This is a genomic window from Brachybacterium halotolerans (assembly GCF_016623465.1).
GTDB classification, from domain to species: Bacteria; Actinomycetota; Actinomycetes; order Actinomycetales; family Dermabacteraceae; genus Brachybacterium; species Brachybacterium halotolerans.
Window position 1 is genome coordinate 1 of the sequence record NZ_JAEDAJ010000001.1, and the last position, 54,886, is coordinate 54,886.

General features: G+C 72.6%; 42 protein-coding genes and 6 tRNA genes. 34 read left to right on the forward strand and 14 right to left on the reverse strand.

All coding sequences use genetic code 11. From position 1 onward, the window contains the following. Nucleotides 1-448: 448 nt before the first annotated feature. Nucleotides 449-1,372, reverse strand: coding sequence for a hypothetical protein (locus I8D64_RS00005; RefSeq protein WP_200500492.1), 924 nt, complete (start codon nt 1,370-1,372; stop codon nt 449-451). 114 nt (nt 1,373-1,486) lie between these two features. Here I8D64_RS00005 and I8D64_RS00010 point away from each other — a divergent pair, with 114 nt between their 5' ends. The 12 genes from I8D64_RS00010 (at nt 1,487) to I8D64_RS00065 (ending at nt 15,214) form a co-directional block, all read left to right on the forward strand. Beyond that, nucleotides 1,487-2,119, forward strand: a complete 633-nt coding sequence (locus I8D64_RS00010; RefSeq protein WP_200500493.1) for a hypothetical protein — start codon at nt 1,487-1,489, stop codon at nt 2,117-2,119. Further along, entirely contained in the window at nt 2,116-3,111 is a 996-nt protein-coding gene (locus I8D64_RS00015) for an HAD-IIA family hydrolase (RefSeq protein WP_200500494.1), read from the forward strand. Before I8D64_RS00010 ends, I8D64_RS00015 begins: the two co-directional genes overlap by 4 nt. Nucleotides 3,112-3,128: 17 nt before the next feature. Then, a complete protein-coding gene (locus tag I8D64_RS00020) occupies nt 3,129-4,124 on the forward strand; it encodes an SAM-dependent methyltransferase (RefSeq protein ID WP_200500495.1) in 996 nt (331 codons plus the stop codon). Further along, nucleotides 4,121-5,065 (forward strand): NAD kinase, encoded by a 945-nt coding sequence (locus I8D64_RS00025; protein ID WP_200500496.1) that lies wholly within the window; start codon nt 4,121-4,123, stop codon nt 5,063-5,065. The genes I8D64_RS00020 and I8D64_RS00025 overlap by 4 nt, the downstream gene beginning before the upstream one ends. A gap of 12 nt (nt 5,066-5,077) precedes the next feature. After that, nucleotides 5,078-6,808 (forward strand): DNA repair protein RecN, encoded by a 1,731-nt coding sequence (gene recN / locus I8D64_RS00030; RefSeq protein ID WP_200500497.1) that lies wholly within the window; start codon nt 5,078-5,080, stop codon nt 6,806-6,808. Then, nucleotides 6,805-7,986, forward strand: a complete 1,182-nt coding sequence (steA, locus tag I8D64_RS00035) for a putative cytokinetic ring protein SteA (protein WP_200500498.1) — start codon at nt 6,805-6,807, stop codon at nt 7,984-7,986. The genes recN and steA overlap by 4 nt, the downstream gene beginning before the upstream one ends. A gap of 12 nt (nt 7,987-7,998) precedes the next feature. Further along, nucleotides 7,999-9,048 (forward strand): copper transporter, encoded by a 1,050-nt coding sequence (locus tag I8D64_RS00040; protein WP_200500499.1) that lies wholly within the window; start codon nt 7,999-8,001, stop codon nt 9,046-9,048. Then, complete coding sequence (locus I8D64_RS00045; RefSeq protein ID WP_200500500.1) at nt 9,045-9,968, forward strand: hypothetical protein; 924 nt, start codon at nt 9,045-9,047, stop codon at nt 9,966-9,968. Before I8D64_RS00040 ends, I8D64_RS00045 begins: the two co-directional genes overlap by 4 nt. Further along, complete coding sequence (murJ, locus tag I8D64_RS00050; RefSeq protein ID WP_200500501.1) at nt 9,965-11,605, forward strand: murein biosynthesis integral membrane protein MurJ; 1,641 nt, start codon at nt 9,965-9,967, stop codon at nt 11,603-11,605. Before I8D64_RS00045 ends, murJ begins: the two co-directional genes overlap by 4 nt. Then, on the forward strand, nt 11,602-12,708 hold the full coding sequence (locus tag I8D64_RS00055; RefSeq protein WP_343068359.1) for a glycosyltransferase family 4 protein: 1,107 nt from the start codon (nt 11,602-11,604) through the stop codon (nt 12,706-12,708). The genes murJ and I8D64_RS00055 overlap by 4 nt, the downstream gene beginning before the upstream one ends. A 212-nt stretch (nt 12,709-12,920) precedes the next feature. Beyond that, nucleotides 12,921-14,630, forward strand: a complete 1,710-nt coding sequence (gene pyrG, locus I8D64_RS00060; RefSeq protein ID WP_343068425.1) for a CTP synthase — start codon at nt 12,921-12,923, stop codon at nt 14,628-14,630. A 5-nt stretch (nt 14,631-14,635) separates the two neighbouring features. Beyond that, nucleotides 14,636-15,214 (forward strand): NUDIX domain-containing protein, encoded by a 579-nt coding sequence (locus tag I8D64_RS00065; protein ID WP_200500503.1) that lies wholly within the window; start codon nt 14,636-14,638, stop codon nt 15,212-15,214. 54 nt (nt 15,215-15,268) lie between these two features. Here the strand turns inward: I8D64_RS00065 and I8D64_RS00070 are convergent, their stop codons facing one another. The 3 genes from I8D64_RS00070 to msrB all read right to left on the reverse strand — a co-directional run bounded on the left by I8D64_RS00070 (nt 15,269) and on the right by msrB (nt 17,767). Further along, entirely contained in the window at nt 15,269-16,642 is a 1,374-nt protein-coding gene (locus I8D64_RS00070) for an HRDC domain-containing protein (protein WP_200500504.1), read from the reverse strand. A 4-nt stretch (nt 16,643-16,646) separates the two neighbouring features. Beyond that, nucleotides 16,647-17,255, reverse strand: coding sequence for a DUF3000 domain-containing protein (locus I8D64_RS00075; protein WP_200500505.1), 609 nt, complete (start codon nt 17,253-17,255; stop codon nt 16,647-16,649). Between the two features lie 89 nt (nt 17,256-17,344). After that, nucleotides 17,345-17,767, reverse strand: a complete 423-nt coding sequence (gene msrB / locus I8D64_RS00080; RefSeq protein WP_200500506.1) for a peptide-methionine (R)-S-oxide reductase MsrB — start codon at nt 17,765-17,767, stop codon at nt 17,345-17,347. Between the two features lie 99 nt (nt 17,768-17,866). Here msrB and I8D64_RS00085 point away from each other — a divergent pair, with 99 nt between their 5' ends. Continuing rightward, on the forward strand, nt 17,867-19,276 hold the full coding sequence (locus I8D64_RS00085) for an alpha/beta hydrolase family protein (RefSeq protein WP_200500507.1): 1,410 nt from the start codon (nt 17,867-17,869) through the stop codon (nt 19,274-19,276). Between the two features lie 64 nt (nt 19,277-19,340). Here the strand turns inward: I8D64_RS00085 and I8D64_RS00090 are convergent, their stop codons facing one another. Continuing rightward, nucleotides 19,341-20,087, reverse strand: a complete 747-nt coding sequence (locus I8D64_RS00090) for a dihydrofolate reductase family protein (RefSeq protein WP_200500508.1) — start codon at nt 20,085-20,087, stop codon at nt 19,341-19,343. 206 nt (nt 20,088-20,293) lie between these two features. On the opposite strand from I8D64_RS00090, the gene zapE reads away from it, so the two are divergent. After that, nucleotides 20,294-21,340, forward strand: coding sequence for a cell division protein ZapE (zapE, locus tag I8D64_RS00095; protein WP_200500509.1), 1,047 nt, complete (start codon nt 20,294-20,296; stop codon nt 21,338-21,340). Here the strand turns inward: zapE and treZ are convergent. The 6 genes from treZ to I8D64_RS00125 all read right to left on the reverse strand — a co-directional run bounded on the left by treZ (nt 21,319) and on the right by I8D64_RS00125 (nt 29,377). Then, on the reverse strand, nt 21,319-23,343 hold the full coding sequence (treZ, locus tag I8D64_RS00100) for a malto-oligosyltrehalose trehalohydrolase (RefSeq protein ID WP_200500510.1): 2,025 nt from the start codon (nt 23,341-23,343) through the stop codon (nt 21,319-21,321). The genes zapE and treZ overlap by 22 nt on opposite strands. Next, nucleotides 23,340-25,940, reverse strand: a complete 2,601-nt coding sequence (treY, locus tag I8D64_RS00105; protein ID WP_200500511.1) for a malto-oligosyltrehalose synthase — start codon at nt 25,938-25,940, stop codon at nt 23,340-23,342. Before treY ends, treZ begins: the two co-directional genes overlap by 4 nt. Before the next feature lie 58 nt (nt 25,941-25,998). Continuing rightward, nucleotides 25,999-28,269: a glycogen debranching protein GlgX gene (gene glgX, locus I8D64_RS00110; RefSeq protein ID WP_200500512.1), complete on the reverse strand. Its 2,271-nt coding sequence runs from the start codon at nt 28,267-28,269 to the stop codon at nt 25,999-26,001. 61 nt (nt 28,270-28,330) lie between these two features. After that, nucleotides 28,331-29,119, reverse strand: a complete 789-nt coding sequence (locus I8D64_RS00115; protein ID WP_200500513.1) for an NAD-dependent epimerase/dehydratase family protein — start codon at nt 29,117-29,119, stop codon at nt 28,331-28,333. 88 nt (nt 29,120-29,207) lie between these two features. Then, a tRNA-Val gene (locus I8D64_RS00120) sits at nt 29,208-29,279 on the reverse strand. 25 nt (nt 29,280-29,304) lie between these two features. Continuing rightward, nucleotides 29,305-29,377: transfer RNA gene (locus I8D64_RS00125), tRNA-Gly, on the reverse strand. A 272-nt stretch (nt 29,378-29,649) separates the two neighbouring features. Between I8D64_RS00125 and I8D64_RS00130 the strand changes: the two genes are divergently transcribed. From I8D64_RS00130 to I8D64_RS00210, 17 genes are all read left to right on the forward strand, one after another. Continuing rightward, a tRNA-Val gene (locus I8D64_RS00130) sits at nt 29,650-29,721 on the forward strand. Between the two features lie 26 nt (nt 29,722-29,747). Further along, nucleotides 29,748-29,820 (forward strand) — tRNA-Gly (locus I8D64_RS00135). Nucleotides 29,821-29,896: 76 nt separating this feature from the next. Further along, nucleotides 29,897-29,967: transfer RNA gene (locus I8D64_RS00140), tRNA-Cys, on the forward strand. Between the two features lie 30 nt (nt 29,968-29,997). Next, nucleotides 29,998-30,069, forward strand: a tRNA-Val gene (locus I8D64_RS00145). Between the two features lie 237 nt (nt 30,070-30,306). Beyond that, the gene (locus tag I8D64_RS00150; RefSeq protein WP_200500514.1) at nt 30,307-31,836 is read left to right on the forward strand and encodes an OFA family MFS transporter; all 1,530 of its coding nucleotides are present in this window, start codon (nt 30,307-30,309) and stop codon (nt 31,834-31,836) included. 201 nt (nt 31,837-32,037) lie between these two features. Further along, complete coding sequence (gene thrS, locus I8D64_RS00155) at nt 32,038-34,038, forward strand: threonine--tRNA ligase (RefSeq protein WP_200500515.1); 2,001 nt, start codon at nt 32,038-32,040, stop codon at nt 34,036-34,038. A gap of 9 nt (nt 34,039-34,047) precedes the next feature. Further along, nucleotides 34,048-34,695 (forward strand): HIT family protein, encoded by a 648-nt coding sequence (locus I8D64_RS00160; RefSeq protein WP_200500516.1) that lies wholly within the window; start codon nt 34,048-34,050, stop codon nt 34,693-34,695. After that, a complete protein-coding gene (locus tag I8D64_RS00165; protein WP_200500517.1) occupies nt 34,692-35,963 on the forward strand; it encodes a PrsW family intramembrane metalloprotease in 1,272 nt (423 codons plus the stop codon). Before I8D64_RS00160 ends, I8D64_RS00165 begins: the two co-directional genes overlap by 4 nt. A 62-nt stretch (nt 35,964-36,025) precedes the next feature. Beyond that, a complete protein-coding gene (locus I8D64_RS00170) occupies nt 36,026-36,784 on the forward strand; it encodes a YebC/PmpR family DNA-binding transcriptional regulator (protein ID WP_200500518.1) in 759 nt (252 codons plus the stop codon). A gap of 52 nt (nt 36,785-36,836) precedes the next feature. Next, nucleotides 36,837-37,427: a crossover junction endodeoxyribonuclease RuvC gene (gene ruvC / locus I8D64_RS00175; protein WP_200500519.1), complete on the forward strand. Its 591-nt coding sequence runs from the start codon at nt 36,837-36,839 to the stop codon at nt 37,425-37,427. 26 nt (nt 37,428-37,453) lie between these two features. After that, nucleotides 37,454-38,074 carry a Holliday junction branch migration protein RuvA gene (gene ruvA / locus I8D64_RS00180; protein ID WP_200500520.1) on the forward strand — a complete coding sequence of 207 codons (621 nt, stop codon included), beginning with the start codon at nt 37,454-37,456 and terminating at the stop codon, nt 38,072-38,074. Next, a complete protein-coding gene (gene ruvB / locus I8D64_RS00185) occupies nt 38,071-39,144 on the forward strand; it encodes a Holliday junction branch migration DNA helicase RuvB (protein ID WP_200500521.1) in 1,074 nt (357 codons plus the stop codon). Before ruvA ends, ruvB begins: the two co-directional genes overlap by 4 nt. Before the next feature lie 198 nt (nt 39,145-39,342). Continuing rightward, nucleotides 39,343-39,843 (forward strand): preprotein translocase subunit YajC, encoded by a 501-nt coding sequence (gene yajC, locus I8D64_RS00190; protein ID WP_246482622.1) that lies wholly within the window; start codon nt 39,343-39,345, stop codon nt 39,841-39,843. Nucleotides 39,844-39,885: 42 nt separating this feature from the next. After that, entirely contained in the window at nt 39,886-41,781 is a 1,896-nt protein-coding gene (gene secD / locus I8D64_RS00195) for a protein translocase subunit SecD (RefSeq protein ID WP_200500522.1), read from the forward strand. Then, on the forward strand, nt 41,778-42,845 hold the full coding sequence (secF, locus tag I8D64_RS00200; protein ID WP_200500523.1) for a protein translocase subunit SecF: 1,068 nt from the start codon (nt 41,778-41,780) through the stop codon (nt 42,843-42,845). The genes secD and secF overlap by 4 nt, the downstream gene beginning before the upstream one ends. A gap of 119 nt (nt 42,846-42,964) precedes the next feature. Then, nucleotides 42,965-43,477 (forward strand): adenine phosphoribosyltransferase, encoded by a 513-nt coding sequence (locus I8D64_RS00205; RefSeq protein WP_246482655.1) that lies wholly within the window; start codon nt 42,965-42,967, stop codon nt 43,475-43,477. A 137-nt stretch (nt 43,478-43,614) separates the two neighbouring features. After that, entirely contained in the window at nt 43,615-45,969 is a 2,355-nt protein-coding gene (locus I8D64_RS00210) for a RelA/SpoT family protein (RefSeq protein ID WP_200500525.1), read from the forward strand. Here I8D64_RS00210 and I8D64_RS00215 read toward each other — a convergent pair. Both I8D64_RS00215 and I8D64_RS17700 read right to left on the reverse strand, forming a co-directional pair. Further along, nucleotides 45,912-46,793 (reverse strand): hypothetical protein, encoded by an 882-nt coding sequence (locus tag I8D64_RS00215; RefSeq protein ID WP_200500526.1) that lies wholly within the window; start codon nt 46,791-46,793, stop codon nt 45,912-45,914. The genes I8D64_RS00210 and I8D64_RS00215 overlap by 58 nt on opposite strands. 106 nt (nt 46,794-46,899) lie before the next feature. Further along, nucleotides 46,900-48,516 (reverse strand): DUF349 domain-containing protein, encoded by a 1,617-nt coding sequence (locus tag I8D64_RS17700; protein WP_200500527.1) that lies wholly within the window; start codon nt 48,514-48,516, stop codon nt 46,900-46,902. A 329-nt stretch (nt 48,517-48,845) separates the two neighbouring features. On the opposite strand from I8D64_RS17700, the gene hisS reads away from it, so the two are divergent. Further along, a complete protein-coding gene (gene hisS / locus I8D64_RS00225) occupies nt 48,846-50,201 on the forward strand; it encodes a histidine--tRNA ligase (RefSeq protein ID WP_200500528.1) in 1,356 nt (451 codons plus the stop codon). 100 nt (nt 50,202-50,301) lie between these two features. Continuing rightward, nucleotides 50,302-50,670 (forward strand): thioredoxin, encoded by a 369-nt coding sequence (trxA, locus tag I8D64_RS00230; RefSeq protein WP_152353135.1) that lies wholly within the window; start codon nt 50,302-50,304, stop codon nt 50,668-50,670. Between the two features lie 132 nt (nt 50,671-50,802). On the opposite strand, the gene I8D64_RS00235 is transcribed toward trxA, so the two are convergent. After that, on the reverse strand, nt 50,803-52,725 hold the full coding sequence (locus tag I8D64_RS00235) for a DEAD/DEAH box helicase (RefSeq protein WP_200500529.1): 1,923 nt from the start codon (nt 52,723-52,725) through the stop codon (nt 50,803-50,805). Nucleotides 52,726-52,891: 166 nt separating this feature from the next. On the opposite strand from I8D64_RS00235, the gene aspS reads away from it, so the two are divergent. Further along, nucleotides 52,892-54,751 (forward strand): aspartate--tRNA ligase, encoded by a 1,860-nt coding sequence (gene aspS, locus I8D64_RS00240; RefSeq protein WP_200500530.1) that lies wholly within the window; start codon nt 52,892-52,894, stop codon nt 54,749-54,751. The last annotated feature ends 135 nt before the right edge of the window (nt 54,752-54,886 follow it).

Sequence of the window (54,886 nt, forward strand, 5' to 3'; positions counted from 1 at the left end):
ACTCGGGAGGGTGTGGGAGAGTAGGACGCCGCCGGACATTCCTTTGTGAATGAGGGTTGTGGCTCGTCACGAGCAGCTCCCTGGACTCGAGTGATCGGGTTCGGGTGGAGCGCGGTGACGAGCCACAACCCTTTTCCGCGTCCATACGGGTCTGAGCCGTCACGCGCTGCCGGTGATGTCGGTGCCGGGGACGCCCCTGGAGCGCCTTGGAGATGCCGGCTCTGGTCTTCCTGGGCTGGGAGCTCATGGACGAGCTGCCGGCGCCTCCTTGGTGGCGCCGCCCCGAGTTTCCTCTCGCCCGCTGCCGGGGGTGGGGCGGGCTTCGGTCGCCTCCGAGGCGACGTGCACCACGCCGCCCACTCTTCCTCCCGTGGAGTCAGTCACCGCGACCGGGAGAACTCTCGGTGCTGGTGCCGGCGTCACCTAACCTGTGAGCCCTAGGCAGTACTCATAGAGAACTTCGAGGGTGGAGAACGTGGCGGACGAGAGCACAGGCAGCCGATCGGGCGGCTCGCACGAAGATCGTGGACACTCCGGTCGCGCCCAGCATCAGGGCCGTCCTCCCCGCGGAGCCGGCCGTCCCCGTTCCGGCGGCCAGGACGACGCGCGGCGCTCGCAGCGCCGCGACGATCGCTCCGGCCAACGTCGGCAGGGGGATCGTCGAGGCCCCGCGCGCGAGTCCGACCGGCGCGGTGGGTATCGCGGTCAGCGCGATGATCGACAGAGCGGCTCCTCTCGGAACAGTGATGAGCGCCGCGGCCCGCGTCGCGACGGCGACCAGCGATCCTTCCGTCGTGAGGGTGAAGGCTCCGAACAGCGCCGGGACGGCGATCGTCGGGGCTACGGCCGCGACGATGACCGGCGGGTTCCTCGTGGGGACGGCTCGTCCTATGGCGCACGTCGTGATGGTGATCGGGGTCGTCCGCGCCGTGACGATGACCGGCGCGGTCCCCGCAGGGACGACGACAGGCGCAGTTTCCGGCGTGACGACACCCGTGGTGATGGCCGTCCTGACGGGAACCGTCGCCCGCGCCGGGACGATGTTCGGCGAGGTCCCTGGAAGGACGATGACCGGCGTGGCCCGCGCAGGGACGACGATCGTCGTGGTCCCCGCTCCGATCGCGACCAGCGCGGCGCCGGGCGCTTCGGCGGTCCGCGGGATTCGTCCTCGCAGAGGCCGGGAGAGGCGCGTCGCAGCACCCGTCCGCCGGAGCCTCCTCTGGACGAAGCGATCACAGGTCGCGAGCTCGACCGGGACATCTCCGACGAGCTCCGCTCCCTTCGCAAGGAGACCGCGGAGCGCACGAGCCGCCACCTCGTCGCAGCCATCGCGGCTCTCGACGAGAACGACCTGCCGCTCGCGCTCGCCCATGCCCAGTTCGCCGCGAGCATCGGGGGACGCGTCGGCATCACCCGCGAGATCTACGGCATCGCCGCGTACCGCAGCGAGGAGTTCCGCACCGCGGCCCGGGAGTTCCGCACCGCGATGCGCATCTCGGGCCGCGTGGACCTGCTGCCCATGCTCGCCGACTGCGAGCGGGGGATCGGCCGTCCCGAGCGCGCCCTGGAGATCGCCGCCTCGGACGATGCGTCCACGCTCGACGTCTCCGGGACGATCGAGCTGATGATCGTCGTGGCCGGCGCCTACGCCGACACCGGCGACATCGAGACCGCCCTCGGGACCCTCGACATCCCCGCCCTGCGCAGCAAGGTCGACGGTCGCTGGCAGGTGCGGCTGTGGGTCGCCTATGCCGACCTGCTCGAGCGCGCGGGTCGCGGCGACGAGGCGCACCGCTGGCTCACGCTGGCCGCCGACGCGGACACCGACCACGAGACCGACGCTGCCGAGCGCCTGGGCCGTCCTGTGCCGGAGCCGGAGGTCGATGATCTTCCCTGGGACGACTCCGAGGAGCTCAGCGTCCTCGACGCCTTCGAAGACTCCGACGAGTCGGACGACTCCGAGGAGCCCGAGGAGCAGGAGGACGCCTCATCCGAGAGCGCCGACCTCGAGGACGACGGACCGGAGCCCGTGGCGGATGCGCAGAGCGAGGCGGAAGAGCCCCGTGACGACGCTGCGGTGAGCGATCAGGCCGATGATCAGCAGGAGCGACAGGCATGAGCGCGCGCGGACTCGACCTGAGCATGCTCGAGCGGTACGACGCCCTCCTCCTCGACCTCGACGGCACCCTCATGCACGGCTCGCGGCCCATCCCGCGCGCCGCGGAGGCCGTGTGCACCGCGCGCGGTCGGGGACTGAAGATCGGCTTCGTCACCAACAACGCCTCCCGCACCCCCGAGCAGGCCGTGGCGCACCTCGCCACGGTCGACGTCGAGGCGGCGCCCGAGGAGATCGCCTCCTCCCCGCAGATCGCGGTGCAGCTCCTCGCGGAGCACGCACCGGTCGGGTCCACCATCCTCGTGCTCGGCGCGGACGGGCTGATGGAGGCCGTCGCCTCCGCGGGGTTCACCCCCGTGCGCCAGGACGGCGACGAGGTCGCGGCCGTCGTCCAGGGATTCTCCCCGGACCTCGGCTGGGCCCAGCTTGCCGAGGGCGGCTACGCCCTGCGCCGCGGGATCCCCTGGATCGCCACCAACACCGATGCGACCCTGCCCACCGAGCGAGGCATTGCCCCGGGCAACGGCGCGCTCGTGCAGGCGCTCGTGCACGCCACCGGTCGCACTCCGCTCGTGGCGGGCAAGCCCGAGCCGGCCATGTTCTCCCTCGCCGCGAAGGCGCTGGGAGCCCGGCGTCCGCTCGCCGTCGGCGATCGTCTCGACACCGATATCGAGGGCGGCAACCGCGCCGGCATCGACACCCTCCTCGTGCTCACGGGAGTCGACAGCGTCGAGACCGCGCTGCGCGCCGAGCCCGTCCGTCGGCCGACGTGGATCCTGCCCGACCTCTCCTCGCTCACCGACCCCGCGCCCGAGGCCGTGGTCGACGGAGAGACCGCGCGCTGCGGAGCAGCCTCCGCACGGCTCGAGGGCGAGGACCTCGTCCTGACCGGACGCACGCAGTCCCCGCAGGCACTCACCGCGGGACTCGGGCTGCTCGCGGCGCGCCTGCCCGAGACCGCCCTGTCCGGTGCGGTGCGCACGCAGGACTCGTGACCGGGCACGCTGGACTCGTGACTGCGGACGGCGGAGGCCGACGGCTCGACGTGGCCCTGGCCGCCGCGGGCCTGGCCTCCTCCCGCACCCATGCCCGCCGGATCGTCGAGGAGGGCCGGGCCCGCGTCGACGGCCGCCCCGCGCGCAAGCCCTCGTTGATCGTCGCCGCGGACGCCGTCCTCGAGGTCACCGGCATCCCCGAGGGAGGGGAGTACGCCTCGCGAGCCGCCCACAAGCTCCTCGGTGCGCTCGACGCGGCGGGACTGGACCCGAGCGGTCTCGTCTGCCTGGACGCGGGCGCGTCCACCGGCGGGTTCACCGACGTCCTGCTGCGCCGCGGAGCACGCGAGGTGCGCGCCGTCGACATCGGCCATGGCCAGCTGCGCCCGCGCCTGCGCGAGGACCCGCGCGTCGCAGTGCACGAGGGCACCTCGATCCGCGGACTGGACCCCACGGACGTCGGCGGGCCGGCGCAGCTCGTCGTCGGCGACCTCTCCTTCATCTCCCTCGTCACCCTCATGGCGGACCTCGCCGCGCTCACCGCGCCCGGCGGCGGCCTGCTGCTCATGGTGAAGCCCCAGTTCGAGGTCGGCCGCCGCAGGCTCCCGCGCTCCGGCGTGGTCGCGGATCCCGCCCTGCGCCGCGACGCCGTGCTCGGGGTCGTCGAGGAGGCCGATGCCCGCGGGCTCGAGCTGCGCGGGGTCGCCGAGAGCCCGCTGCCGGGGCAGGACGGGAACCACGAGTACTTCCTGCACCTGCACCGCCGTGACGCCGCGCCGCGCGGAGCGGACACACCGGCAGAGGATCCGCGACCCGCCGGAGCGGCGCGCAGGATCCCGCGCGCCGCCTATGACATGATCGAGCAGGTGCTCCCGCGTACGCGCGCAGGCTCCCGCGCCGGACGTCGGCGCGCGCAGGCCGCGGCGCACGTCACGGAGCATGACCTGGGCCCGCACCGGGCCGATGGACACAGGACCGAGCCGAGGACGAGGGAAGGGGACCGCCGAGCATGAGGCGCTTCCTGCTGTACGCGCACTCGGGGCGCGCCGCCGCCCTCGAGGCGCTGATGAGAGTCCTGGCCGAGCTCGGCAACCGCGGCGTGCGCGCCGTCATCACCGACGAGCAGTACGACCAGATCCGCATGTCGCCCCCGGCGAGCCTGCCCGAGGGGCTCCTGGACATCCTCGACTCCGAGGAGGTCGACGTCGTCGACGCCGTCTCCGCGGCGGACCTCGTCGAGCTCGGCATCGTGCTCGGGGGCGACGGCACCATCCTGCGCGCCCTCGAGGTGGTGCGCGAGGCCGAGATCCCCGTGCACGGCGTGAACCTCGGTCACGTGGGCTTCCTCGCCGAGAGCGAGGTCGAGGAGCTCTCGACGACGGTGCGACGCCTCCTGGACGGCGACTACGACATCGAGGAGCGCGCGACCCTCGACATCGTCATCCGCGGCCCCAAGGACCAGATCCTCCACACCGACTGGGCGCTGAACGACGCGAGCCTCGAGAAGGCCGACCGCCAGAAGATGATCTACGTGGTCATCGAGATCGACGGCCGCCCCGTCTCCTCCTTCGGCTGCGACGGTGTGCTCCTGACCAGCCCCACGGGCTCGACCGCCTACGGCTTCAGCGCCGGGGGCCCCATCATCTGGCCCGAGGTGGACGCCTTCCTCGTCGTCCCGCTCGCCGCCCACGCCCTGTTCTCGCGCCCCCTCGTGCTGGGGCGCTCCTCCGAGGCCGCGATCGAGCTCACCGTCGAGAACCGCGACGAGGGCGTGCTCACCCTCGACGGTCGCCGCACCATCGACATCACCCCCGGCATGCGCGTCGAGGGCCGGCTCTCCCCGCGCTCTGTGCGGCTCGTGCGCCTCACCACCACACCGTTCGCCGACCGCCTCGTGGAGAAGTTCCAGCTGCCGGTCGTGGGCTGGCGCGGACGCGTCGGCCGCGACGTCTGAGCGGGAGCCGCCGTGCTCTCCACCCTCCGGATCCGCCGCATCGGCGTGATCGACGACGCCACCCCCGAGTTCGGGCCCGGCTTCACCGCGCTGACCGGCGAGACCGGTGCCGGCAAGACCATGATCGTCACCGGCCTCTCGATGCTCCTGGGCGCGCGGCTCGACCGCGGCCGCGCGGGCACCGCCGGGACCGTCGACGGCACCCTCGTGCTCGCCGGGCACGACGAGCTCGAGACGGCCCTGGACGAGCTCGGCGCCGAGGACGAGGACGGCGAGGTGCTCGTCGTCCGCCGCGTCACCAAGGACGGCCGCTCCCGCGCCCAGATCGGCGGGGTGCCCGTGCCGATCGGAACGCTCGCCCGGCTCGTCGGCTCTGCGGTGACCGTCCACGGACAGGCCGACCAGGCCCGCCTGCGAGAGGCCGATCAGCAGCGCGAGGCCCTCGACCGCTTCGCCGGCGAGACCGTCGGCCCCCTGCTGCAGCGCCACCGCGAGCTCTGGGACCGCCAGCAGGAGCTGCGCGGGCGCGTCGAGGACCTCGAGCGCCTCGTCGCAGAGCGCGATCGTCGAGGGGACCAGCTGCGCACGGCCCTCGAGCGCATCGAGGAGGTCGACCCGCAGGACGGCGAGGACGATAGCCTGCGCGCCCAGCTCGAGAGGCTCAACCACGCCGTGGACCTCCGGGCCGCCGCCGAGCAGGCGTCCACGCTGCTGCTCGGGCAGGACGACGGCCCCGCGGTCGGCTCCCTCCTCGACCTCGCGATCGACCAGGTGCGCACCGCCTCCGGCACCGATCCCGAGCTCGAGGGCACCCTCGGCAGGCTCGAGAGCCTGCGCCTCGAGCTCTCCGACGCGGCCGCCGACCTCTCGCGCTACGCGGACGGCATCGACGCCTCGCCCGGCAGCGTCGAGCAGGCCAACGAGCGACTGCACGAGGTGACCACGCTGGTGCGGGACCTCGGGCCCTCCCTCGGCGGTGCCGCGACCATCGGGGAGCTGCTCGAGAGCTCGCGCACCGCCGCCGCCGATCTCGACCGCTTCGACGGCGCCGAGACCGAGCTGTCCGCCGCCCGCGAGGAGATGACGGGCCTGGAGACCGCCCTCGACGAGGCCGCGGAGGCGCTCTCCGACGCCCGGCGCGAGGCCGCCTCGCGCCTCGCCCGCGCCGTCGAGTCCGAGCTCGTCCACCTCGAGATGCCCCAGGCGAGCCTCGAGGTCGAGGTCGCCCAGCACGCACCCCGTCCGCACGGCCGCGACCGCGTGGCGTTCCTGCTCGCGCCCCACCCCGGCGCCGACCACCTGCCCGTCGCGACCGCCGCGAGCGGCGGCGAGCTCTCGCGCGTCATGCTCGCCCTCGAGGTCGCGCTCGGCTCCTCCCGCGAGGACCGCACCGCCGCTCCCGTGTTCGTCTTCGATGAGATCGACGCGGGGATCGGCGGCCGCGCCGCCCTCGCCGTGGGCCAGCGCCTCCAGCGGCTCGCCGAGAACGCGCAGGTCATCGTCGTCACGCACCTCCCGCAGGTCGCCTCCCACGCCTCCACGCACCTGCAGATCGTCAAGCACAGCGAGGACGGCGGCACGAGCTCCACCGTGCGGAGACTGGACCGCGAGGGCCGCATCCACGAGCTCGCCCGCATGCTCTCCGGCGAGACCAGCGAGCTCGCCCTGGCCCACGCCCGCGAGCTGCTCGACGACTCGGCGGACCCGTCGGCATCGGCGTCGGCACCGGGGGAGGGGCGATGAGCACGACCGTCGGCACCGTCCTGGGGACCGCGCGCATCGGCCGACGCACGAAGGACCTCACCAAGCGCCTCGAGCCCGGCGACATCGCGGTCATCGACCACGAGGACATCGACCGCGTCGCCGCCGAGGCGCTCGTCGAGAAGGCGCCCGCGGCCGTCCTCAACGCCGCCCGCTCCACCTCCGGCCGCTACCCGAACGCCGGGCCGCAGATCCTCGTCGACCACGGCATCGCGCTCGTCGACGACTGCGGCCCCGAGCTGTTCGAGAAGGTCCGCGAGGGCGCCCGCCTCACCGTCGCCGACGGCGTCGTCCGCGAGGGCGGGAGCACGCTCGCGCGCGGCACCCGCCAGGACCCCGCCACGATCGCCGCCTCCCTCGAGGCCTCCCGCGAGGGCCTCTCCGAGCAGCTCGAGCTGTTCGCCCGCAACACCCTGGAGTACATGCTCCTGGAGAAGGACCTGCTGCTGGACGGCGTGGGCGCGCCCGAGGTGCGCACCGTCATGGACCGCCGCCCCGTGCTGATCGTCGTGCGCGGCTACCACTACAAGGAGGACCTCGCGACGCTCGGTCCGTTCCTGCGCGAGAACCGCCCCGTGGTGATCGGCGTCGACGGCGGCGCCGACGCGGTCCTCGAGGCCGGCTGGAAGCCCGACATGATCATCGGGGACATGGACTCCGTCTCCGACAGGGCGCTGGCATCGGGCGCCGAGCTCGTCGTCCACGCCTATCGCGACGGCCGCGCCCCGGGCATGGAGCGCCTGGCGGAGCTCGATCTCGCCGAGGACGCGGTCGTGTTCCCCGCCGCCGGCACCAGCGAGGACATCGCGATGCTCCTGGCCGACGAGAAGGGCGCGAGCGTGATCGTGGCCGTCGGCACCCACGGCACCCTCGAGGAGTTCCTGGACAAGGGCCGCGCCGGCATGAGCTCGACCTTCCTCACCCGGCTGCGCGTGGGCTCCAAGCTCGTGGACGCCAAGGGCGTGTCCCGGCTCTACCGCCAGCGGATCTCCACCCTCCAGCTCGTGCTGCTGGCCGTCGCCGGCCTGCTCGCCCTCTCCGTGGCCATGTGGGCCACGCCCGGCGGACAGGCGCTCTTCCAGATCCTCGGTGCACGATGGGACGACGCCATCTCATGGTTCACCTCCCTGTTCGCCACCCGACCCGCCACCGGAACCTAGGAGCCTCGGTCCGTGATCGACTTCCGCTACCACCTGGTCTCCCTGATCTCCGTGTTCCTCGCCCTCGCGGTGGGGATCGTGCTCGGGGCCGGACCGCTGCGCGAGAACCTGGGCTCCCAGCTCACCGGCCAGGTCGAGCAGCTGCGCACGGAGAAGGACGACCTGCGCACCGCCAACGACTCGCTGACCTCGCAGAACGACGAGCTCAGCGCGTTCATCTCGCAGACCTCGCCCGACCTCGTCGCGGGCACCCTCAGCGGACGCAGCACCGCCGTGGTCTCCGACGACGACTCGGTGCGCAACCAGGTCAGCACCCTCGACTCCCTGCTGGACGAGGCCGGTGCGAGCACCCCGCTGAGCGTGCGCCTGGACAGCTCGCTGTGGGACCCCGATCAGGAGGACACCCGCACCAAGGCCCTCGATTCCCTGCGGGACGCCGACGGCGCGCTCGTCGCGGCGGCCGAGTCCGACACCGACTCCAGCTCCGGCGCGCTCTCCACGATCATCGGCCACCTGCTCGTGGACACCTCGATCGGGGCCGAGCAGCGCCAGAAGCTCTGGTCCGTGCTGACCGACGCCCGCCTCGTCGACGTCGACGGCAGCACCGACGCCCCCGTCGACTCCATGATCTTCGCGAGCGCCGCGCCCTCGGACCTCACCGTGAGCGGTGACGACGCCTCGGCCGCCGCCGAGCGCGCCCAGCTGCTGCTCGAGGCCCAGACCGGGCTGCTCGAGCGCATGGTCAGCGCGAAGATCCCCACGGTGGTCTCGGGCTCGACCCCCTCGAACGACGACAGCGCGGGCCTGCTGCGCACGGTGCGCGGGGACTCGCGCTTCGGCGACCTCTCCAGCGGCGACCGCCTGCAGGAGCCCGACGGGCCGACGATCGCCGTGCTCGCCCTCGCCGAGCAGGCGCGCGGCGAGCAGGGGAGCTACGGGACCGCCGCCGACGCCCAGGACCGCGTGCCGCAGGTCCCCGGCGGGTCCGGCGGAGGGTCCGGGGACTCGTCGGGATCCGGCTCCGGATCGGGATCCGGCGCGAGCGACGGAGGCGAGGGATGACCGCCTCGCGCGCGGACGCAGGCGAGCCCGGGGAGACCCCGACGGATGCGACCCGAGCCGTCTCGGGAGCCCTGCGCCGCACGAACCACGCGGGGCGGAGCGTGACCCTCGCGGAGGGCGTCGCCGTGGCCGGGGGAGCGGCGATCGTCCTCGCCGCGCGCGGCCTGCGCGCCGACGCGCTCGCCGTCGCCGCCGTCGGCGGACTGGGCCTCGCCGACGACGTCCTCGAGCCCTGGCTGCGCTCCCGCGGGATCACCCCGACCAAGGGGCTGCGCGGCCACCTCGGAGCCCTGCGCCGCGGACGCCTGACCACCGGCGCCGCGAAGGCCCTGGGGATCCCCGTGGTCTGCCTGCTCGACGCCGCCGCGGCCCGTGCCCGCACGGCGAGCGGCGTCGGCCCGCACACCGCCACATCCACCGGCGCGGATGCCTTGCCCGCGGGAGCAGGCGACCTGGCCGGCGCCCTGGTCGACACGGGCGTCGCCGCGGGCGCCGCCAACCTCGCGAACCTCCTGGACCTGCGCCCCGGGCGCGCGCTCAAGGCCACCACGGCCTGCGCGCTCGTGCTCGCCGTCCCGCCCGCCCGCAGCCCTCGCGCGCAGGAGGGCAGGACCCTCGCCGTGATCGCCGCGCTCGCGGGGCTCGCCGCCCTGCCCGGGGACCTCGCCGAGCGCGGCATGCTCGGCGACACCGGCGCGAACGCCCTCGGCGCCCTCGTGGGCGCGGCCGCCGCGCGCCGACTCCCCGCGGGGCCCCGTCTCCTCGTGCTCGGCGGCCTCGGAGCCCTCACCCTCGCGAGCGAGCGCGTGAGCTTCAGCGCCGTCATCGACGCGACGCCCGCGCTGCGCCGCCTCGACCGCTGGGGCCGCCGCGCAGCCGCTCCCGAGCAAGTCGGCGACGAAGGGAGCACTCCCTCATGAGCGCACCGTCCTCGACCGCACGCGTCATCGTGCGCGGGGCGACGGTGATCCTCGTGGTCACCCTCGTCGCGCGCATCGTCGGCTTCCTGCGCTACCTCGTCTTCGGCGCGAGCGTGGGCGCCGGGGACGTCGGCACCGCCTATTCGAGCGCGAACCTCGTCCCGAACCTGCTGTTCGAGGTCGCCGCCGGAGGCGCGCTCGCCGCGAGCGTGGTCCCGCTGGTGGCCGGCCTGGTCGAGAACGACGAGACCGGGGAGGGCAGGCGACGGGCCGACGGCATCATCTCCGCGATGCTGAGCTGGATGCTCCTGCTCACGATCCCGCTCGCCCTCCTCGTCGGCCTGCTCGCCGGCCCGATCTCCTCGCTCGTCCTCACCAGCGGCGACTCCGACGAGTCCGTCGTCGAGCTCGGTGCGTCGATGCTGCGGATCTTCGCGCTCCAGCTGCCGATGTACGGGGTGACCGTGGTGCTCGGCGCCTACCTCCAGGCCCGCAAGCGGTTCCTGTGGCCCGCCCTGGTGCCGCTGCTGTCCTCGCTCGTCGTGATCATCTCCTACCGCGTGTACGCGGCCGCGGTGCCCGCCGTGGCGACGGCCTCGACGATCTCCCCGTTCGCGCGCGGGGTGCTCGCCTGGGGCACCACCGCCGGGGTCGTGGTGATGGCGCTGTCGGTGCTCGTGCCGGCCGCTCGCGCCGGACTGCGCCTGCGCCCCACCCTGCGGATGCCCGCCGGGATGGGCAGCAGGGCGCTGCGGCTCGCGGGAGCCGGGCTCGGCGCCGTCGGCGCGCAGCAGCTCGCCCTCGCTCTCGTGCTGCTGCTGGCCATGCGCACCGGAGGCACCGGCACTTTGCCCGTGTTCCAGTACGGGCAGGCCATCTACCTGCTGCCCTACGCCGTGCTCGTGGTCCCGCTGATCACGAGCGTGTTCCCGCACCTGTCCGAGCAGCGCCTCGTCGGGGACCTGCGGGGCTTCGCCGTCACCGCCCGCGCATCCCTGCGCTCGGTCGTGGTGATCGGCACCGTGGGCGCGGCGACGCTGTTCGCCGCCGGCCCGGCCCTCGAGGCCTTCTTCCACCACATCGACCGCGCGGGCGCCGTGGGGGTCGGCGCGGTCGTCGCCGCCCTCTCCGTGGGCCTGCTGCCGTACGCGATCACCATGCAGTGCACCCGGGTGCTGTCCGCGGCGATGCGGGCGCGGGACGCGCTGCTCGTGGGCTCCGTCGGCTGGGTCGTGGGCGGGATCCTCATCGTGCTCGTGGCGGTGCTCTCGAACTCCGGCAGCGCGGCCGTGGCCGCGACCGCCTTCGCCTTCGCCCTGAGCGCCGGCATGTGGGTCTCGGGCATCACCGGCCTCGCCCGGGTCGCCGATCTCCTCGAGGGCGTCGAGGGCGGAGCGCCCCTGGTGCGCGTCGTGCCGATCGGGGCCGTGGTCTCCGTGGCCGCAGCCGTCCCAGGGCTGCTCCTGGGGCGGGCGATGGTCACGCAGGGCACCTCCGAGCTGCTGTGCGTGCTGATCGGCCTCCTCACCGGCGGCATCGGCATGGTCCTCGCCCTCGTCGCCATGACCCTCGCCGACCGCCGCACCGCGGCCTCGCTGCTCGCGCGCCTGCGCCGCGGGCGCACGGAGAAGGCGTGAGCTTCGTGCGGGAGGGCGAGCAGCCGACCGTCGGCCCCGCGCCCCGCGTGCTGATCGTCGAACCCGCCGCGAGCGGGGGACTGGCGGCCCACGTGCGGATGGAGCGCGCCGTGCTCTCGGAGGCAGGCGTCGAGCTGCCCGAGGCAGGCGTTCGGATCTCCTCGCGCCCCGCGCCGGCGGACGCTCGCACCGTGCGCACCCTGCGCGAGCGCATGCGCGGGTCCGGAGCCCGCACAGCGGTCGACGCGGTCCATGCGCACGGGCTGCGCGCCGGGGCGCTCGCCGCGCTCGCCCGCGGACCGCGCGGCCTCGGGCCCCGTCTGGTGGTGACGCTGCACAACCGCGTCGTCGGCCCGCGCACGGTGCGCGCCATGGGGCGCCTGCTGCTGCGGGTCATCCGCTCGCGCGCCGACGCGGTCCTCACCGTGTCCCCGGACCTCGACCCGCTCGTGCACGGCGTCCCGGAGGTCGAGCACGCGATCATCCCCGCGGGACCCGGGAGCGGCGCGACCGCCGTGAGCGGAGCGACCGCCGCGGCGTCCGCGCGTCCCGCCCGGGACGCGCCGGACCTTCTCGAGGTGCTCGTCGTCGCGCGACTCGCTCCGCAGAAGGGGCTCGACGTGCTCCTGGACGCCCTGGGCCTTCTCGTCGGCGAGGCGGCCCCGGCCGCTCCCGGACTGCGCGTGCGGATCGCCGGGGACGGTCCCCTCGAGCCGCATCTGCGCGCGCGCATCCGCGCCGAGCGCCTGCCCGTCGAGCTGCTCGGCCGTCGCGAGGACGTGCCCGACCTGCTCGCCGACTGCGACCTCGTGGTCTCCTCGGCGCTGTGGGAGGGGCAGCCGGTGTTCCTGCAGGAGGCCCTGCGTGCCGGCCGCGCGATCGTCGCGACCGACGCCGGCGGCACCCGCCTGGTCACGGGCGGGGCGGCGCTCCTGGTCCCCGTCGGGGATCCGGCCGCTCTCGCCCGGGCGATCACGTCCCTGCGCAGGACGGAGGCGCGGGAGACCGCGGAGCTGGCCTCCCGCGAGTGCTCCCGCGAGCTGAGCGGACCCGACGACCTGCTCGCACAGCTCACCCAGGTCCTGCGGATCTCCCTGCCCTGACGCGACCGTCCATGGTCCGACGGCGCCTCATCCGCATGGAACACCTCGCACATCCGCGGGTGTCGGGAGCGCCGAGGGGTCTTTCGATGCTAGGTTGAGACTCCGTGGCAGACAGCAGCGTGAACCCCCCGCGAACCCCGTCCGCATCGACCGCCCGCCCCGGCTCCGGCCCGGCAGCGAAGCCCTTCCGGAATCCCGGCACCACGAAGCACATCTTCGTCACGGGCGGCGTCGTCTCGAGCCTCGGCAAGGGGCTGACCGCCTCCTCGCTCGGGATGCTCCTGAAGAACCGCGGCCTGCGGGTGACCATGCAGAAGCTGGACCCGTACCTCAACGTGGATCCGGGCACCATGAACCCGTTCCAGCACGGCGAGGTCTTCGTGACCGAGGACGGCGCGGAGACGGACCTCGACATCGGCCACTACGAGCGGTTCCTCGACGAGAACCTCTCGGCCGACTCCAACGTGACCACCGGCCAGGTCTACTCCGGCGTCATCGCCAAGGAGCGCCGCGGCGAGTACCTCGGCGACACCGTCCAGGTCATCCCGCACATCACGAACGCCATCAAGGAGTCGATGCGCGCTCAGGCGAGTGACGAGGTCGACGTCGTCATCACCGAGATCGGCGGCACGGTCGGCGACATCGAGTCCCAGCCGTTCCTCGAGGCCGCCCGGCAGGTCCGCCAGGACGTGGGCCGCGACAACGTCTTCTTCGTGCACGTCTCCCTGGTGCCCTTCATCGGCCCCAGCCAGGAGCTCAAGACCAAGCCCACGCAGCACTCGATCGCGGCCCTGCGCTCGATCGGCATCCAGCCCGATGCCATCGTGCTGCGCGCCGACCGCGCCCTGCCCGCCTCGGTGAAGGCGAAGATCGCCTCCATGTGCGATGTGGACCTCGACGCCGTCGTCACCTGCCCGGACGCGCCCTCGATCTACGACATTCCTCACGTGCTGCACGACGAGGGCCTGGACGCCTACGCGATCCGTCGCCTCGACCTCCTCAGCCACGACGTCGACTGGTCGCTGTGGGACGGCCTCCTCGAGCGGGTCCACCACCCCGAGTACGAGGTCACCGTGGGCCTCGTCGGCAAGTACATCGACCTCCCGGACGCCTACCTCTCGGTCATCGAGGCTCTGCGCGCCGGAGGGTTCCACCACGATGCCCGCGTGAAGATCTCCTGGGTCGAGTCCGACGCCTGCTCCACCCCCGAGGGCGCCCAGGCGGCCCTCAAGGACGTCGACGCGATCGTGGTGCCCGGCGGCTTCGGCATCCGCGGCGTCGACGGGAAGGTCGGCGCCCTCCGCTTCGCCCGCGAGAAGGGCATCCCCGCCCTCGGCCTGTGCCTGGGCATGCAGTGCATGGTCATCGAGTACGCCCGCACCGAGCTGGGCTGGGCCGATGCGCAGTCCACCGAGTTCGAGGCCGACACAGCGCACCCCGTGATCGCGACCATGGCCGAGCAGGCCGACATCGTCTCCGGCGAGGGCGACCTGGGCGGCACCATGCGCCTGGGCGCCTACGACCACGAGCTCACCCCCGGCAGCCTCGCCGCCCGCACCTACGGGACCACCAAGGTCTCCGAGCGACACCGGCACCGCTACGAGGTGAACAACGCCTACCGCAAGGACCTCGAGACGGCGGGCCTGGTGATCTCCGGCGTCTCCGCGGACCGCTCCCTCGTCGAGTTCGTCGAGCTGCCCGCGGACGCGCATCCGTACTACATCGGCACCCAGGCGCACCCCGAGCTGAAGTCGCGTCCCACCAGGTCCCATCCGCTGTTCGCGGGTCTGATCGGTGCCGCCGTCGACCTGCAGAAGGCCACCCGCCTGCTCGAGGTCCCCGCCGAGCGCGGGGCCGACGACCCCGGCGAGTCGGCATCCGGTGCGGACGCCGCCGGGCAGTCCGACGAGGCCGGGGAGTGACGGGCATGCTCCGGGACGAGGACGGCGCACGCCCGGTCCTCTCCCGGAGCACAGCCTTCCGCGGCGCGATCTGGGACGTCGTGCGCGACGAGGTCGATTTCGCGCCCGGCGTCCGCTTCACCCGGGAGTACATCGCCCACACGGGCGCGGCCGCCGTGCTCGCTCTCGACGACGCGGGCGCGAGCGACGTCCGCGATGCTCGGGTGCTGCTCATCCGCCAGTACCGCCATCCCGCGGGGCGCACCTTCTGGGAGCTGCCCGCGGGCCTCCTCGACCATGAGGGCGAGGACCCGATGCAGGCCGCGGGGCGCGAGCTCACCGAGGAGACGGGCCACCGGGCCGAGCACCTGCGGCACCTGCTGGACATCCATCCCTCGGCCGGCAGCTCGGCCGAACGGATCCGGATCTTCCTCGCGACCGGCATCAGCGAGGCCGCCACGGACTTCGTGCGCGAGGACGAGGAATCGGAGATCGAGCAGCGCTGGGTGCGTCTGGGCGAGGTGCTCGACGCGATCCGCGACGACCGCTTGACGAACGCGACCCTCGTGGCCGCGGTGCTCGCGGTCGCGGCCTTCGGGGCCTGAGACAGGCCGGCCCGTCGCGGTCGCGCGACGGGCGTCGGCCGAAGACTCCCGGGTCTACTCGGCGGACTGCGCGGTGGGCGCGTCCGACGGCCCGGATGCGACGGGCGCGGCGGCGAGGACGGGGGCGACGATCTCCGCCTGCCAGTCCCTGGCGCCGAGCCCGGTGAGCTCGGCGCGGATCTCCTCCGCGGCGCCGGGCGCCTCGTGCTCCCAGACCCACTGCCGCAGCAGGCCCGGGGTGAGCAGATTCTCCGAGGGCACGTGCAGCTGCTCGGCGCGCTCGGCCACGGCCTCGCGGATCGGCAGGTAGCGCTCCCACACCTCGGGCCACTTCTTGGACCAGAGCTTGTGGGGCGGCGGGTAGCTGGGCTCCGAGCGCGAGGGCAGGTGCGCGTCGGGGAGGTTCACGCCCGCGCGCGCCGCCTGCCACCAGGTCTCCTTGCCGTGCAGGGGCTTGGGCAGGGCCGCGAGGAAAGCCGCGTGCGAGGCGGTCGAGACCTTCGCGGCGTCCACGATCGCGCGGTCCTTGATCACGCGGTGCGGGGAGAGGTCCTGCTCGCGGGCGATCTGGTCGCGCCGCTCCCACATGGCGCGGGCGGCCGCGAGCTGGCGCGGGGTGCGCAGGGCGCCCAGCCCGTGCAGCTTCCGCCACGGCTCCGCGCGCGCGGCGGGCAGCGGGTGGGCGACCTCGTGCGCGAACTCCTCGCGCGCCCAGCGGGTCTTGTCCGTCTCCTCGAGGCGGGCGGAGAGGATGTCACGCACCTCGACGAGCACCTCGACGTCCAGAGCCGCGTACACGAGCCACGGCTCGGGCAGCGGGCGCTTGGACCAGTCCGCGGCGGAGTGCTCCTTGGCCAGGCGCAGGTGCACCGTGTCCTCGACGACCGCGCCGAGACCCACGCGGGGCATGCCCAGCAGTCTCGCCGCGAGCTCGGTGTCGAACAATGTCGCGGGGTGCAGGCCCAGCTCGCCCAGGCTCGGGAGGTCCTGGGTGGCGGCGTGCAGCACCCACTCGCGGGAGTTCATGAGCTCCACGAAGGTCGTGGGAAGGGTGAAGGCCGTGGGATCGATGAGGGCCGTGCCCGCGGCCTCGGTGCGGATCTGCACGAGATAGGCCTTGGCGCTGTAGCGGTAGGAGGAAGCCCGCTCGGCGTCGACCGCGATCGGCTCCTCGGGGGTGCTCGCGGCGCGCTCGCACCACTCCAGCAGCGGTTGGATGCGATCGATCACGGGCACCAGGCCGTCGCGCGGGGCGCCCAGAGGCGTCGGCTCGATCGCGGGGGAGTCGGCGCCGGGCTCGTCGCCGCCGGCCGTGCCCGTGGGGGTCGCGTCCGAGGTCGACGCCCGTGCGGCGCTCGTCGTGCTCTCCGCGCATGCGCCGTTCTCGGTGCGTCGGGCGCGGGCTGCGGAGCGGTTGCGGGTCCTCATCGGATCAGTCCTCCCCGTTCGCCGAGCCGTGCCGGGGGCGGGCCCGATGGGAGGGGACGAGCGGCGCGACCTGGGCGGGAGCGGGCGGAAGGCCGCCGGCCGCCGCGAGCATCGCCGTCCAGGCGGCGAAGTGCGGGGCCAGGTCGGAGCTCGTCGGCGTCCAGGACACGCGCATCTCGACGTCGACGGTCGAGGGGCGCCCGGCGAGTGCGCCGTAGCTCTGGGACACCACGCGGGTGGCGGTGCACCCGAGCTCGCGGGACTCGGCGTCGAACAGCTCGAGGGACTCGGTGACCCACGACCAGGCCACGTCGCCGAGCATCGCCTCGATCGCGAACTCGGGCTCGAGCTGGGCCTGGACGAGGACCACCATCCGGTACTCGCCCTTCCACGCCTCCTCGCCCGCGGGATCGTGCAGGACGACCAGGCGGCCGCTCGCGACCTCCTCGTCGTGCAGGATCACCTCGCCGTTGGCCGCCCACGTGTGCGGGGCCATCCGGCCGGGAGCGGGGATCGAGGTCCAGTGGACCTCGGGGCGCAGGGGCGCACGGGTCATCTCCTCGATCGCCGTGCTGAAGGCGCGGGCGGCGGCGGGGAACTGGTGGACGGGCACGGCCGCGAGCCTAGCCCGCGACCCGTCACCGCCGACCGAGGCGCGCCGTCGACCCGCCGAGGACCTCCGCAGGTTTCTCCGAGAAGGCCTCAGCCCTCGTGGACGAGGCTCAGGGAGTTGATGCAGTAGCGCTGGTCGGTGGGGGTCGCGAAGCCCTCGCCCTCGAAGACGTGGCCCAGGTGCGAGCCGCAGTTCGCGCAGCGCACCTCGGTGCGGACCATTCCCAGCGAGGCGTCCTCGAGCAGCTCCACGGCGTCGTCGTCCTGCGGGGCCCAGAAGGCGGGCCAGCCGCAGTGCGCGTCGAACTGCTCGTCGGCGCGGAACAGGACCGCTCCGCACGCCCGGCAGGCGTAGGTCCCCGCCGGACGGACCTCCTCGTACTCCCCGCTGAACGGGCGCTCGGTGCCCGCCTGGCGCAGCACCTGGTACTCCTCCGGCGAGAGCCTCTCCCGCCACGCGGCGTCGTCCAGCTGGATGGCGTAGTCGCCGCTTCCGATGGGCTTGGTGCTCATGGCTCATACCTCCGGGTTCGGGTGCCGACGGGCGGGGCGGGGATCGCCTCGCACCCGCGGCGTCACCTGCGATCCTACGGCGGACGTAGACTGCGCGTCATGATGCGCCTCACCTCCCTCGGCTCCCGCGACACCCGCCCCGAGGAGGCGCCCGACGGGCACGATGCCGCCCGTGAGCTGCGGCGATGGGGTCGAGCGCTCGCGATCGGCGGCGTCGGCGCGCTCGGCACGTTCGCCCTCAGCGCAGGGGCGCTCGCGGCGGGAGCGAGGCTGCTCGCGCGGGTCCCGCTCACCCCGCAGATGTCCCAGCGCGGGAAGCTCGTCCAGGTGGTGCGGGCCGCGTATCCGGACCGCATCCACCTCGACCGGACGGCGGAGTCCGTCCGGGGAGGCGTGATCGCCCTGCGCCGTTCCGGCGGGGCCGTCCACGTGCGCCTCGGCCCGGTCGACGGCGAGCCGACGCCCACCACCGTGTCCCGACCGATCCTCGCCCGCGACACCGACGAGCCGATCGGGATCGGGCCCGTCGGCCTCGACGGGTTCTTCTGGCCGGGCACGCCCGAGACATCGCTGGGCCTGCCCACCCAGGAGGTCGAGGTCTCCTCGCCCGTCGGCCCCATGCCGGCGTGGCTGGTCCCGGGGCGCTCGGGCGTGCCGGAGGAGGACCGTGCCGATGCCGATGTCGATGCCGGTGCCGATGCCGAGGGCGGCGCAGCGGGGCCGACGGGGGACATCTGGGCCGTGCTCACGCACGGCCACGGCGCCACGCGCGGGGAGACCCTGCGCGCGATGTCCCTGCTGCACGAGCTGGGCCTGACCTGCCTCTCCCTGACCTACCGCAACGACCTCGGATCGCCCGCGTCGGCCGATCGGATGCACCATCTGGGCCTGGACGAATGGGAGGACACCGAGGCGGGCATCGAGTACGCCCTCGCCCACGGCGCCCGCCGGATCGTGCTGATGGGCTGGTCGATGGGCGGCGGCATCACCCTGCGCACCTCCGTGCGCACCGCGCACCCCGAGGCGATCGCCGGGCTCGTCCTGGACTCGCCGGCCGTGGACTGGCAGGACATCCTCACGTACCACGCGACCGCGCTGCGCGCCCCCGCGCCCATGCGGCGCCTGGCCCTGTGGATGATGACGAGTCCGCTCGGGGCGCGGCTGGTGCGCCTGCACGAGCCGCTCGCGCTCGCCGAGATGCGCGCCGAGCACTATGCGCAGCACCTGCGCCACCGCACCCTGCTCGTGCACGCCCTCGAGGACACGACGGTGCCGCCCGCGCCGAGCGCGCGCCTGGCCGCGCTGCGCCCCGACCTCGTGCGGTTCGTGCCCTTCGCCGGCGCGAGCCACACCCGCGAGTGGAACCGCGATCCCGAGCAGTACGAGCGGCTCCTCGCGGAGCACCTCGTGGACCTGCTGGACCTGGACGTCGACGTCGAGGCCATGCGGCTGCCCGTGCGCGACCCCGCGGCCGCGCCCCTCGAGGGGTCGATCGGCGCCCGGGTGTGATCCGTGCGTGCGGGGTCGGCTCCCGCGCCGGGGACGGCCCTCGCGCTCGGGCCGAACCTCTCGCTCAGGCCCTGCCGCGCACGTAGCGGGAGAGCGTCGCGTGCGCGCCGACCGTGAGGGAGCCCAGCTCCCACTCGCCCTCCGCGCCGACGCCGCGCATCACCCGGGAGGCGTCCCCTCCGACCGTCCGATGGGTCACCGAGAAGCACAGCTCGTCGAGCGCCCCGGAGCCGGCGAAGCGCGCGAGAGCGCTCGGGCCTCCCTCGAGCTGGATCCCGCGGTGCCCGAGGTCGGCGAGGGCGCGCCGGATGCCCGCCGGGTCCTCCGCGAGGACCAGCCGGTCCTCCGGGAGACCGCTCGCGGCGAGTGCCCGCTCGCCGTGCGCGGCGTCGGTCACGAGGTACGTCGGCCACGCGGGGTCGATGCTCGCGGGCAGCCGACCGGACTGCGACATGATCGCCAGGGCCGGGCGCTCGCCGCCGGCCGGCCGCAGCGACGGTGCCAGCAGGTCCGACCGGCCCTGGGGACGGCGGTAGTCCTCGACGCGCACGGTCTCGGCGCCCACGAGCACCACGTCGGCGAGGGCGCGCAGCACGCCGAAGGCGAAGGAGTCGGTGGGGTTGCGCAGGGGGCCGCTGGTGCCGTCGGCCCCGGTGATCGCGCCGTCGATCGTCGTGTTCATCATCGCCCGCACCCACGTGCGTTCCGCGGGGAGCGCGTAGACCTCGGCGAGAGCCCGTGCCCCGGCGGCGTCCTCGGTGATCTCGCGCGGCGCGGCCAGCGCCCGCCCGTCGTCCCACAGCAGCTGCATGGCGTCGATCCTCTCGTCGTGCGGGCTCTCCCTGCTCCCCGGATCATCCCGCACCCGGGACGGTCCCGCGAGTCGGAGCGCGCCGGAGCCGCAGCGTGCCGAGGCCGGGGATCGCCGGGTCCCGAGCACGCCGGGGCCGGCGCGCGATCGTGGACCTGCCCACAGGAGATCTGCCGCGATCGCCCGCGCCCCTAGACTGGGCGGCCGTGACCGAGTCCCTCACCGCGCGCACCCCAGCCCCCTCCCTCGAGCGCCTGGTCGCCGACCTCGTGCCGCCGCCGCGCTTCGCGAAGGCGCGGCTGGACAACTACGTGCCCGATCCGCAGTACCCCTCCCAGCAGGAGGCGAAGGAGCGGATCGCCGAGTTCGCGCACGGCATCGGCCGCAGCGGCGGGTCGAAGGGCCTGCTGGGCATGTTCCGCAAGCGCCCGCAGGCGGCGCGCGGCCTCTACCTCGACGGCGGCTTCGGCGTGGGCAAGACCCACCTGCTGACCTCGCTGTTCCACATCACCGACGGGAACCCCGTCTACGGCACCTTCGTCGAGTACACGAACCTCGTGGGGGCGCTCGGCTTCACCCGCGCCGTGGAGCTGCTGGGCGGCTCCTCGCTCGTGTGCATCGACGAGTTCGAGCTCGACGACCCCGGGGACACCCTGCTGATGACGCGGCTGATCCGTGAGCTCTCCGATCGCGGCGTCGCGATCGTGGCGACCTCGAACACGCTGCCGGAGGCGCTCGGCGAGGGGCGCTTCGCCGCCCAGGACTTCCTGCGCGAGATCCAGTCGATGTCCGAGCGCTTCGACGTGCTGCGGATCGACGGCGAGGACTATCGGCGGCGCGAGGCCGTCGCCGAGGCGCCCGCCCTGCCTGAGGAGACCGTGCGCGAGCACGCCGAGGCCACGCCCGGCGCGACGCTGGACGATCTCCCCGCCCTCCTCGCGCACCTCAAGACCGTGCATCCCTCCCGCTACGGGGCGATGCTCGACGACGTCTCGTTCGCCCATCTCGTCGACGTGTCCACGATCGCCGACCACAACAACGGCCTGCGCTTCGTGGTGCTCGTGGACCGGCTCTACGACCGGGAGATCCCGGTGCTCGCGAGCGGCCAGGACGTGGCGGGCATCTTCACCGAGGAGCTGCTGCGCAGCGGCTACCGCAAGAAGTACTACCGCTCCCTCTCGCGCCTGACCTCGCTCGCGCGCGACGGCGCGAAGGACCTCGAAGGCGCCGCTCAGGACGCCTCGGCCGACTGAGCCGCGGCGTCGCTCCCGCGGACGACGAGCGCGCCGGGGCCCGCGAGCCCGACGACGAGCTCCTGGGCATCGCGGCGCAGCGCGCCGAAGGAGGCGAGGACCTCCCGGCCGACAGCCGTGCCCGACGCGGGCATCCCGGCCCCGCCCTCCGCGCGGGTGACGAGCACGTGCACGTCCCCGCGGCGCAGCACGAGCGACTCCTCGTCCAGCACGTCGACCCCGACGTGCCCGAGGTCCGGATCCGTCAGCTCCGGGAGCGCGCGGCGCAGGCCGATGAGCGTGCGGTACCACTCGAGCATCGAGGCGTGCGCGCCCTCGTCCCTCTCCTCCCAGTCCAGGAAGGAGTCGGTGAAGGTGGAGCGGGCCTGCGGGTCCGGCACGTCCGATGAGTCCCAGCCCATCTGCGCGAACTCCTCGCGCCGCCCGGCGGTGACCATCGACCCCAGCGGCTCGGCATGGTCGGTGAAGTACCGGAACGGGGCGCTGCACGCCCATTCCTCGCCCTGGAAGAGCATCGGCGTGGGCGCGCCCAGCAGGATCAGCGCGATCGCCGCGGCGTGCTCGCCGGGGGAGAGCAACTGGTGGACGCGGTCCCCGCGCGCGCGATTGCCCACCTGGTCGTGGTCCTCGAGGAAGGCGACGAAGGAGTGCGCGTCATAGGCGTCGGTCGACGGATCGACGGGCGCGCCCCAGACCCGTCCGCGGAAGGTGGAGAGCGTCCCGGCGTGCTCGAAGACGCGGGTGAGGGTCCGCGCCAGCACCTCGGCGCTGCCGAAGTCCACGTAATAGCCCTGGCGCTCGCCGCTGATCCACGCGTGGACGGCGTGATGGACGTCGTCGGCCCACTGCATGTCCATGCTGAGCCCGCCGCGAGCGGTGGGCGTGACGGTCACGGGGTCGTTGCGGTCCGATTCCGCGATCAGGGTCAGCGGCCTCCCGGTCTCGGCCTCCCAGTGGGCGACCGCGTCGGCGAGCTCGGCGAGGAAGTGCCGGGGCGAGTCGTCCTGCAGCTCGTGCACGGCGTCCAGCCGCAGGCCGTCCAGCTGCATGTCCACGAGCCAGAACCGGGCGACCCCGCGCAGGAAGGCGCGCACCTGGTCGCTGCCCGCGTCGTCGAGGTTCACGGCCCAGCCCCACGGGGTCTCGTGGCGGTCGGTGAAGTACGGGCCGAAGGCGCCGAGGTGGTTGCCGTCGGGCCCCAGGTGGTTCAGCACCACGTCCAGGACCACCGCGAGGCCGCGCGCATGCGCCGCCTCGACGAAGCGGGCGAGCGCGGCGGGACCGCCGTAGGCGGGGTGCACGGCCATGAGGTCCACCCCGTCGTACCCCCAGCCGCGCTCGCCGGGGAAGGCCGCGAGCGGCATCAGCTCGACCGCGTCGACGCCGAGCGCGACCAGGTGGTCCAGGCGCTCGATCGCGGTGTCCAAGGTGCCGGTGCCGCCGTCGGCGGACGGCGCGAAGGTGCCCACGTGCAGCTCGTAGACGACGCCCCCGCGGAAGGAGCGACCCTCCCACGGCGCATGCGGGAACAGCCGAGGGCGCACGACCTCGCTCGGGCCGTGGACCCCGTCCGGCTGGGCGAGGCTGCGCGGGTCCGGCAGCCAGTCCCCGTCCTCGTCCAGGCGGAACGCATAACGGGTACCCGTGCTCGGCACGGCGACCGGGTCCTCGGCGTCGGTCCCGTCGCCGCGCAGTCGGTGCCAGCCGTCGCCGACGGGCTCGAGCGAGCGCACGACCGCGTCCGCCTCCGCGTGGGTGTGCCACTGCGCGTGCGAGTGCGTGCGCGCCGAGCCGGGAAGGGCCGCGGTCTCCTCGCCGCGGGGTGGGACGGTCAGACGCACCTGCACCGTCCGTGCGCGCGGAGCCCAGACCTCGAGGACGCCGTCCGCATCCCGCACCGGCAGCGGTGCCGGGCCCGACGGAGGTCTCGCCGGGGAGGATGACGACGCCGTGCGCGCCGCCTCGGTCCCGGTCCTGGTCGTGTCGCTCGCGTGCTCGCTCATGCCGCCTCCTCGCCATCGGTCCCGCCGGCTGTCGCGCCTTCGGTCCCGCCGTCGGTCTCGTGCTCGAAGGACCCATGCCCGTCCGTCTCGTCGGCGCGCACCAGCAGCGCCGCCGGCCAGTCCTCGAGCAGCGCCGTCAGGCGCACCTGTCCTCCGTCGGTCTCCCGGCCGCTCAGCAGATCAAGCCAGCGGCCCTCGGGCAGCACGATCACCGCCTCGCCGAAGCCGCCGCGCTGGGCGAGGCCGTGCGCGAGGCGGGTGACGACCGTGACCTCCTCGAGCGGCCCGTCCTCGAGGGCGCGGCCGAAGGCCACCGCATGCGCGGTCGAGGTCGGCACCGGGCGGTAGACGGCGGAGCGCCCGCGGAAGAGCTCGGGACGCTCGCGGCGCAGGCGCAGCGCGCGATGGGTGAGCCAGAGCTTCTCGTCGGCCACGCCGTCGGGCCGCGCGCCCTCGCGCATGCGGGCGAGCCGCGCCGCGTGCCCGGCGTGGTCGACCTCGCGGCGGTTGTCGGGATCGACGAGCGAGAGGTCGATGGACTCGCACCCCTGATAGACGTCGGGAACGCCCGGCATCGTGAGCTGGACGAGCTTCTGGCCGAGGATCGCCGCGCGCTGCGCGCCGAGCGTCCTGCGGGTGAGGTCCTCGAGGATCGACGCGACCTCGGGGGAGGCGAGGGCCGCGCGCCCCAGCTCCCGGACCTGGTCCTCGTACTCGATGTCCTGGTCCGTCCAGGTCGTGCGGGTCTTCGCCTCGCGCATGGCCTTCTCGAGGTAGCCGATGAGACGGTCCTCGTCGATGCGGTCGCTGTGCGCGCCCGGCAGGTCCCAGGTCCCCAGCAGCGTCTGCCACAGCAGCAGGCGCAGTGCGCCGTCGACCCGGTCCCCGGTGTGCGCGGCCACCGCCTGCTCGAGGTCGAGCACCGCGAGGCCCCATTCGTGGGGGATCTCGGTGAGCACGGCGAGACGGGCGCGCACGTCCTCGCTGCGCTTGGTGTCGTGCGTGGAGAGGGTCGTCATGGAGTCCGGACGCGTGTGCACCATCGTCGCGCAGTGGTCGTGGAGGTCGTCGGGCTCGACGCCGATGCGGTCGGGATCCGCGCCCACCTCGGTGACCGGCAGGAACCGCGGATAGCGGTAGAACGCCGTGTCCTCCAGGCCCTTGGCGTGCACGGGTCCGCAGGTCTGGGCGAAGCGGACGATCAGCTCGGCGCGGTCGGCGCTCGCCGTCCGGCCGGCGCTGCCCGCCTCGTCCCCGCACACGAGCGCGAGCACCACCTCGAGAGCCGCGCCCAGGTCCGGGTCCTCGCCCAGGAGATCGCGGGCGCGGGCGGCCGCCGCCTCGAGCACCGCGCGCTCGGCGCCGCTCGCGCTCTCCCCGGGGACGATGTAGGCGCGATAGCGGTCCATCGAGGCGAGCATCGCGACCAGCACCCTCTGGATCTGGCGGCGCGTGGTGTCGCGCAGTCGGATGTCCTCGGCGCAGATGCGACGGACGAGGTCCGTGAGGCGCTCGACCTCCGCCCACAGGCTCGTGGAGATGATGAGCGCGGTGGACTCGGCGGCGATCTCCTCGAACGGCCGCAGGTCGCCCGTGGTGCGCTGCCAGACGTGCGTGAGACCCAGCGCGCCGCGCGGGTCGTGGAAGAGGCCGCCCACGCGCCACAGGGCGTCGTACCCGGTCGTGCCGTCGCAGGGGAAGTCGCCGGGCAGCTGTTCGTCGCCCTCGAGGATCTTCTCCACCGCGGTCCAGGCGCCGCCGGAGGCCTCGTGGAGGTCGCGCAGGTATCCGCGCGGATCGGCGAGGCCGTCGGGATGGTCGATCCGGTATCCGTCGACGACGCCCTCGGACTGCAGCTGCAGGAGCAGCGCATGGGTCGCGGTGAACACCTCGGGCAGCTCGACGCGCACGGCCGCGAGGGTGTCGACGTCGAAGAAGCGACGGTAGTTCAGCTCGTCGTCGGCGACCTTCCAGTAGGCCAGCCGATACCACTGGCGCTCGAGCAGGTCGACGAGGCCCAGGTCCTCGGTGCCCGGGGCGATCGGCAGCACGTGGTCGTAGTAGCGCACCACGCTCTCCTCGCGCGTGCCGCCGTCGCGCTGGGGCACGTCGGCACGGGACACCTCGATCTCGCCGTCGGCGAGGACCTGACCGATGGGGCGCCCCAGCACGGGCATGAGGATCGAGTTCTGCGCGCTGATGTCCACGTCGAACCAGTCGGCGAAGGGCGAGGCCGGCCCCTCGCGCAGCACCGACCACAGGGCGCGGTTGTGCCAGACGGGCGTGGGGATCGCCATGTGGTTGGGGACGACGTCGACGATCAGCCCCATGCCGTGCGCGTGGACGGCGTCGGCCAGCCTCCGCAGGGCGTCGATCCCACCGATCTCCTCGCTGATCCGCGTGTGGTCCACGACGTCGTACCCGTGGGTGGAGCCGGGTGCGGCCTGGAGCACAGGGGAGCAGAACACGTGTCCCGCCCCGAGGTCGGCGAGGTAGGGGACGAGCGCGGCGGCGTCGTCGCAGGTGAAGCCCGCGTGCAGCTGGAGCCGGTACGTGCTGGTGGGGACGATCCGGGAGGGGGCGGGGAGGGTGACCATGTGCTGCGTGCTCCTTCGCGGGTCGGGACCAGGGCGGGACCGTGGTGGGCCGAAGGGTTCAGCGCCGCGGGTGCGAGGCGCTCGTGATCCGCGGCGCGGCGAGCGGGCCGGGGGACTGCGAGGACGCGCTCGAGTACGCCCGTCCGCGCGGCGGCAGGGCTGCCTGCGAGGAGTCGTACTGCTCGGCCTGCGCGCCGTCGGCCTCGTCCGCGGCGTGATCCTCGGGGTGGCGCCCCAGGATCAGCACGGAGTAGGCGGGCCGCGTGATCGTCTGGCCGGGCTCGAGCCGCTCGCCGAGATCGAGCTGGTGGGCCGTGCCCGAGGCGACGTACCAGGCAGAGCCGAAGTCCTCGGGCGGGACGCGGAAGTCCACGTCGTTGCCCGCCCAGTTGAACATGAGCAGCGCGGAGTCGTCGATGATGCGCTCGCCGCGGGCGTCCGGCTCCGGGATCGCGGAGCCGTTGAGGAACACGTCCACGCACTTGTTCTGCGGGTCGTCCCACTGCTCCTGCGTCATCTCGGTGCCGTCGGTCGCGAGCCAGACCACGTCCGGCAGGGACTCGTCGCCCTCGCAGGGGTTCTGGCCGCCCAGGAAGCGCCGGCGCCGGAAGATCGGATGCGCCCGGCGCAGGGCGATCATGTGCCGGGTGAAGTCGAGCATGTCCTGCTGGTCCTCGTCGAGGTCCCAGTCGACCCATGAGATCTCGTCGTCCTGGCAGTAGGTGTTGTTGTTGCCCTGCTGGGTGCGGCCCATCTCGTCACCGTGGAGGATCATCGGCACGCCCTGGCTGACCAGGAGGGTCGCCATGAAGTTCTTCGCGCGGCGCAGACGCAGCGAGGTGATGGCGAGGTCCTCCGTCGGCCCCTCGGCCCCCGAGTTCCAGGAGCGGTTGTGGCTCTCGCCGTCGTTGCCGCCCTCGCCGTTGGCCTCGTTGTGCCGCTCGTTGTAGGAGACGAGGTCGCGCAGGGTGAAGCCGTCGTGCGCGGTCACGAAGTTGACGGAGGCGATCGGGGTGCGGCCCGTGTGCTGGTAGAGGTCGGAGGAGCCCGCGAGGCGGGAGGAGAAGTCGGGGAGCACGCCCGGCTCGCTGCGCCCCGCGTCGCGCACGGTGTCGCGGTAGCGGCCGTTCCACTCCGACCACAGGGGCGGGAAGCCGCCCACCTGGTAGCCGCCCTCGCCGAGGTCCCAGGGCTCGGCGATGAGCTTGACCTGGGAGATGATCGGGTCCTGCTGGATGATGTCGAAGAAGGCGGAGAGCCGGTCCACCTCGTGCAGCTCGCGGGCGAGCGTCGAGGCGAGGTCGAAGCGGAAGCCGTCCACGTGCATCTCGCTGACCCAGTAGCGCAGCGAGTCCATGATCAGCTGCAGCACGTGCGGGGTGCGCATGAGCAGGGAGTTCCCCGTGCCCGTGGTGTCGTAGTAGTGCGCCTTGTCGTCATCGACGAGCCGGTAGTACGAGGCGTTGTCGATGCCGCGGAAGGAGAGGGTGGGGCCCTTGTCGTTGCCCTCGGCGGTGTGGTTGTAGACGACGTCGAGGATCACCTCGATGCCGGCGGCGTGGAGGTTCTTGACCATGGTCTTGAACTCCTGGACCTGTTGGCCGGCGTCCCCCGCGTAGGAGTACTCGTTGTGCGGGGCGAAGAACCCGATCGTGTTGTAGCCCCAGTAGTTGCGCAGCCCCTTCTCGACGAGGTGGCCGTCCTGGACGAACTGGTGCACGGGCATCAGCTCCACGGCGGTCACGCCGAGCGACTGCAGATGGCGGATGATCTCGGGGTGGCCCATCGCCACGTAGGTGCCGCGGATCGACTCGTCGATCCCCGGGTGCTGCATGGTCAGGCCCTTGACGTGCGCCTCGTAGATGACGGTGTCATGGTACTCGTGGCCGGGGGAGTGGTCGCTGCCCCAGTCGAAGTAGGGGGAGACCACGATGCCGAGCATCGTGTGCGGGGCCGAGTCCTCCTCGTTGCGCCGCTCGGGGTCCTCGAAGTCGTAGGAGAAGAGCGAGGGATGGTTCGTGGCCATCCCGCTGATCGCCTTCGCGTACGGGTCCAGCAGCAGCTTCGACGGGTCGCAGCGCTGGCCGGCCGCGGGGTCGTAGGGGCCGTGGACGCGGTAGCCGTAGCGCTGCCCGGGCTGGACCGCCGGGAGGTAGACGTGCCACACGAACGCGTCGACCTCGGTGACCTGCACGCGGGTCTCGGTGCCGTCCTCGTCGAACAGGCACAGCTCGACCCGCTCGGCCGCCTCGGAGAACAGGGCGAAGTTCGTGCCGCCGCCGTCGAAGGTCGCGCCGAGGGGGTACGGCTGTCCCGTCCAGATCTGCATGTGTGCACAGTACCCGGGCGCACCTGGGGCCGACGGGGCGCGGCGCGGGCCGTCGGCCCTCTCAGGACCCTTCCGGCCAGTCGCCCGGACTGTCGGCCCCGCCCTCGACGACCTCCTCGTGCGCTCCGGGGAGAGCGGTCCAGTCGTCCTGCGGGCGGTAACCCAGCTCGAGCATGGTGTCGGTGATGTCCCAGCGGCGATTGGCGTTGGCGGAGATCGCGTAGTAGATGCCGAAGGGCACGTCGGCCTCGAGGGCGCTGCGCACGGCCCGGGCCGCGTCGTCCGGGGAGAGCCACATGGCGCGCAACAGGTCCACGTCCGTGGACAGCGGGTCCTCGCTCATCCATCCGATGCGCAGGGCGATCACCTCGAGCCCGAAGGCGTCGTGGTAGTGGCGCCCCAGGGCCTCGCCGAACACCTTGGAGACCCCGTAGAGGGAGTCCGGCCAGGGCGGCATGTCGCTGTGCACGGGCCACTGCTCGTGGCGGTCGTACCCGCCCATCGCATGGTTCGACGAGGCGAGCACGACACGGCGCACTCCGGCGTCCCGCGCCGCCTCCAGCACGTTGCGCTGTCCCACGATGTTCGGACCCAGCACCGACTCCCAGTCGGACTCGGGGGAGGCGGATCCCGCGAGGTGGACGACCGCGTCGATCCCCTCCATCAGCGCGCGGACCTGGTCGTAGTCGGTCACGTCGGCGACCCGCAGCCGGTCGCGCAGCTCCTCGGTGCGTGCGTGCCGGCCCTGGGGGACGATGTCGTACTCGTCGTCGAGCCGGGCGAGCAGTGCCGTGCCCACGCCGCCCGTCGCCCCGGTCAGCAGGATCCGCTTCTTCGCGTCATCGCTCATGGGGCCATTGTGGGACGTGCTCGGCGGCCTGGCCAGAGCCGGGCGCGGACACGAGAAAGGCCCCGGTCGATGACCGGGGCCTTCAGCGTGGGCGATACTGGGATCGAACCAGTGACCTCTTTCGTGTCAGGAAAGCGCGCTACCACTGCGCCAATCGCCCATGCAGCCGAGCTGCGAGGGGACGGAGCGGACGACGGGACTCGAACCCGCGACCCTCACCTTGGCAAGGTGATGCTCTACCAACTGAGCCACGTCCGCGCATCTGCCGGATCCATCGCTCCCGGGTCGCCCCGGAGCAAGTGGTTCCTGCTGACGAAGAGACACATTACGGGTGTGTGCGCGCCGCGTGCAAATGCACGTGATGCGCGGCACCAGCCCTGCGGGGCCTCGGCCGGGGTGGCTCACACCACAGCGCGAAGTGGTCTCTGACGTTCGGATCTGCGGCGCTGGTGGTGTAATCTCGTCCAGGTCCGATCGGGAGCCCGGCTCCCGCAGAGGACGTCGGAGGGCCCGCTCACGGGTGGCCCGACGGGCGATTGGCGTAGTGGTAGCGCGCTTCCTTCACACGGAAGAGGTCACTGGTTCGATCCCAGTATCGCCCACGACAGGATCCTCGGATCCTCGTCATGCGGACGTGGCTCAGTTGGTAGAGCATCACCTTGCCAAGGTGAGGGTCGCGGGTTCGAGTCCCGTCGTCCGCTCCGGGAGGCGGCGCGCCCGACACTGTCGGGAGCGCCGTTCCTCATGAGGGGCCGTCCTCGCGTCGGCCGCTCGTCCGGTGGGTTGGCCGAGAGGCGAGGCAACGGCCTGCAAAGCCGTGTACACGGGTTCGAATCCCGTACCCACCTCCGCTTCCGCCTCCGGGCGGAGGACGATCAGGGCGATTGGCGCAGTGGTAGCGCGCTTTCCTGACACGAAAGAGGTCACTGGTTCGATCCCAGTATCGCCCACCCCTGAAGGCCCTGACCGGCGCATCCGGTCAGGGCCTTCGTCATGTCCCGGCTGTTCCCGAGCGTTCCCGGCCGTCTCCGGCCGGCCCCGAAGTGGTGTCGCCGCGGCGCGTGCCCGAATGGTCCGTGCGCCGGCGCGGACCGTGTAGCGTCTGCACGTCCGGTCCTCACGATGCTGTGCAGGAGACCGGTATCGCCCCGCCCCTTTCCCCCGAGCTCGATGCTGAGGAGCCCGCCATGTCCGTGCTCGAACGCGACGCGATCGTCGCGCCCGTGAAGTTCAACCGCTGGCTGATCCCGCCCGCGGCCCTCGCCATCCACCTGAGCATCGGCCAGGTCTACGCGTTCTCCGTGTTCAAGGCCCCGCTGATCGACCACTTCGGCTTCGACGAGGGCAGCGGCGAGGTCGCGACCGGGTGGATCTTCTCCCTCGCGATCGCGATGCTCGGCATCTCCTCGGCCATCGCGGGCGCCTGGGTCGAGAAGGTCGGCCCGCGGAAGTCGATGGTGGTCTCCGGCGCCTTCTGGGTGGCGGGGTTCCTGGTGGCGACCCTGGGCGTCGCGACCAGCCAGCTCTGGCTCGTGTACGTCGGCTACGGGGTCATCGGAGGCATCGGACTCGGGATCGGCTACATCTCCCCGGTGTCCACGCTCATGAAGTGGTTCCCGGATCGTCCGGGCCTCTCCACGGGCCTCGCGATCATGGGCTTCGGAGGCGGCGCGCTCATCGCGAGCCCCGCCTCCAACGCGCTGATGGCGGTGTACGGCGGCGGCGCCGATCATCTCGGTGACGGGATCACCGGCACCTTCCTCACCCTCGCGGTGATCTACCTGATCGTCATCGCCCTCGGCGCGTACGTCATCCGCCTCCCGCATCCCGACTGGGCACCGGCCGGGTTCGACGCCTCGCAGGCCACGGCCAAGCCCATGCAGTCCGCGGGGAACGTCTCCGTCCGGGGAGCCATGCGCACGCCGCAGTTCTGGCTGCTCTGGATCGCGCTGTTCACCAACGTCACCGCCGGGATCGGCATCCTCGAATCCGCCTCGCCGATGATCCAGGGATCCTTCGCCGGGATCACCGCGGTCGCCGCCGGCGGCTTCGTGGGACTGCTCTCGATCTTCAACATGGGCGGCCGCTTCGTGTGGTCCACGGCCTCGGACTACCTGGGCCGCAAGAACACGTACCTGGTGTTCCTCGGCGGCGGGATCCTCCTGTACCTGCTGCTGGTGACCGTCGGCTCCCAGGCGCTCGCGATCTTCGTGCTCTCGGCGCTCGTGATCATCTCGTTCTACGGGGGCGGCTTCGCCACGGCGCCGGCGTACCTCAAGGACCTGTTCGGCGTGTACCAGGTGGGCGCGATCCACGGCCGCCTGCTCACGGCATGGTCCTCCGCCGGCATCGTGGGGCCGCTGATCGTGAACTCCGTGGTCGAGCACCAGAAGAACTCGGGCCAGGAGGGCTTCGGCCTCTATCGCCTGGCGCTGGTCATCATGATCGGCATCCTCGTCGTCGGCTTCGTCGCGAACCTCCTGATCCGCCGGCTCGACCCGCGCCACTTCGAGGACCCGGAGGTCGTCGCGAAGAAGGCCGAGCACGACCGCGAGGCCGCGGCCAAGGCGTCGGACGCCCGGCACGGCGATGGTGCGGCGTCCGCGAGCGGTGCGCACACCGCCGCGGCCGGCGTGCTCGGGCTCATCGTGGTCGCGGCGCTGGCCTACGGCGTCGTGAAGACGCTCATCACCGCCGTCGCACTGTTCACCGGCTGATCCCGCGCGGGCCGGTCGCGAGTCGTGCTGGGCGCGCCTCGTGCCCGGCCCGGGTCGTGCCGGTCGCGCGTCGAGACCGTCCCGGGTCGTGCGCGTCTCGCGCCGGTCGAATGCGGTTCTCGGGGGAGGCGGCGGCCGGATACGATCGTCCGCGGAGCCGGCATCGTCGGCCGGCTCGACCCGACCAGCAAGGAGCACCCCGTGGCCCAGATCGCCATCACCCTCGACGGATCCCCCCAGCAGATCGAGGAGGGGACCACGGGTACCAAGCTGTTCGAGGGCCAGGGCACGATCGTCGCCCTGCGGGTCGACGGCGAGCTGCGGGACCTCGCGACCGCTGTGGCCGACGGCCAGGAGGTCGAGGGCGTCGAGCTCGGCAGCGAGGACGGCCTGGCCATCCTGCGCCACTCCACCGCGCACGTGCTCGCCCAGGCGGTGCAGCGCGTGGACCCCGAGGCGAAGCTGGGCATCGGACCGCCCATCACCGACGGCTTCTACTACGACTTCGATGTCGAGACCCCCTTCACCCCCGAGGACCTCAAGAACCTCGAGAAGCAGATGGGGCGCATCGTCAAGGAGAACCAGCGGTTCGTGCGCCGCGAGGTGAGCGACGACGAGGCCCGCGCCGAGGAGTCCGGCGAGCCCTTCAAGCTCGAGCTCATCGGTCTGAAGTCCTCGGCCGACGACGCCGCCGAGGGAGCGAGCGTCGAGGTCGGCGCGGGCGGACTGACGATGTACGACAACGTCTCGAAGAAGGGGGACGTGGTCTGGACCGACCTCTGCCGCGGCCCCCACCTGCCTTCGACCAAGCACATCGGCAACGGCTTCGCCCTGACCCGCTCCGCTGCCGCGTACTGGCGCGGCAGCGAGAAGAACCCGATGCTGCAGCGCGTCTACGGCACCGCCTGGCCCACCAAGGACGAGCTCAAGGCCTACCAGGAGCGGATCGCCGAGGCCGAGCGCCGTGACCACCGCCGCCTGGGCTCCGAGCTGGACCTGTTCTCGTTCCCCGACGAGATCGGCTCCGGGCTGCCCGTGTTCCACCCCAAGGGCGCGATGATCAAGATGGAGATGGAGGACTACTCCCGCCGGCGCCACATCGAGGCCGGGTACTCCTTCGTCTCCACCCCGCACATCACCAAGAAGAACCTCTTCGAGACCTCCCGCCACCTCGAGTGGTACGCCGACGGCATGTACCCGCCCATGCACCTCGACGAGGAGCAGGACGCGGACGGCAACGTCACCAAGCAGGGCCAGGACTACTACCTCAAGCCCATGAACTGCCCGATGCACAACCTCGTCTACCGCTCCCGGGGCCGCTCCTACCGCGAGCTCCCCCTGCGGCTGTTCGAGTTCGGCAGCGTCTACCGCTACGAGAAGTCCGGCGTGGTCCACGGCCTCACCCGCGCCCGCGGGTTCACCCAGGACGACGCGCACATCTACACCACCCGCGAGCAGATGCGCGACGAGCTCGCGAGCCTGCTGACCTTCGTGCTGGACCTGCTGCGCGACTACGGGCTCGACGACTTCTACCTCGAGCTGTCCACCCGCGACCCCGAGAAGTCCGTGGGCGACGAGGCGACCTGGGAGGAGGCGACCCGCACCCTCGAGGAGGTCGCCCGGGAATCCGGCCTGGACCTGGTGCCCGATCCGGGCGGCGCCGCCTTCTACGGCCCGAAGATCTCCGTCCAGGCCAAGGACGCCATCGGCCGCACCTGGCAGCTCTCGACCATCCAGCTCGACTTCTTCGAGCCCGAGCTGTTCGAGCTCGAGTACACCGCGTCCGACGGCTCCCGCCAGCGCCCGGTGATGATCCACCGCGCGCTCTTCGGGTCGATCGAGCGCTTCTTCGGCGTGCTGCTCGAGCACTACGCGGGCGCCTTCCCGGTCTGGCTCGCCCCCGTGCAGGTCGTCGGCATCCCCGTCGCCGCCGAGTACGCGCCCTACCTCGACCAGGTCGCGCAGAGGCTGCGCGAGCGGGGAGTGCGCGTGGAGGTCGACGCCTCGGACGACCGGATGCAGAAGAAGATCCGCACGCACACCAAGGAGAAGGTGCCCTACCTCCTCATCGCCGGCGGCGAGGACCAGGAGAACGGCGCGGTCTCCTTCCGCTTCCGCGACGGCAGCCAGGACAACGGCATCCCCGTGGACGAGGCCGTCGAGCGCATCGTCGAGTCGATCCGCACCCGCGCGCAGGTCTGAGGAGGTCCGATGGGCACGCCCGAGCAGCACGGCTCCGCGGAGCAGAGGGCCGAGGACGAGCACGCCGACGAGCAGCGGACCGATGAGTCCGTGCGCGTCGAGTCCCCGAGCGCCTTCGCGGGCGAGGACGACGGCATGGACCGGCTGTGGACGCCCCATCGGATGGTGTACATCCAGGGCGAGGGCAAGCCCGAGGACCCCGACGACGGCGAGCAGTGCCCCTTCTGCGCGGGCCCCGCGACGAGCGACGAGGACGCGCTCATCGTCCATCGCGGGTCCCTCGCCTTCGTGATCCTCAACCTCTTCCCCTACAACAGCGGCCACCTCATGGTGTGCCCGTACCGCCACGTCGCCGACTACACGGACCTCACCGAGGACGAGGTCGTCGAGGTCGCGGAGCTCACCAGGACCGCGATGCGGGTGGTGCGCGAGGTCTCCCGTCCCGACGGCTTCAACCTGGGCATGAACCAGGGCGAGGCGGGAGGGGCGGGGATCGCCGCCCACCTGCACCAGCACGTCGTCCCGCGCTGGATCGGGGACGCGAACTTCCTGCCGATCGTCGGGCGCACCAAGGCGCTGCCGATCCTGCTCGCGGACACCCGCGCCCAGTACGCCGCGGCCTGGCCCGGCGGGGCGGGGGAGGGCGAGAGCGCATGAGCACCCCGGGGACCACCGCCGGCTACGGGTACGACGTCGACCGCACGGACCCGCAGGCGCCCGGGCACCTGCGCCCGGGCTCGGCCCGGCGCGCCCGCAGGCGGCGCCCCTGGGTGCAGATGCTCGTCTGGGGCGGTGCGATCGCGGCCCTGATCCTGGTCGCCGCCGGGGTGTGGTTCTTCACGATCCGGCCGCTCGGCACGGGCACGGCCCTGGTCGCGTTCACCGCCGCGCTCGTGCCCGTGAGCCTCGTGATCGCCGCCGTGTGGTGGCTGGACCGGTACACGCCGCAGCCACGGATCACCCTCGTCTACTCCTTCGTGTGGGGCGCGGCCGGATCGGTCGCGCTGACCTTCGTCATCGGCGGTGCCGTGACCTGGTGGATCACCCCGCAGGACGCGGGCGAGAACACCGCGAACTTCCTCGCCGCCGTGGTCCAGGCGCCTCTCGTCGAGGAATCGATGAAGTCCTCCGGGCTCATCGCCCTGCTGATCTGGGGTCGACGCTTCATCGGCGGGCCGATCGACGGCGTCGTCTACGCCATGCTCATCGCCGGCGGCTTCGCCTTCACCGAGAACGTGCTCTACTTCGGGCGCGCCTTCCAGCAGGCGCAGGCCTCAGGCACCGTCGACGCCTTCTGGCAGACCTTCCTGCTGCGGGGCCTGCTCTCCCCGTTCGCCCATGCGAGCTTCACCTCGCTGTGCGGACTGGGCCTGGGGATCGCCGCCGAGCGCCGCTCCCTCATGCTCTACTTCGGACTGGGCGTCGGCGGGCTCTCGCTGGGCATGTGCCTGCACGCCCTGTGGAACGGCTCCACCTTCTTCATCCAGGTCGACCAGGCAGCGCCGATGGCCGGCTTCCTGCGCTACTACCTCACGATCCAGCTCCCGCTGTTCCTCCTGCTCGCGGGCATCATGACCTTCCTGCGGCTGCGCGAGAAGCGGATCGTGCGCACCCAGCTCTCCGCCTACGGGCGCGCGGGATGGTTCGCGCCCCGCGAGGTGGACATGCTGGTCTCGATCCGCGCCCGCCGCCGCGCCGAGAAGTGGGCGTCCGCCCACGGGGCCGTGCCGCGGATGGCGATGCACGACCTCATCCTCGCCGCGGTGGACCTCGCCATCACCCGGCACGGCGTGCTCCACGGGAAGCCGACGGCCAAGACCCGTGAGCGCGAGCGGGAGCTGCTCGAGCGGATCACCGCGGACCGTCGGCTGATCGGGGCGCTCAGCCGGCCCGTCGTCCCCTCCGCGTCCGCCGCGGACGGCTGAGGGCCGCGCCGGCCGTAGACTGTCGGGGTCCAGACCGAAGGATCGACCAGCCGAGGAGACACATGTCGGGTCACTCCAAGTGGGCGACGACCAAGCACAAGAAGGCCGCGATCGACGCCAAGCGCGGCAAGCTGTTCGCCAAGCTCATCAAGAACATCGAGGTGGCGGCGCGTACGGGCGGGCCGGACCCCGCGGGGAACCCGACCCTGTACGACGCGATCCAGAAGGCCAAGAAGACCTCGGTCCCCAACGACAACATCGACCGCGCCGTCAAGCGCGGCGGCGGTCTGGACGGCGGCGGCGTCGACTACCAGACGCTCATGTACGAGGGGTACGCCCCCGGCGGCGTCGCCCTGCTCGTCGAGTGCCTCACGGACAACAAGAACCGTGCGGTCTCCGAGGTGCGCCTGGCCTTCACCCGCAGCGGCGGCAACATGGCCGACTCCGGCTCGGTCGCCTACATGTTCAACCGCAAGGGCGTCGTCGCCGTCCCCAAGGAGGGGAACACCGAGGACGACCTGCTCGAGGTCGTGCTCGACGCCGGGGCGGAGGAGATCAACGACGAGGGCGACACCTTCGAGATCATCTCCGAGGCCGGCGACGTGGTCGCCGTGCGCAGCGCGCTGCAGGAGGCGGGCGTCGACTACGACAGCGCCGAGGCGCAGTTCGTGCCGAACATCCGCACCGAGGTCGATCTCGACGGCGCCCAGAAGGTGCTCCGCCTGATCGACGCGCTCGAGGACAGCGACGACGTGCAGAACGTCTACTCGAACCTCGACATCCCCGAGGACGTCGCCGCGCAGCTCGAGGACGAGGACTGATCCTGCTGTCCCCGCGCCGGGAGTCTCCGTCCGCACCCGGAGCGTCGCAGCGATGACGCTCCGGGTGCTCGGCGTGGACCCCGGGCTCACGCGCTGCGGCTACGGCGTCCTCGACGCCGGTCGTGGCCGCTCGGCGACCCTCGTCGACGTGGGCGTCGTGCGCTCGAGCCCCGAGGAGGGCATCGACCAGCGCCTGCTCGTGATCTCCCGGGGGCTCGAGGAGAAGATCGAGGAGCACGCTCCGGACGTCGTCGCCATCGAGCGGGTCTTCAGCCAGAACAACACCTCGACCGTGATGGGCACCGCCCAGGTCTCCGGCGTCGCGATCCTGCTCGCCGCGCAGCGCGGCATCCGGATCGCCATGCACACGCCCTCCGAGGTCAAGGCCGCCGTCACCGGCAGCGGGCGCGCCGACAAGAAGCAGATCCAGACCATGCTGGTCAAGCTGCTGCACCTCGAGGCGCCTCCGAAGCCGGCCGATGCGGCCGACGCCGTCGCGATTGCCCTCACCCAGCTCTGGCGCGGGCCCGGGCCGGTGCGGCTGGACTCCAGCGGCCGCGCCCGCACGAGCGCGCAGTCCGTCTGGGCCGAGGCGGAGCGCAGCGCGCGGCACGCCCGGGAGTCCTCGACCTCCCGCTTCTGATCGAACACGTGTTCTAGGGTGGTGCCGTGATCGCTTCTCTCACCGGGACGGTGGCCTCGATCGGCCTCGACTCCCTGGTCCTCGACGTCCACGGCGTGGGCTACCTCGTGCGCACCACGCCCGCCGCCCTCACCCAGACCCGGCACGGCGCCCCGCTGACCCTGCACACCGAGCTCGTCGTGCGCGAGGACTCGCTGACGCTGTTCGGGTTCCCCTCCGCGGAGGACACGGAGACCTTCCGGATCGTGCAGTCGGTGAGCGGCATCGGCCCGCGCCTCGCCCTCGCCGTGCTCGCGGTCCTGTCCCCGGAGGATCTGCGCCGCGCGGTCGCCGCGCAGGACGTCAAGGCCATCACCCGCACGCCCGGGATCGGGCCCAAGGTCGCCAGCCGCATGATCCTCGAGCTCGGCGGCAAGCTCGCACCGCCCGCCGCGGAGCCGGGGGAGCAGCAGGTCGACGACGCCGGCGCCCCCGTCGTCGGCGCGCACCCGCTGGACGACCAAGTGGTCACGGCCCTCATCGGCCTCGGCTGGCCCGACAAGGCCGCGGCCGACGCCGTCTGCGGCGTCCACGAGGAGCCCGACGCCCCGCAGGACGCCGCCGGACTGCTGCGCGCCGCCCTGCGCCGCCTCGGAGGCAGCCGGTGAGCGCCTCGACGGACGACTTCGACGAGGCCGACGACGGCGGGCGCGCCCTCACGAGCGCGGAGTCGGGGGCGCTCGAACGGGCCGCCGAGGCGGCTCTGCGCCCGAAGAGCCTCGCGGACTTCGTCGGCCAGGAGGTCGTGCGCGAGCAGCTCTCCCTGGTGCTCGACGCCGCCAAGGGCCGGGGGCGTCCGCCCGAGCACATGCTCCTCTCGGGTCCCCCGGGACTGGGCAAGACGACCCTGGCGATGATCATCGCCACCGAGCTGTCCGTGCCGCTGCGCATCACCTCCGGGCCCGCTGTGCAGCACGCGGGGGACCTCGCTGCGATCCTCTCCGCCCTCGAGGAGGGGGAGGTGCTGTTCATCGACGAGATCCACCGGCTCGCGCGTCCCGCCGAGGAGATGCTCTACATCGCCATGGAGGACTTCCGGGTCGACGTGGTGGTCGGCAAGGGAGTCGGCGCGACCTCGATCCCGCTCGAGCTGCCGCCCTTCACCGTCGTCGGCGCGACCACACGGGCGGGGCTGCTCCCCGCGCCGCTGCGCGACCGCTTCGGGTTCACCGGCCATCTCGACTACTACCGGGCCGAGGAGCTGCACCGCGTGGTCACCCGCTCGGCCGGGCAGCTCGCGGTCGAGATCGAGGACGCGGCCGCCGGCGAGATCTCCTCCCGCTCCCGCGGCACGCCCCGCATCGCCAACCGCCTGCTGCGGCGCGTGCGCGACTGGGCGCAGGTGCGCGGCGACGGTCGGCTCGACCTCGACGCCGCCCGTCGTGCCCTGGACGTCTACGAGGTCGACGAGCGGGGACTGGACCGCCTCGATCGCGCCGTGATCTCGGCGCTGTGCACGCGCTTCGCCGGGGGACCGGTGGGGCTGTCGACCCTCGCCGTGTCCGTGGGCGAGGAGACGGAGACCGTCGAGACGGTCGTCGAGCCGTACCTGGTGCGCGAGGGCTTCCTCACCCGCACACCGCGGGGCCGCATCGCGACGCCGCTCGCCTGGTCGCACCTGGGGCTCGCCGCCCCCGAGCCCGCATCGGGCACGACCCCGCCGCTCGGTCGGTTCTGAGGCGTCGGGCGGTCGCCGGCAGAGGCGCTCGCGCCGCCGCGAGGATGTTCCGAGGGGACGTTCGGGGTCGGCAGGTAGAGTGGTGCGGGTGCGCGTGCGGCCGAGCCGCTCAGCGCCCGCCCGTGCGGCTGCGCCGCACCCGTCGATCAGCTCGCGCCCCGCGCCCCTCGGTGCCAGGCGGCGCTCGAAAGGACCCCCATGCAGTCCATGATCCCCCTCATCGTGATGTTCGGTGCGATGATCCTGCTGATGGTCTGGATGTCCAGCCGTCAGCGCAAGGCCCAGGCCGCCCAGCAGGAGAAGGTCAAGGCGCTCGGCGTCGGGGACGAGGTCCGCACCCACTCCGGCTTCTTCGGCCTCATCGTCGAGGAGTACGACGACGTCGTCATCCTCGAGACCGAGTCCGGCGCGCACACCAAGTGGGCCCGCCAGGCGATCGCCGGCCCTGCGGACCCGAACGCCGCGCACAACGATGCTCCCGCCCTCGAGGGCGAGACCGTCGAGAGCTCGGAGGGCTCCGAGAGCTCGCGCCCCGCGCAGGACGCCACCGCGCCCGACGCGAGCGCGAGCGGCACCGAGGACCGCGCGGAGTCCCTGCCCGACTTCGGCGACGAGTCGCCGGCGTCGGCCGACGCCTCCCGCGAGGGCGAGATCCCCGGCGTCACCACCCGGGGCGACGAGCCCAACGCCGCACGCTGAAGCACCCCTGACACGTCGCCCCGCTGAGGAATCGCATATCGCATGAGCGCACGTCGCACGTCCCTGGGAGGGCTCGTCCTCCTGATCGTGGTCCTGATCGGCATCGTCGGTGCCGGGGTCTGGAAGGGCGGCTGGCAGGCCTCCCCGAAGCTCGCCCTCGATCTCGAGGGAGGCACGCAGATCATCCTCCAGGCGAGCACGACCGACGGCTCCGCCATCGACGCGGACTCGATGGATCAGGCCCGCGAGATCATCTCCCAGCGCGTGAACGCGATGGGCGTCGCCGAGACGGAGATCAGCGTCCAGGGCGGCACCAACATCGTCGTCGACGTCCCGGGGAACCTCGACTCGGAGACCCGCGAGGCGCTCGGGGCGACGGCGGCGCTGTCGTTCCGGCCCGTGCTCGCCACCCTCGACCCGTCGGGGACGGACAGCGCCAAGGCCAGTGACGACGGGGGATCGGGCCCCTCCGACGAGGTGTTCTCCGGCGCGATCACGCTGGACGACCCGTATGCGCCGAACTCGACCGCGCAGGCGACCGGCACCTCCGATGCGTCCGACGGCGCCTCCGACGGCGGGGGCGACGGCTCGTCCTCGGACGTGCCTGCCGCCTGGTCCTCCGACTGGGCGACCACGGCGCTGCAGTCGCAGGCGGCCGCCGTGGACTGCTCCGATCCCAAGGCGCAGCAGGAGATCGCCTCCTCGGCGCCGAACTCCCAGCCCGTCGTCGCCTGCAGCGACGACGGCTCGGCCAAGTACCTGCTGGGCCCGGAGGTGCTGCCCGGCACCGTGGTGACCAACGCCAGCGTGGGCAGCGACACGAACTCCTCGGGCCAGGCGACCGGCGCCTACCTGGTGAACATGCAGTTCACCTCCGAGGGCAGCAAGACCTTCGGCACCATGACCAACGCGCTCTACAACAAGAAGGGCGCGACCGACTCCTTCGCGATCGTCCTGGACGGCCAGGTCGTCTCCGCCCCCTACGTGCAGACGCCCTCCTCCAACGGTGCGTCGATCAGCGGCAACTTCGATCAGGACACCGCGAAGCAGCTCGCCGACCAGCTGAAGTTCGGCGCGCTCCCGCTGCAGTTCGACATCCAGTCCGAGCAGCAGATCTCCGCGACGCTCGGCGGCGACCAGCTCGAGAAGGGCCTCATCGCAGGCATCATCGGGCTGATCCTCGTGGTCGCCTACGCGGCTCTGCAGTACCGGGTGCTCTCGATCGTGACGACCTCGAGCCTCGTGGTCACGGGTGTGCTCACCTACCTCACGCTCACCGTGCTCTCGCACATCCCGGAGATCGGCTACCGCCTCTCGCTCGCGGGCGTGACCGGCCTGATCGTCGCGATCGCCTTCACGGCCGACTCGTTCATCGTCTACTTCGAACGCGTGCGCGACGAGATTCGCGACGGCCGCGGCATCGTCGCGGCCGTGGACCATGGCTGGAACCGCGCCAAGCGCACCATCCTCGCCTCGGACACGGTGAACCTCATCGCCTCGATCGTGCTGTACGTCCTGTCCACGGGCAGCGTCCGCGGCTTCGCGTTCACGCTGGGGCTCACCACGATCATGGATCTCGTGGTGGTGTTCCTCTTCACCCACCCGCTGCTGCAGACCCTCGTGCGCACCCGATTCTTCGGCAAGGGCCATCCCATGAGCGGGCTCGATCCCGCCCAGCTCGGCCGCCATGTCCCCGCCTACGCGGGCCGCGGTCGGGTCCGCTCCGCCGCTGAGCGCGGACCGGTCGACGGCGCGGACGACGAGGCACCCGTCCGAGAGACCCTCGCGCAGCGCAAGGCGCGCCTGGCCCGGGAGGCCAGGGAGGGGACGGCGACGGGGGAGCCGGACCGGAAGGGGACGACCGCTGACCCCGGCCCGGATCCCGGGCGCGAGGACGGCGGATCGCAGGGCGACGAGGACGGGAGTGACGCACGATGAGGCTCAGCACGGCGAATCTCGGCAACGACCTGCACACCGGCGCGGTCTCCGTCCCGATCGTGCGCCGCCGGCGCACCTGGTACCTGATCAGCGTCATCGTCGTCGTCATCCTCGGCAGCATCGCGCTGGTGCGCGGGGTGAACCTGGGCATCGAGTTCACCGGCGGCTCCGAGTTCCAGGTCTCGGGCGTCAGCTCGTCCCAGGAGTCGCAGGCCCGCGACGTCGTGCGCGAGGTCGTCAGCGACAACGAGCCGAAGGTGACGATGATCGGCGGGAGCACGCTGCGCGTGCAGACCGCGCAGCTCGACACCCAGCAGACCCAGCAGGTCGCCCAGGATCTGGCGAACACCTACGACGTGCCCGTCTCCGACGTCTCGACCTCCTACATCGGCCCGGTCTGGGGCGGCGACGTCACCACGAAGATGGCCCGCGGCGTGGTCGTGTTCATCCTCCTGGTCGCCGCCGTGATGGCGCTCTACTTCCGCAACGTGAAGACCTCGCTCGCCGCGATGATCACGCTCGTGCACGACATGCTCTTCACCGCCGCGGTGTACGGCGTCGTCGGCTTCGAGATCACCCCGGCCACCGTCATCGGGTTCCTCACGATCCTCGGCTACTCGCTGTACGACACGATCGTCGTGTTCGACAAGATGCGCGAGAACACCGCCCACCTGACCGATCAGAACCGCAGGACGTACTCGGAGGCCGTCGAGCTCGCGGCGAACCAGACGCTCATGCGCTCGCTGAACACCTCGATCGTCGCCCTGCTGCCCGTGGGCTCGATCCTCGCGATCGGCGCCTTCGTGCTCGGCGCCGGCACCCTCAAGGACATCTCCCTGGCCCTGTTCATCGGCATCTTCGTGGGCACCTACTCCTCGGTGTTCCTCGCTCCCGGCCTCGTGGTGACCCTGCGCGGACGCGAGAAGGACATCGCCGCCCACAGCAGGCGCGTCCTCGAGGCCCGCAGCGCCGGGACCGAGGGGCCCGGCGCGGACGACGACTCCGACGGGGCCCTCGAGAGCGCAGCGGGCGCCACGACCACCACGACCAGGAGACGCCGATGACCCCCGCCCTCGCGAGCCCCGCAGGCTCGACGCCCGCCGACCCCACGACCGTCGGCGCCACGACCGCCGCCGGCACCGGCCCCTCCGGCCGGCTCGATCCCGAGCAGGTGCGGGAGCTCATGGCCTCGCACATCGACACCTATCAGGATTTCCCCGAGCCCGGTGTGCTGTTCCGCGACATCACCCCGCTGCTGCGCGACCCCGAGTCCTTCCATGCCGTGATCGGCCACTGGAGCGCGATCCTGCCCGAGCAGGTCGACCTCGTGGTCGGCGTCGAGGCGCGCGGCTTCGTGCTGGGCGCGCCGCTGGCCTACGAGATGGGCGCCGGCTTCGTGCCCGCGCGCAAGGCCGGCAAGCTCCCCGGCGCCCCGCGCTCGATCAGCTACGACCTCGAGTACGGCAGCGCCCAGATCGAGATCGCGGTCGACGCGCTCCCGCGCGGAGCCCGCGTGATGGTGGTCGACGACCTCCTGGCCACCGGCGGCACCGCCGCGGCCACGATCGAGCTCGTCCGCCGCTTCGACGTGGAGCTGCTGGGTGTCTCCTTCCTCCTCGAGCTCGAGGGCCTGGGCGGGCGCGATCGACTCCCCGCGGACGTCCCCGTCGTGACCGTCGAGTCCGTCCAGAACTGAGGCTCTGGGCCGCTCCGGGCCCTCGGCCGCACGGGGCTCGGACGCTTCCGGATCCGGAGCTCTCCGCCGTCGGCGGACGCCGGACACCACCACTCCCTACGGGGTCGTAGACTCGGGTGACTGCGCAGGAGGTTCGGATGAGTGAACACGGGACCACCCCCCGGTCGGAATCGCGCCCGGCGCCCGTCCATCGGCGCTCGCGGTCTCCGTTCTCGTTCCTGGTCGGACGCACGTCGCCGACGAGTCCGAACCCCTCCTCAGCCTATTTCGAACCGCTCGTCCAGGCGGTGACCGCGGTCCATCCCAAGGAGGACCTGGGACTGCTGGAGCGCGCCTTCGCCGTCGCCGAGAGGGCCCATCAGGGGCAGTTCCGCAAGAGCGGGGACCCGTACATCACGCACCCGGTGTCGGTCGCGATGATCCTCGCGGAGCTCGGCAGCCCGCAGGAGGTGCTCGCGGCCGCTCTGCTCCACGACACCGTCGAGGACACCGACTACTCGCTCGACCAGCTGCGGAAGGACTTCGGCGACGAGATCGCCCTGCTCGTCGACGGCGTGACCAAGCTCGACAAGGTCACCTACGGCGACGCGGCCCAGGCCGAGACCGTGCGCAAGATGATCGTGGCGATGAGCCGTGACATCCGCGTGCTGCTCATCAAGCTCGCCGATCGCCTGCACAACGCCCGCACCTGGCGGTACGTGCCCGCCGCGTCGGCCGAGCGCAAGGCGCGCGAGACCCTCGAGATCTACGCCCCGCTCGCGCACCGCCTGGGTCTGAACACCATGAAGTGGGAGCTCGAGGACCGCTCCTTCCAGGTGCTCTACCCGAAGGTGTACGCGGAGATCGTCTCCCTGGTCGCCCAGCACGCGCCCGCCCGCGAGCAGTACCTCGCGAGCGTGTCCGGGCAGATCCAGGACGACCTGCGCAAGGCGAAGATCAAGGCCTCCGTCACCGGCCGCCCCAAGCACTACTACTCGATCTACCAGAAGATGATCGTGCGCGGCCGCGACTTCGCGGACATCTACGACCTGGTGGGCATCCGCGTGCTCGTGGACACCGTGCGCGACTGCTACGGCGTGCTGGGCATCCTGCACGCCCGGTGGTCGCCCATCCCGGGGCGCTTCAAGGACTACATCGCCCTGCCCAAGTTCAACCTCTACCAGTCGCTGCACACCACCGTCATCGGCCCCACCGGCAAGCCCGTCGAGGTGCAGATCCGCACCCGCGAGATGCACCGCCGCGCCGAGTACGGCGTCGCCGCGCACTGGAAGTACAAGGCGATGGCGGGCCCCGACCCGGCGCCGACGGCGAAGTCGGGGGAGATGGCCTGGCTGCGCCAGCTCATGGACTGGCAGAAGGACACCTCCGACTCGGGCGACTTCCTGGACTCCCTGCGCTTCGAGATCAACAGCCAGGAGGTCTACGTCTTCACCCCGAAGGGCGACGTGATCGCTCTTCCCCAGGGGGCGACACCCGTCGACTTCGCCTACACGGTGCACACCGAGGTGGGCCACCGCACCATCGGGGCACGTGTCAACGGCAAGCTCGTGCCGCTGGACTCGGCGCTGAGCACGGGCGACGTGGTCGAGGTGTTCACCTCGAAGGCCGACGGCGCCGGGCCCAGCCAGGACTGGCTGGGCTTCGTGAAGACCCCGCGCGCCCGCACCAAGATCCGTCAGTGGTTCTCCAAGGAGCGCCGCGAGGAGGCGCTCGAGAAGGGCAAGGACGAGCTGTCCAAGGCGCTGCGCCGCCAGGACCTTCCGATGCGCCGCCTGCTCACCCACGAGACCCTGCAGTCGGTCGCGCTGGACCTCGACCAGAACTCCGTCGACGCCCTCTACACCGCGATCGGCGAGGGGCACGTCGGGGCCCAGAACGTCGTCGAGAAGCTCCGAGCGACCTTCGGCGGGACCGCCGGGGCCGAGGAGGACGTGGTCGAGACGACCCTGCCCTCGAAGGTGCTCGCCCGCCCCTCCGAGGCGCAGCGCCACACCAGCGAGACCGACCAGGGTGTGATCGTCGACGGGCAGAAGGACCTGTGGGTCAAGCTCGCCAAGTGCTGCGCACCCGTGCCGGGCGATCCGATCATCGGTTTCGTGACCCGCGGGTCGGGCATCTCGGTGCACCATCGCCAGTGCTTCAACGCCACGCAGCTGCAGGAGGAGCAGCCCGATCGGATCGTGGATGTCCACTGGTCCGGCCGCATGGGCTCGGTCTACCTCGTGCACATCAAGGTCGAGGCGTTGGATCGGGATCGACTGCTCACGGACCTCGCCCTGGTGATCGCCGACCAGCAGGTGAGCCTGCAGTCCGCCTCATGCCAGTCGCATCGGGACCGACTGGCCACGGCGTACTTCTCGTTCGAGCTCGCCGACCCCTCGCACCTGCAGGCCGTCCTCGCGCAGGTCCGCAAGGTCGAGGGCGTCTACGACGCCTATCGCGTCACGGCGGACGGCAAGGTCGTCGAGGGTCGAGGAATGGTCGAGGCCTGACCCCCGTATCCTCGGCGCGCCCAGCGCTCCACCTCCCGCACCCGCAGCACGGCCCGCTCGCGCGTGTCGGCGTCCTCCGCCCCCTCGGGAGCTGACGCGCAGCGCCGCACGATCTGCTCGAGGAGCCTGCGGGCGACCCTGCTTCCCGAGCCTCCTCGCGCCGCTGCGAGCCGCTCCCCGATCTGCTCTCCCGTGCACAGCCCGGTGCGCACGAGCGCTTCCACTCCCTCGATCGCGGCCTCTCCGTCGAAGCGCAGCAGATCGGCGCCCGTCCTGGCGGGGGTGGTGACCGGCGTGCCCGCGATCTGCTCGATGTCGGTGACCGCGACGCCGGAATGGTGGACGCGCACCCCGGGGATCACGCTGCGGTGGGAGAAGGTCAAGAGGTCGATGGGGTCGGGGAACGCCGCGCCCGTGTGCACCCAGTGCGCCGACCAGAGGGCGATCACGTGATCGCTGCGCAGCCTCGCGCCGACGGCGCCGCCCACCAGCAGAGCCCGGTCCGAGGCGTGCTCGGCGAGATAGAAGGGGACCAGCCGACCCTCGCCGACGGGCACCAGAGCCCCCGTGCGCACATCGTCGTAGTGCGAGAGCGTCGCCGGCCAGCGGGCGACCTCCTGCTCGAGGGCGGCCGCGAGCTCGGCCGCCTGCTGCGACCATGCCGCGCAGGGAGCGTCGGCCGAGGGCAGGGACGGGTGCACCTCGGCGGAAGCCGCGGGGGAGGCGCCGGCCGGGCCGAGCGCGACGACCGAGCCGTCCGCGCCGGGCGGGGCGGGCGATGCGGGCGGGGCGACGGCGGGGGAGGGCGGCTCGGGCGGAGGCATGCGCCGAGCATCCCGGCCGGGCGTCCGCGCATCAAGGCGCCCGCCCGTCCTGTGGACGAGCGGGCGCTGTGGAGGAAAGGGAGCGGCGCGTGGAGGCCGCGCGGGATCAGCCCAGGTCGCGGGCGGAGCGCTCGATGACCTCGAGCCACTCGCGCCGTGCGCGCAGCGCCTCCTCGGCCTTCGCGATCTTCGCGGGGTCGCCGGTCGCGCGCGCCTTCTCGAGATCGTCCTCGTAGCTGGAGATCGCCTCCTGGAGCTGCGAGGACGCCCCCTCGACGCGGGCACGGGTGCGGGGATCGGTGCGACGCCACTCGGCGTCCTCCGCCTGCTTGAGCGAGCGCTCGAAGGTGCGCAGTCGGTCCTCGATGCGCCGCATGTCGCCGCGGGGCACCTTGCCGGCCTCGTCCCAGCGGTCCTGGATCCTGTGCAGCACCGCGCGGGCGCCGTCCAGATCCTCGGCCGGGTCGACGGCCTCGGCCTCTGCGAGCAGACCCTCCTTGACCTTGAGATTCTCCTTCTGCTCGGCGTCGGAGGCCGCTAGGTCCTCGTTGCGCGCCGCGAAGAAGGTGTCCTGTGCCGCCTTGAAACGAGCCCACTGGGCGTCGTCCTTCTTGCGGTTGCCGCGCGGGGCCGCGCGCCACTCGTCCATGAGGGAGCGGTAGGCGCGGACCGTCGGACCCCAGTCGGTCGAGTCCTTCATCTCCTCGGCACGACGGATGATGTCCTCGCGGATCTTCTCCGCCTCCGCGTGCTGCTCGTCGAGATGGGAGAAGAACTGGCGACGCTTGCGGTCGAAGGCGCTGCGCGCCGCGGAGAGCCGCTTCCACAGCGCGTCCTCGGTGGACCGCTCGAGCGAGGGCCCCTCCTTCTGCATCGACTTCCAGGTGCCGACCATGCCGCGCATGGTCTCGCCGGCGCTCTTCCAGCTCATCCGCTCCGGCTCGGTCTCCACGAGCTGCTCGATCGACTCCACGAACGCGGTGCGCTCGGCGGTCGCCGCGTCGCGGGCCTGCAGGCGCTCCTCCTCGAGGGCGTGGATCTTCTCCTTGGCGTTCTCGCGCAGCTCCGACGCCCGTGCGCGCAGCGCCGGGATGTCACCGATGACCTGCGGCTCCTTCATGTTCTTGCGCAGGTTCTCGAGCAGGCGGTTCAGATCGGCCTGCGTGAGCTGCGGCGCAGCGAGCCGCTGCTGGGTGACGTCGAGGAAGGCCACGAGGTCGAGGTAGGCCCGCGCGAAGGGCGTCAGCGCCTCCTCGCGCTCCGCGGAGGCCGCGGGGCCGAGCGAGCGCTTCTGCGTGCCGTCCTGGACGCTGACCGTGCCGTCCTCCTCGAGCGTCCCGAAGGCCAGCGCCTCCTGGATCGCCGCCTCGTCGTACTCCTGCACGGGAGGCGCGACTGGGATCAGCGGCGCCGACGGTCGCCGGCCGGCGAGTGCGGCCGGGCTCGGCGTGCCGGGACGAGGGGTCGGCCGGGGCGTCGGGCGCGGGGTCGGGGCGGCGGGTGCCGCGGACTCGGGCGCAGGGGCCTCGGACGTCTCGCTGTCGGTCGCGGCGTCGGGCGTCGCGTCCTCGGTCGTGCCGTCCGGCGTCGTCGCCGAGGAGGCCGCGCTCTCGGAGGACGCGCCCTCAGCGGCGGCGCCCTCGGATGCTGCGCCCTCGGTCGTCGAGGCGTCGGGGGTCGCGCCGTCGGGCGCGGTGGCTTCGGGAGTCTCGGACTCGCTCACGGGGGAGCTCCTTCTCTCGTTCCGCTGGATCGCGGGTCACTGCCGTCGCCGGGACGGCGTCATGGTCGTGGCGCGGGACACCACGCCAGGGAACTCTACCGCCGATCGTTCACCCATCCGCGCGCGTCCCAGGGGCTCGCATCCGCAGGGCACCCGCATCGTGCCCTGCGCGTCGGCCCGCCACGCGGGCGCGGTCCCGCGCGGTGCGCTCGTGGGTCGATAATGGATGCTCGGCGTGCGGGCACGCATCGCTCTCGCGCCTCGCACGCCGCACGGACCGCGCCGGCACGCGCGGACCGCCGCACGCACACCACGCAAGGAGCACACCCGTGGCGAAGATCAGCGCCCTGTCCGGATTCCCCGAGCACCTGCCCGAGCAGCGTCTCGTCGAGCAGCACGTCATCGACGTGTTCCGCCAGGTCGCCGAGCTCCACGGCTTCTCCGGGATCGAGACCCGCGCGGTCGAGCCGATGAGCCAGCTGCTGCGCAAGGGCGAGATCGACAAGGAGGTCTACGTCCTGCGTCGCCTGCACGCGGAGGAGGACGACGGGTCCGAGGCCGATCCCGATCGTCAGCTCGGCCTGCACTTCGATCTCACCGTGCCGCTCGCGCGCTACGTGCTCGAGAACGCCGGGAAGCTCGCGTTCCCGTTCCGCCGCTTCCAGATCCAGAAGGTCTGGCGCGGCGAGCGGCCCCAGGAGGGCCGCTACCGCGAGTTCTACCAGGCGGACCTCGACATCATCGGCCAGGACACCCTGCCCTCCCACCAGGAGGCCGAGGTCGCCGTGGTGATGGCGGAGATCCTCTCGCGCCTCCCGCTGCCCGCCTTCACGATCCGAGCGAACAACCGGAAGCTCTCCGAGGGCTTCTTCCGCTCGATCGGCCTCGAGGACTTCGAGGGCGTGCTGCGCACCATCGACAAGCTCCCGAAGATCGGGGAGGAGGCCACAGCGCGCCTCCTCGTCGAGGAGGCCGGCGCGAGCGAGGAGCAGGCGCGAACCTGCCTGGCCTTCGCCTCGATCCGCACCCGCGACGACTCCTTCGCCCAGCAGGTCCGCGATCTCGGCGGCGAGGGCGAGCTGCTCGAGGAGGGCATCGCCGAGCTCGCCGCCGTCCTCGAGCAGGTCGAGGCGGCCGTGCCCGGAGTGATGATGGCCGACCTCTCCATCGCCCGCGGGCTCGACTACTACACGGCGGGCGTCTTCGAGACCTTCCTCGAGGGCAGCGAGTCGCTGGGCTCGATCTGCTCCGGAGGGCGCTACGACCGTCTCGCCGCGGACAACCGCCACACCTACCCGGGTGTGGGCCTGTCGATCGGGCTCTCCCGCCTGGTCTCGCGGATGCTCTCGGCCGACCTCGCGCGGCCCAGCCGCGCGGTGCCCACGTGCGTGCTGGTCGTCGTGGAGAGCGAGGAGACCCGGCGGCGCAGCGAGGCCGTCGCCCGCGACCTGCGCTCCCGGGGCATCCCCACGGAGGTCTCGCCGACCTCGGCCAAGCTCGGCAAGCAGATCCGGCATGCCGACCGCCGCGGCATCCCCTTCGTCTGGTTCCCTCACGAGGACGAGGGGGACGCGGTGCGCGACATCCGCTCGGGCGAGCAGGTCGAGGCCTGCGCCGATTCCTGGCAGCCCCCCCGCGAGGATCTGCACGTGCAGGTCCTCGCGGGCTCCGGCGGCGAGGGCTGAGACCCGCGCACCGCACCGCCGGACGCCCCGGCGCCGGGAGACATGCGTCACCGGCCGTTCGCACGGGAATGTGCGAACGGCCCGGGGCGTTGTGGGGGGCATGGCTACAGTCACGCTGACGTCCGAGAACCACGACGAGACCGTCAAGGACGGCGTCGTCCTCATCGACTTCTGGGCAGGATGGTGCGTCCCCTGCCAGCGCTTCGCGCCGATCTTCGAGCAGTCCTCGGAGGACCACGGCGATGTCACCTTCGCGAAGCTCGACACCGAGGACCAGCAGGAGCTGGCCATGCGCTACGGCGTGACCTCGATCCCGACCCTCGTCGCCTACCGCGACGGCGTGCCCGTCTTCCAGCAGGCCGGCGCCCTCCCGCAGGCGGCGCTCGAGGACCTCATCTCCCAGGTCCAGGGCCTGGACATGGACGAGGTCCGCAAGGCCTACGCCGAGGCGCAGGCCCAGCAGTCCTGACCCTCCTGCCGGCAGTCTGCCGACGGTCCCACGACGCGGAACGGCCCCGCACCCATCGGGTGCGGGGCCGTTCTCCGTCCGTTCCGGGGCGCGCCGCGTCCGCGGGGCCGGCGCACGCGCGGCGCTGCGCGCTCAGCGGCCGCCGTGCGCGCGTCCGGAATCGCGCCGCGGGCCGCCCTCACGGCGGGGTCCGCCGAAGCGCCGACCGCCCTCGTGGCGCCCGCCCTCGCGGGAGTCGGGTCGACGCGACCCGTGCTCGCGACGGCCGCCCGCGCGCGGGCCGCGGTCCTCGCTGATGCGCAGGGTGCGCCCGGCGATCTTCGCGTGGCCGATGCGGTCGATCTGGTCGTCCTTGAGGGAGCCGCGGATCTGGACCAGGGAGAACGAGCCGAAGATGTCGATCTTGCCGATCGACTTCCCGTTCAGGCCGCCCTCGCCCGTGATCGCGCCGACGATCGCCGCGGGCTTCGCCCCGTGCGAGTGGCCCACGGAGACGCGGTAGCTCGTGAAGCCCTTCTCGGGCTGGCCGGGGGCGGGACGGCCCTTGCCGTCGGACTCGCGATCCCGGTCGGAGCCCTTGAGGTGGGCGCCGGTGAACTCCTCGTCGCCCTCGACCTCGGCCCCGGGGCCGTCGTCGCCGACGGCCGTCGCGGCGAGCACCGCGGCGAGCATCCGCGGCTCCATGCCGCTGCTCGCGAGGAACGCGTCGACCTTCTCGAGGTAGAGATCGAGCCGACCGCGCTCGGCGCGCTCGGGCACGGAGGCCAGCAGCTTCTCGGTGCGGTGGGCGGAGACGTCCCGCGGGGAGGGGATCGAGATCTCCTGCAGGGTCTGGCGCGTGGTCTTCTCGATCGCGCGCAGCTTGCGGCGCTCGTGCGGGGCGACGAAGGTGAGCGCCTCGCCGGTGCGTCCCGCGCGGCCGGTGCGGCCGATGCGGTGGACGTAGGCCTCGGGCTCGCCGGGGACGTCGAAGTTCACGACCAGGCCGATCTTGTCGACGTCGAGGCCGCGGGCGGCGACGTCGGTCGCGACGAGGACCTGCAGCGAGCCCTCGCGCAGGCGCTCGACGATCTTCTCGCGCTCCTTCTGCGGCACGTCGCCGCTGATGGTCGCGGCGACGACGCCGCGGGCGACGAGCGCGGTGCCGACCTCCTCGGCCGCCGAGCGGGTGCGCACGAAGACGATCGCCGCCTCGGCGTCGGAGGTCGCGAGCACGCGGGCGAGCGCGCCGGTCTTGTGACGGAAGGGCACGACCGCGTAGCGCTGGGAGACGTTGGTCGTGGTGCTCGCCTGGCGCGACACGGAGACCCGCACCGGGTCGCTCATGTGCTCCTCGGCGACCCGCTGGATCGCGGGCGGCATGGTCGCGGAGAAGAGCGCGACCTGCTTGGACTGCGGGGCGTGGGAGAGGATCTCGTCGACGTCCTCAGCGAAGCCCATGCGCAGCATCTCGTCGGCCTCGTCGAGCACCAGGTACCTGAGGGTCTCCAGGTGCAGGTTGCCGCGCTTGAGATGGTCGATGACGCGTCCCGGGGTGCCCACGACGACCTGGGTGCCGCGGGAGAGCGCGCGCTCCTGGGGGCCATAGGGCGAGCCGCCGTAGACGGAGGTCACGGAGAGGCCGTCGACGTCCTGGGCGAAGGTGCTGATCGCCTCGGCGACCTGCATGGCGAGCTCGCGGGTGGGGGCGAGGACGAGCGCCTGGGCCGCGCGCTCCGAGGGGTCGACCGCGGTGAGCATCGGCAGGCCGAAGGCCGCCGTCTTGCCGGTGCCGGTCTGGGCCACGCCGATGACGTCGCGCCCGGCCAGCAGCTGCGGGATGGCCTCGCTCTGGATGGGGGAGGGGGTCGTGAAGCCGAGCCGGTCCACGGCGCCCTGCAGCACGCGCGGCAGGTCGAGGTCGGCGAAGGTCGGCTCCGCGGGGGCCCCGGGGGTGGCGGGGGCCTCAGGGGCCGAGGGTGCCTCGGTCGCGGAGTCCGCGGCCGGGCCGTTCGGCTCGTCGGACGCGGGGGCCTCGGGTGTGGGATCTGCGGCGGAGGGGCGTGCTTCGTTCATGGTGTCCTTCGACTGCGGGGCGGGGTGGACCCGCCAGCGGTGCAGGTCGGGACAGATATCCAGGATACGGAGCGGGCATGCCCGGGCACAGGGGCGCAGGGGGCGAGATCGCTCACCCCGCGATAGCATCGGGGCGACCGCATCCCTGAGACGAAGGACTTCTTCCGTGCTGCGCACCCATCATGCCGGTGAGCTCCGAAGCGAGCACATCGGCCAGACCGTCACCCTCACCGGCTGGATCGCCCGCCGCCGCGACCATGGAGGCGTGACGTTCCTGGATCTCCGCGACGCCAGCGGCGTCGCCCAGGTCGTCGTCCGCGAGGACGAGGCCATGCACCTGCGCAACGAGTACGTGCTGAAGGTCACCGGCACCGTGGACCGTCGTCCCGAGGGCAACGAGAACCCCGCCCTGCCGACCGGCGAGATCGAGGTCACCGCGAGCGACGTCGAGGTGCTGAACCCCTCGGCGCCCCTCCCGTTCCAGCTCGACGACCACGCCGAGGTGGGGGAGGAGGCGCGTCTGCGCTACCGCTACCTCGACCTGCGCCGCTCCGGTCCGGCGCGCGCTCTGCGCCTGCGCTCTGACATCAACCGCGCGGCCCGCGAGACCCTCCTGGACGACGGCTTCGTCGAGATCGAGACGCCCACGCTCACGCGCTCGACCCCCGAGGGAGCCCGGGACTTCCTGGTGCCGGCGAGGCTCGCCCCCGGCTCCTGGTACGCGCTGCCGCAGTCGCCGCAGCTGTTCAAGCAGCTGCTCATGGTGTCCGGGATGGAGAAGTACTTCCAGATCGCCCGCTGCTACCGGGACGAGGACTTCCGCGCCGACCGCCAGCCGGAGTTCACCCAGCTCGACGTCGAGCTGAGCTTCGCGGAGCAGGAGGACGTGATCGCCCTCGCCGAGGAGCTGCTCAGAAACGTCTGGAAGGTCGCCGGGCACGACATCACCACCCCGGTCCCGCGGATCACCTACGAGGAGTCGATGCGGCGCTACGGGTCGGACAAGCCCGACCTGCGCTTCGACCTCGAGATCACGGAGATGACCGAGTACTTCTCGGACACTCCCTTCCGCGTGTTCCAGTCGCCGTACGTCGGCGCGGTCGTCATGGCCGGCGGCGCCTCCCAGCCCCGCCGCCAGCTCGACGCCTGGCAGGAGTGGGCCAAGCAGCGCGGCGCCAAGGGCCTGGCCTACGTGCTCGTCCAGGAGGACGGCACGCTGACCGGCCCCGTGTCCAAGAACATCTCGGACCAGGAGAAGGAGGGCCTCGCGAAGCAGGTCGGTGCGCAGCCGGGCGACTGCGTGTTCTTCGCAGCCGGCGAGCCGAAGTCCTCGCGCGCCCTGCTGGGCGCCGCGCGCAACGAGATCGCCGAGCGCCTGGGCCTCATCGACCACGACGCCTTCGCCTTCGTGTGGGTCGTGGACGCGCCGATGTTCGAGCCCGCGAGCGAGGCGGTCGCCGCGGGCGACGTCGCGGTCGGGTCGGGCGCCTGGACCGCCGTGCACCACGCGTTCACCTCGCCCAAGCCCGAGTTCATGGACACCTTCGACACGGATCCGGGCAGCGCGCTGGCCTACGCCTACGACATCGTCTGCAACGGCAACGAGATCGGCGGCGGCTCCATCCGCATCCACCAGCAGGACGTGCAGGAGCGCGTCTTCCGCGTGATGGGGATCGACGAGGAGCAGGCGCGCGAGAAGTTCGGCTTCCTGCTGGACGCCTTCGCCTTCGGGGCCCCGCCCCACGGCGGCATCGCGTTCGGCTGGGACCGCATCGCGGCGCTGCTCGCCGGCACCGACTCGATCCGCGACGTCATCGCCTTCCCGAAGTCCGGCGGCGGCTTCGACCCGCTGACCCAGGCGCCCGCTCCGATCACCGCCCAGCAGCGCAAGGAGGCGGGGGTCGACGCGAAGCCCCGCAGCGCCGAGGCGAAGGACGGTGCTGACGCGAAGAGCGACGCCGAGGCGAAGAACGACGCCGAGGCGGAGAGCGGCGCCGACGGGGCCGCTCCCTCCGGGCGGGCCTGACTCCGGGCCGGTCCGCTCGGCCCGCGGAACGCACAGGGCGGGGGGGCCCCCCCGGGGGGGGGGGGCCCGGGGGGGGGGGGGGGGGGGGGGCCCCCCCCCCCCGGGGGGGGGGGGGGGGGGGGCTGCCCGCGCCCC

What these genes read in the sequence shown, in the direction of transcription:
- I8D64_RS00215 (WP_200500526.1), bottom strand. Translation starts at nt 46,793, where the DNA reads ATGCCTCCGCCCGAGCCGCCCTCCCCCGCCGTCGCCCCGCCCGCATCG.
- I8D64_RS00150 (WP_200500514.1), top strand. Translation starts at nt 30,307, where the DNA reads ATGTCCGTGCTCGAACGCGACGCGATCGTCGCGCCCGTGAAGTTCAAC.
- secF (WP_200500523.1), top strand. Translation starts at nt 41,778, where the DNA reads ATGAGGCTCAGCACGGCGAATCTCGGCAACGACCTGCACACCGGCGCG.
- murJ (WP_200500501.1), top strand. Translation starts at nt 9,965, where the DNA reads ATGAGCGCACCGTCCTCGACCGCACGCGTCATCGTGCGCGGGGCGACG.
- secD (WP_200500522.1), top strand. Translation starts at nt 39,886, where the DNA reads ATGAGCGCACGTCGCACGTCCCTGGGAGGGCTCGTCCTCCTGATCGTG.
- steA (WP_200500498.1), top strand. Translation starts at nt 6,805, where the DNA reads ATGAGCACGACCGTCGGCACCGTCCTGGGGACCGCGCGCATCGGCCGA.
- I8D64_RS00025 (WP_200500496.1), top strand. Translation starts at nt 4,121, where the DNA reads ATGAGGCGCTTCCTGCTGTACGCGCACTCGGGGCGCGCCGCCGCCCTC.
- I8D64_RS00090 (WP_200500508.1), bottom strand. Translation starts at nt 20,087, where the DNA reads ATGCAGCTGCTGTGGGACGACGGGCGGGCGCTGGCCGCGCCGCGCGAG.
- I8D64_RS00085 (WP_200500507.1), top strand. Translation starts at nt 17,867, where the DNA reads ATGATGCGCCTCACCTCCCTCGGCTCCCGCGACACCCGCCCCGAGGAG.
- I8D64_RS00160 (WP_200500516.1), top strand. Translation starts at nt 34,048, where the DNA reads ATGGGCACGCCCGAGCAGCACGGCTCCGCGGAGCAGAGGGCCGAGGAC.
- yajC (WP_246482622.1), top strand. Translation starts at nt 39,343, where the DNA reads ATGCAGTCCATGATCCCCCTCATCGTGATGTTCGGTGCGATGATCCTG.
- I8D64_RS00115 (WP_200500513.1), bottom strand. Translation starts at nt 29,119, where the DNA reads ATGAGCGATGACGCGAAGAAGCGGATCCTGCTGACCGGGGCGACGGGC.
- I8D64_RS00165 (WP_200500517.1), top strand. Translation starts at nt 34,692, where the DNA reads ATGAGCACCCCGGGGACCACCGCCGGCTACGGGTACGACGTCGACCGC.
- glgX (WP_200500512.1), bottom strand. Translation starts at nt 28,269, where the DNA reads ATGCAGATCTGGACGGGACAGCCGTACCCCCTCGGCGCGACCTTCGAC.
- I8D64_RS00010 (WP_200500493.1), top strand. Translation starts at nt 1,487, where the DNA reads ATGCGCATCTCGGGCCGCGTGGACCTGCTGCCCATGCTCGCCGACTGC.
- I8D64_RS00170 (WP_200500518.1), top strand. Translation starts at nt 36,026, where the DNA reads ATGTCGGGTCACTCCAAGTGGGCGACGACCAAGCACAAGAAGGCCGCG.
- treY (WP_200500511.1), bottom strand. Translation starts at nt 25,940, where the DNA reads ATGGTCACCCTCCCCGCCCCCTCCCGGATCGTCCCCACCAGCACGTAC.
- I8D64_RS00065 (WP_200500503.1), top strand. Translation starts at nt 14,636, where the DNA reads ATGCTCCGGGACGAGGACGGCGCACGCCCGGTCCTCTCCCGGAGCACA.
- msrB (WP_200500506.1), bottom strand. Translation starts at nt 17,767, where the DNA reads ATGAGCACCAAGCCCATCGGAAGCGGCGACTACGCCATCCAGCTGGAC.
- I8D64_RS00045 (WP_200500500.1), top strand. Translation starts at nt 9,045, where the DNA reads ATGACCGCCTCGCGCGCGGACGCAGGCGAGCCCGGGGAGACCCCGACG.
- I8D64_RS00070 (WP_200500504.1), bottom strand. Translation starts at nt 16,642, where the DNA reads ATGAGGACCCGCAACCGCTCCGCAGCCCGCGCCCGACGCACCGAGAAC.
- ruvC (WP_200500519.1), top strand. Translation starts at nt 36,837, where the DNA reads ATGACGCTCCGGGTGCTCGGCGTGGACCCCGGGCTCACGCGCTGCGGC.
- trxA (WP_152353135.1), top strand. Translation starts at nt 50,302, where the DNA reads ATGGCTACAGTCACGCTGACGTCCGAGAACCACGACGAGACCGTCAAG.
- I8D64_RS00005 (WP_200500492.1), bottom strand. Translation starts at nt 1,372, where the DNA reads ATGGGCGAGCGCGAGCGGCAGGTCGTTCTCGTCGAGAGCCGCGATGGC.
- treZ (WP_200500510.1), bottom strand. Translation starts at nt 23,343, where the DNA reads ATGAGCGAGCACGCGAGCGACACGACCAGGACCGGGACCGAGGCGGCG.
- I8D64_RS00205 (WP_246482655.1), top strand. Translation starts at nt 42,965, where the DNA reads ATGGCCTCGCACATCGACACCTATCAGGATTTCCCCGAGCCCGGTGTG.
- I8D64_RS00235 (WP_200500529.1), bottom strand. Translation starts at nt 52,725, where the DNA reads ATGAACGAAGCACGCCCCTCCGCCGCAGATCCCACACCCGAGGCCCCC.
- I8D64_RS00210 (WP_200500525.1), top strand. Translation starts at nt 43,615, where the DNA reads ATGAGTGAACACGGGACCACCCCCCGGTCGGAATCGCGCCCGGCGCCC.
- I8D64_RS00015 (WP_200500494.1), top strand. Translation starts at nt 2,116, where the DNA reads ATGAGCGCGCGCGGACTCGACCTGAGCATGCTCGAGCGGTACGACGCC.